This is a genomic window from Polaromonas sp. P1_F8, from assembly GCF_056405635.1.
Genome location: NZ_JBFUBS010000006.1, coordinates 167722 through 223728, shown reverse-complemented (window position 1 = coordinate 223728; position 56007 = coordinate 167722). Strand labels below are relative to the sequence as shown.

General features: G+C 63.9%; 54 protein-coding genes (2 of these 54 cut by a window edge). 32 read left to right on the top strand and 22 right to left on the bottom strand.

The annotated features are described in order from the left end of the window. A protein-coding gene (locus AC1D1J_RS19270) for a LysR family transcriptional regulator (protein ID WP_477695586.1) crosses the window boundary here: on the bottom strand, window positions 1-508 show its 5' portion. Its footprint begins 395 nt before the window's first position; the window shows 508 of its 903 coding nt (coding positions 1-508); the start codon lies at window positions 506-508; the stop codon falls past the left edge of the window. A 247-nt stretch (window positions 509-755) separates the two neighbouring features. Between AC1D1J_RS19270 and AC1D1J_RS19265 the strand changes: the two genes are divergently transcribed. Next, on the top strand, window positions 756-2126 hold the full coding sequence (locus AC1D1J_RS19265) for an MFS transporter (protein ID WP_477695585.1): 1371 nt from the start codon (window positions 756-758) through the stop codon (window positions 2124-2126). Here AC1D1J_RS19265 and AC1D1J_RS19260 read toward each other — a convergent pair. After that, on the bottom strand, window positions 2116-3045 hold the full coding sequence (locus tag AC1D1J_RS19260; protein WP_477695584.1) for a DMT family transporter: 930 nt from the start codon (window positions 3043-3045) through the stop codon (window positions 2116-2118). The two genes, AC1D1J_RS19265 and AC1D1J_RS19260, sit on opposite strands and share 11 nt — an antisense overlap. A 48-nt stretch (window positions 3046-3093) precedes the next feature. After that, on the bottom strand, window positions 3094-6132 hold the full coding sequence (gene uvrA / locus AC1D1J_RS19255) for an excinuclease ABC subunit UvrA (RefSeq protein ID WP_477695583.1): 3039 nt from the start codon (window positions 6130-6132) through the stop codon (window positions 3094-3096). Between the two features lie 210 nt (window positions 6133-6342). On the opposite strand from uvrA, the gene AC1D1J_RS19250 reads away from it, so the two are divergent. Then, the gene (locus tag AC1D1J_RS19250) at window positions 6343-7575 is read left to right on the top strand and encodes an MFS transporter (RefSeq protein ID WP_477687162.1); all 1233 of its coding nucleotides are present in this window, start codon (window positions 6343-6345) and stop codon (window positions 7573-7575) included. Between the two features lie 54 nt (window positions 7576-7629). Continuing rightward, on the top strand, window positions 7630-8121 hold the full coding sequence (gene ssb, locus AC1D1J_RS19245) for a single-stranded DNA-binding protein (protein ID WP_457281543.1): 492 nt from the start codon (window positions 7630-7632) through the stop codon (window positions 8119-8121). Between the two features lie 76 nt (window positions 8122-8197). Here the strand turns inward: ssb and AC1D1J_RS19240 are convergent, their stop codons facing one another. From AC1D1J_RS19240 to AC1D1J_RS19230, 3 genes are all read right to left on the bottom strand, one after another. Next, on the bottom strand, window positions 8198-8587 hold the full coding sequence (locus AC1D1J_RS19240; protein WP_477687000.1) for a nuclear transport factor 2 family protein: 390 nt from the start codon (window positions 8585-8587) through the stop codon (window positions 8198-8200). Window positions 8588-8591: 4 nt separating this feature from the next. After that, window positions 8592-9491, bottom strand: coding sequence for an MBL fold metallo-hydrolase (locus tag AC1D1J_RS19235; RefSeq protein ID WP_477687001.1), 900 nt, complete (start codon window positions 9489-9491; stop codon window positions 8592-8594). A 69-nt stretch (window positions 9492-9560) separates the two neighbouring features. After that, entirely contained in the window at window positions 9561-10199 is a 639-nt protein-coding gene (locus AC1D1J_RS19230) for a DsbA family protein (protein ID WP_477695582.1), read from the bottom strand. 75 nt (window positions 10200-10274) lie between these two features. Between AC1D1J_RS19230 and AC1D1J_RS19225 the strand changes: the two genes are divergently transcribed. Then, complete coding sequence (locus AC1D1J_RS19225) at window positions 10275-11234, top strand: LysR family transcriptional regulator (RefSeq protein ID WP_477695581.1); 960 nt, start codon at window positions 10275-10277, stop codon at window positions 11232-11234. Window positions 11235-11343: 109 nt separating this feature from the next. On the opposite strand, the gene AC1D1J_RS19220 is transcribed toward AC1D1J_RS19225, so the two are convergent. Together AC1D1J_RS19220 and AC1D1J_RS19215 are read right to left on the bottom strand one after the other, a co-directional pair. Further along, window positions 11344-11805, bottom strand: coding sequence for a universal stress protein (locus tag AC1D1J_RS19220; protein ID WP_477687004.1), 462 nt, complete (start codon window positions 11803-11805; stop codon window positions 11344-11346). Window positions 11806-11875: 70 nt separating this feature from the next. After that, complete coding sequence (locus tag AC1D1J_RS19215) at window positions 11876-12271, bottom strand: TraR/DksA family transcriptional regulator (protein WP_477687005.1); 396 nt, start codon at window positions 12269-12271, stop codon at window positions 11876-11878. Between the two features lie 243 nt (window positions 12272-12514). Here AC1D1J_RS19215 and AC1D1J_RS19210 point away from each other — a divergent pair, with 243 nt between their 5' ends. The 3 genes from AC1D1J_RS19210 (at window position 12515) to AC1D1J_RS19200 (ending at window position 16431) form a co-directional block, all read left to right on the top strand. Continuing rightward, on the top strand, window positions 12515-13120 hold the full coding sequence (locus AC1D1J_RS19210) for a hypothetical protein (RefSeq protein ID WP_477695580.1): 606 nt from the start codon (window positions 12515-12517) through the stop codon (window positions 13118-13120). Between the two features lie 29 nt (window positions 13121-13149). Beyond that, window positions 13150-15699 carry a cation-translocating P-type ATPase gene (locus AC1D1J_RS19205; RefSeq protein ID WP_477695579.1) on the top strand — a complete coding sequence of 850 codons (2550 nt, stop codon included), beginning with the start codon at window positions 13150-13152 and terminating at the stop codon, window positions 15697-15699. Between the two features lie 282 nt (window positions 15700-15981). Then, window positions 15982-16431, top strand: coding sequence for a universal stress protein (locus AC1D1J_RS19200; RefSeq protein WP_477687008.1), 450 nt, complete (start codon window positions 15982-15984; stop codon window positions 16429-16431). Window positions 16432-16449: 18 nt separating this feature from the next. On the opposite strand, the gene arcC is transcribed toward AC1D1J_RS19200, so the two are convergent. From arcC to AC1D1J_RS19170, 6 genes are read right to left on the bottom strand one after another with little or no spacing between them, the layout of a single operon-like run. After that, window positions 16450-17376, bottom strand: coding sequence for a carbamate kinase (arcC, locus tag AC1D1J_RS19195; protein ID WP_477695578.1), 927 nt, complete (start codon window positions 17374-17376; stop codon window positions 16450-16452). Beyond that, the gene (argF, locus tag AC1D1J_RS19190) at window positions 17373-18371 is read right to left on the bottom strand and encodes an ornithine carbamoyltransferase (protein ID WP_477695577.1); all 999 of its coding nucleotides are present in this window, start codon (window positions 18369-18371) and stop codon (window positions 17373-17375) included. The genes arcC and argF overlap by 4 nt, the downstream gene beginning before the upstream one ends. A 35-nt stretch (window positions 18372-18406) precedes the next feature. Next, window positions 18407-19615 carry an arginine deiminase gene (locus AC1D1J_RS19185; RefSeq protein ID WP_477695576.1) on the bottom strand — a complete coding sequence of 403 codons (1209 nt, stop codon included), beginning with the start codon at window positions 19613-19615 and terminating at the stop codon, window positions 18407-18409. After that, a complete protein-coding gene (gene arcD, locus AC1D1J_RS19180; protein WP_477695575.1) occupies window positions 19615-21096 on the bottom strand; it encodes an arginine-ornithine antiporter in 1482 nt (493 codons plus the stop codon). Before arcD ends, AC1D1J_RS19185 begins: the two co-directional genes overlap by 1 nt. Window positions 21097-21123: 27 nt before the next feature. Then, the gene (locus tag AC1D1J_RS19175; RefSeq protein WP_477695574.1) at window positions 21124-21546 is read right to left on the bottom strand and encodes a universal stress protein; all 423 of its coding nucleotides are present in this window, start codon (window positions 21544-21546) and stop codon (window positions 21124-21126) included. A 41-nt stretch (window positions 21547-21587) separates the two neighbouring features. Beyond that, window positions 21588-22031, bottom strand: a complete 444-nt coding sequence (locus tag AC1D1J_RS19170) for a universal stress protein (protein ID WP_477687014.1) — start codon at window positions 22029-22031, stop codon at window positions 21588-21590. Between the two features lie 359 nt (window positions 22032-22390). Here AC1D1J_RS19170 and AC1D1J_RS19165 point away from each other — a divergent pair, with 359 nt between their 5' ends. The 14 genes from AC1D1J_RS19165 (at window position 22391) to AC1D1J_RS19100 (ending at window position 34359) form a co-directional block, all read left to right on the top strand. Next, window positions 22391-24694 (top strand): heavy metal translocating P-type ATPase, encoded by a 2304-nt coding sequence (locus tag AC1D1J_RS19165; protein ID WP_477695573.1) that lies wholly within the window; start codon window positions 22391-22393, stop codon window positions 24692-24694. Continuing rightward, window positions 24695-24832 carry a cbb3-type cytochrome oxidase assembly protein CcoS gene (ccoS, locus tag AC1D1J_RS19160; protein WP_431095040.1) on the top strand — a complete coding sequence of 46 codons (138 nt, stop codon included), beginning with the start codon at window positions 24695-24697 and terminating at the stop codon, window positions 24830-24832. 65 nt (window positions 24833-24897) lie between these two features. Next, entirely contained in the window at window positions 24898-26331 is a 1434-nt protein-coding gene (gene ccoN, locus AC1D1J_RS19155) for a cytochrome-c oxidase, cbb3-type subunit I (RefSeq protein ID WP_457281527.1), read from the top strand. A gap of 21 nt (window positions 26332-26352) precedes the next feature. Continuing rightward, window positions 26353-26982, top strand: a complete 630-nt coding sequence (gene ccoO / locus AC1D1J_RS19150; RefSeq protein ID WP_457281526.1) for a cytochrome-c oxidase, cbb3-type subunit II — start codon at window positions 26353-26355, stop codon at window positions 26980-26982. 11 nt (window positions 26983-26993) lie between these two features. Continuing rightward, window positions 26994-27131, top strand: a complete 138-nt coding sequence (locus AC1D1J_RS19145) for a cbb3-type cytochrome oxidase subunit 3 (protein WP_477687016.1) — start codon at window positions 26994-26996, stop codon at window positions 27129-27131. Window positions 27132-27198: 67 nt separating this feature from the next. After that, window positions 27199-28116, top strand: a complete 918-nt coding sequence (ccoP, locus tag AC1D1J_RS19140) for a cytochrome-c oxidase, cbb3-type subunit III (protein ID WP_477695572.1) — start codon at window positions 27199-27201, stop codon at window positions 28114-28116. A gap of 7 nt (window positions 28117-28123) precedes the next feature. After that, window positions 28124-29551, top strand: coding sequence for a cytochrome c oxidase accessory protein CcoG (ccoG, locus tag AC1D1J_RS19135; RefSeq protein ID WP_477695571.1), 1428 nt, complete (start codon window positions 28124-28126; stop codon window positions 29549-29551). Window positions 29552-29571: 20 nt separating this feature from the next. Then, window positions 29572-29829, top strand: coding sequence for a nitrogen fixation protein FixH (locus AC1D1J_RS19130; RefSeq protein WP_477687019.1), 258 nt, complete (start codon window positions 29572-29574; stop codon window positions 29827-29829). A 27-nt stretch (window positions 29830-29856) separates the two neighbouring features. Next, a complete protein-coding gene (locus AC1D1J_RS19125; RefSeq protein ID WP_477687020.1) occupies window positions 29857-30108 on the top strand; it encodes a hypothetical protein in 252 nt (83 codons plus the stop codon). A 28-nt stretch (window positions 30109-30136) separates the two neighbouring features. After that, window positions 30137-31411 carry a PAS domain-containing sensor histidine kinase gene (locus AC1D1J_RS19120; protein WP_477695570.1) on the top strand — a complete coding sequence of 425 codons (1275 nt, stop codon included), beginning with the start codon at window positions 30137-30139 and terminating at the stop codon, window positions 31409-31411. Next, window positions 31408-32052 (top strand): response regulator, encoded by a 645-nt coding sequence (locus tag AC1D1J_RS19115; protein WP_477687022.1) that lies wholly within the window; start codon window positions 31408-31410, stop codon window positions 32050-32052. The genes AC1D1J_RS19120 and AC1D1J_RS19115 overlap by 4 nt, the downstream gene beginning before the upstream one ends. Before the next feature lie 123 nt (window positions 32053-32175). Next, window positions 32176-33021: a universal stress protein gene (locus AC1D1J_RS19110; RefSeq protein ID WP_477695569.1), complete on the top strand. Its 846-nt coding sequence runs from the start codon at window positions 32176-32178 to the stop codon at window positions 33019-33021. A gap of 103 nt (window positions 33022-33124) precedes the next feature. Continuing rightward, window positions 33125-33595: a response regulator gene (locus AC1D1J_RS19105; protein ID WP_477687024.1), complete on the top strand. Its 471-nt coding sequence runs from the start codon at window positions 33125-33127 to the stop codon at window positions 33593-33595. Further along, window positions 33586-34359, top strand: a complete 774-nt coding sequence (locus AC1D1J_RS19100) for a helix-turn-helix domain-containing protein (RefSeq protein WP_477687025.1) — start codon at window positions 33586-33588, stop codon at window positions 34357-34359. Before AC1D1J_RS19105 ends, AC1D1J_RS19100 begins: the two co-directional genes overlap by 10 nt. Before the next feature lie 15 nt (window positions 34360-34374). Here AC1D1J_RS19100 and AC1D1J_RS19095 read toward each other — a convergent pair whose 3' ends face one another. Then, a complete protein-coding gene (locus AC1D1J_RS19095; protein WP_477695568.1) occupies window positions 34375-35463 on the bottom strand; it encodes a fatty acid desaturase in 1089 nt (362 codons plus the stop codon). 204 nt (window positions 35464-35667) lie between these two features. Here AC1D1J_RS19095 and hemN point away from each other — a divergent pair, with 204 nt between their 5' ends. Together hemN and AC1D1J_RS19085 are read left to right on the top strand one after the other, a co-directional pair. After that, window positions 35668-37050, top strand: a complete 1383-nt coding sequence (gene hemN / locus AC1D1J_RS19090; protein WP_477695567.1) for an oxygen-independent coproporphyrinogen III oxidase — start codon at window positions 35668-35670, stop codon at window positions 37048-37050. 13 nt (window positions 37051-37063) lie between these two features. Continuing rightward, window positions 37064-37744, top strand: a complete 681-nt coding sequence (locus tag AC1D1J_RS19085; protein ID WP_477695566.1) for a sulfite exporter TauE/SafE family protein — start codon at window positions 37064-37066, stop codon at window positions 37742-37744. Window positions 37745-37777: 33 nt separating this feature from the next. Here AC1D1J_RS19085 and AC1D1J_RS19080 read toward each other — a convergent pair whose 3' ends face one another. From AC1D1J_RS19080 to AC1D1J_RS19065, 4 genes are all read right to left on the bottom strand, one after another. Next, a complete protein-coding gene (locus AC1D1J_RS19080) occupies window positions 37778-39139 on the bottom strand; it encodes an MBL fold metallo-hydrolase RNA specificity domain-containing protein (protein ID WP_477695565.1) in 1362 nt (453 codons plus the stop codon). 165 nt (window positions 39140-39304) lie between these two features. Further along, entirely contained in the window at window positions 39305-39766 is a 462-nt protein-coding gene (locus AC1D1J_RS19075) for a DUF2917 domain-containing protein (protein ID WP_477695564.1), read from the bottom strand. 30 nt (window positions 39767-39796) lie between these two features. Then, on the bottom strand, window positions 39797-41623 hold the full coding sequence (locus AC1D1J_RS19070) for an AfsR/SARP family transcriptional regulator (protein WP_477695563.1): 1827 nt from the start codon (window positions 41621-41623) through the stop codon (window positions 39797-39799). A gap of 9 nt (window positions 41624-41632) precedes the next feature. Continuing rightward, window positions 41633-41908 (bottom strand): DUF4242 domain-containing protein, encoded by a 276-nt coding sequence (locus AC1D1J_RS19065; protein ID WP_477687032.1) that lies wholly within the window; start codon window positions 41906-41908, stop codon window positions 41633-41635. 233 nt (window positions 41909-42141) lie between these two features. Here AC1D1J_RS19065 and AC1D1J_RS19060 point away from each other — a divergent pair, with 233 nt between their 5' ends. Then, complete coding sequence (locus AC1D1J_RS19060) at window positions 42142-43557, top strand: MipA/OmpV family protein (protein ID WP_477687033.1); 1416 nt, start codon at window positions 42142-42144, stop codon at window positions 43555-43557. A gap of 71 nt (window positions 43558-43628) precedes the next feature. On the opposite strand, the gene mnmA is transcribed toward AC1D1J_RS19060, so the two are convergent. Further along, a complete protein-coding gene (gene mnmA / locus AC1D1J_RS19055) occupies window positions 43629-44843 on the bottom strand; it encodes a tRNA 2-thiouridine(34) synthase MnmA (RefSeq protein WP_477695562.1) in 1215 nt (404 codons plus the stop codon). 110 nt (window positions 44844-44953) lie between these two features. On the opposite strand from mnmA, the gene AC1D1J_RS19050 reads away from it, so the two are divergent. Further along, window positions 44954-46555, top strand: coding sequence for an OpgD/OpgG family glucan biosynthesis protein (locus AC1D1J_RS19050; protein ID WP_477695561.1), 1602 nt, complete (start codon window positions 44954-44956; stop codon window positions 46553-46555). 73 nt (window positions 46556-46628) lie between these two features. Here the strand turns inward: AC1D1J_RS19050 and AC1D1J_RS19045 are convergent, their stop codons facing one another. Both AC1D1J_RS19045 and AC1D1J_RS19040 read right to left on the bottom strand, forming a co-directional pair. Continuing rightward, complete coding sequence (locus AC1D1J_RS19045; RefSeq protein ID WP_477695560.1) at window positions 46629-47144, bottom strand: NUDIX hydrolase; 516 nt, start codon at window positions 47142-47144, stop codon at window positions 46629-46631. An 8-nt stretch (window positions 47145-47152) separates the two neighbouring features. After that, entirely contained in the window at window positions 47153-48154 is a 1002-nt protein-coding gene (locus AC1D1J_RS19040; RefSeq protein ID WP_477695559.1) for a LysR family transcriptional regulator, read from the bottom strand. A gap of 138 nt (window positions 48155-48292) precedes the next feature. Here AC1D1J_RS19040 and AC1D1J_RS19035 point away from each other — a divergent pair, with 138 nt between their 5' ends. The 7 genes from AC1D1J_RS19035 to AC1D1J_RS19005 form a co-directional block, all read left to right on the top strand. Continuing rightward, the gene (locus tag AC1D1J_RS19035) at window positions 48293-49828 is read left to right on the top strand and encodes a CoA-acylating methylmalonate-semialdehyde dehydrogenase (RefSeq protein ID WP_477695558.1); all 1536 of its coding nucleotides are present in this window, start codon (window positions 48293-48295) and stop codon (window positions 49826-49828) included. Window positions 49829-50082: 254 nt separating this feature from the next. Further along, window positions 50083-51198: a Re/Si-specific NAD(P)(+) transhydrogenase subunit alpha gene (locus AC1D1J_RS19030; protein WP_477695557.1), complete on the top strand. Its 1116-nt coding sequence runs from the start codon at window positions 50083-50085 to the stop codon at window positions 51196-51198. Further along, window positions 51195-51854 (top strand): hypothetical protein, encoded by a 660-nt coding sequence (locus tag AC1D1J_RS19025; protein WP_477695556.1) that lies wholly within the window; start codon window positions 51195-51197, stop codon window positions 51852-51854. Before AC1D1J_RS19030 ends, AC1D1J_RS19025 begins: the two co-directional genes overlap by 4 nt. Window positions 51855-51859: 5 nt before the next feature. Then, window positions 51860-52186: an NAD(P) transhydrogenase subunit alpha part 2 gene (locus AC1D1J_RS19020; protein WP_477687041.1), complete on the top strand. Its 327-nt coding sequence runs from the start codon at window positions 51860-51862 to the stop codon at window positions 52184-52186. After that, window positions 52183-53607: an NAD(P)(+) transhydrogenase (Re/Si-specific) subunit beta gene (locus tag AC1D1J_RS19015; RefSeq protein ID WP_477666437.1), complete on the top strand. Its 1425-nt coding sequence runs from the start codon at window positions 52183-52185 to the stop codon at window positions 53605-53607. Before AC1D1J_RS19020 ends, AC1D1J_RS19015 begins: the two co-directional genes overlap by 4 nt. A gap of 165 nt (window positions 53608-53772) precedes the next feature. Then, window positions 53773-55461, top strand: coding sequence for a long-chain-fatty-acid--CoA ligase (locus AC1D1J_RS19010; RefSeq protein WP_477695555.1), 1689 nt, complete (start codon window positions 53773-53775; stop codon window positions 55459-55461). A 110-nt stretch (window positions 55462-55571) separates the two neighbouring features. Continuing rightward, window positions 55572-56007, top strand: partial view of a 5'-methylthioadenosine/adenosylhomocysteine nucleosidase gene (locus AC1D1J_RS19005; RefSeq protein WP_477695554.1) — the 5' portion only. 323 nt of this gene lie beyond the right edge of the window; only the first 436 of its 759 coding nucleotides appear in the window; its start codon is at window positions 55572-55574; its stop codon lies beyond the right edge, outside the window.

Genomic DNA, 56007 nt, shown 5'->3' with positions numbered 1-56007 from the left:
TGAACCGGTCCCGGAACAAGGCCTGCACCCGCAGCTCCGGTGCCGCCGTCTTTCCCACCACGCCGGTTTCCAGGTCAACGGTCCCGTCGCGAAGAGGCGTGCTGTCCTTGTCGAGCTTCTGTACGAAGCACAGCCGTACGCCGGGTGCTTCATTCGCAACGCGTGCAATAAGCTCTGGCCCGAAGTTCTCCACAAAACCTTCACGCGTGCGCAGCGTGAACGTTCGGACCAGCTGTTTGAGCTTGAGCTTTTTGGCGGGGCGCAGCACCGCTTCTGCGTCTTGCACAAGCTGACTGACGCGCTCACGGAGTTCGACGGCGCGCGGTGTGGGAACAAGGCCGCGCCCAGCCCTGACCAGCAGCGGGTCGCCGGTCGTTTCGCGCAATCGGGCCAGCGCCCGGCTCATCGCTGACGGGCTCAGCCGCAGGCGCCGGGCTGCGCCCGCCACGCTGCCTTCCGCGAGCAGCACATCCAGGGTGACAAGAAGGTTGAAATCAGGCGCAGCCATGCATCGACCATAGCGCAATTTGGCCGTCACATGGCGTTAAACGCACTCATAAAGTGCAAATGGTGCGTCTTCCGCCATGCCAGGTAAAGAACTACGCTCCTAGAGAGCTCCATTTCGGGGAGCCACAACCCCTTTACCTGCTTACCCGCTTGCCTGCTTTGCTCACTGGACTATCTTGACCACTCCTCTCACACCCACCCGCTTATCAAAAAATGCCAACGCGGAACCGGCGCCGCCGGTCCGATGGGTGCTGGCCAGCCTTTCACTGTCCATGCTGCTGTCCTCGCTCGGCACCAGCATCGCCAACGTGGGTTTGCCGGCGCTGGCTCAGGCGTTCAACGCCTCTTTTCAGGAAGTGCAGTGGGTGGTCCTGGCTTACCTGCTGTCCATCACCGCCCTGATCGTCAGTGCCGGACGGCTGGGGGACCTGATGGGCCGAAGGCGGTTGCTGCTGGCCGGCATCTTCCTGTTCTCGGTGGCCTCGGTCCTGTGCGCCATCGCGCCCACGCTCTGGCTGCTGGTTGCCGCCCGGGCTGTCCAGGGCCTTGGGGCGGCCGTGATGATGGCGCTCACCATGGCGTTTGTCGGCGAGGCGGTTCCAAAGGCCAGAACCGGCAGTGCCATGGGGCTGCTCGGCACGATGTCCGCTGTTGGCACCGCGCTGGGTCCATCGCTGGGCGGTGTCCTGATCGCCGTATCAGGCTGGCAGGCCATATTTTTTGTCAACGTGCCGCTGGGTATCCTGACTTTTTCCCTGGCGCGTCGCTACTTGCCTGCTGACTGTAAGGAACGGAAGAAGGATCGCCCCCATTTTGATCACTTGGGCACACTGCTGCTGGCCCTGACGCTCGCAGCCTACGCCTTGGCCATGACAACAGGGCGCGGCCATTTCGGTCCGCTCAACATGGCGCTGCTGCTTGCGGCTGTTATCGGCGTCGGCCTCTTCGTGTTCGTCGAGTCGAAAGCGAAATCCCCTCTGGTCCGGCTCGCGATGTTCCGCGCTCCAGGCTTGAGTGCAAGCCTCGGCATGAACGCGCTCGTTGCGACCGTGATGATGGCGACGCTTGTCATCGGCCCGTTTTACCTGTCCCATGGCCTCGGGCTCAACGCCGCGCTGGTCGGCATCGTCATGTCGGTCGGCCCCGTCATTTCAGCATTGAGCGGCGTTCCGGCCGGCCGCATGGTGGACCGCCTGGGTGCTCCGTTCATGGCCGTCGCCGGGCTCATCGCCGTGGCTACCGGTGCAGCGGCGCTGGCCGCGCTTCCAGCGATGTTCGGTGTTGCGGGCTACGTGGCCGCCATCTTCATCCTGACCCCGGGATATCAGCTGTTCCAGGCCGCCAACAACACCGCCGTCATGACGGACATTCCTTCGGACCAGCGGGGTGTCATTTCCGGCATGCTCAACCTGTCGCGCAATCTGGGGCTCATGACCGGGGCCTCCGCGCTGGGGGCCGTGTTCGCGTTTGCCTCGGCGGCGGACATCACGACCGCGGGTGCCGGCGCTGTTGCCACCGGCATGCAGGTCACGTTCGCGGTTGCGGCGGTGCTGGTTGCCATCGCAATCGCCATCGCTGTCGGGGGCCGCTTGCGCGTAAAACCCAGGCTCAGCCGGTAACTTTTTCTTCCTTCGTCACCAGCCAGATCCCATAACAAACCAGCAACAAGGCCAGGCCGTTTTTCCACTCCAGGAAGCGCTCATCCAGAAACACCGCCGACAGCAGTGTCCCAAAAATCGGTATCATGAAATTGAACACGGTGATCATGCTCACGCGGTTGTACTTCAGCAAAATCGTCCACAGCGAAAACGCGGCCGACGACAGCACCACGAGGTAAACCATCAGCAAAGTGGACTTGAGCGTGAAGCCCGACAGCGTGCCGCCGGTGGCAACACCGATCAGCAGCAGGGCAAGGCCGCCTATGGCCAGTTGCCAGCCCGTCAGCACCACCGAGTCCACGCGCTGCGACACCTTCTTGCCGTAAATGCTGGCGGCCGACAGCACAAAAGCGGCAATCACCACAAAGCCTTCGCCGAGCAGCGTGAAATCGAAAGCCAGCAGGCCTTCGCTGAAGTTCACCACCATGACGCCGGCAAAGCCCACCACGCAACCCAGCACCTTGTTGAAACTGAGCCGGTCATTCTTGTAGATGTAATGCGCCAGCAGCACGCTGAAGAAGGTGCCCGTTGCATTCATGATCGAGCTCTTCACGCCGGTGGCATACGCCAGGCCGATGTAGAAGAAGACGTACTGCAAGCTCGTTTGCGTGAGTCCCACCAGCGTCACCTGGCCGAAGGTGCGGCGGTCCAGCTGGAACACCGGTTTTTTACTGATGGCCGCAAACACCAGCAGCACCAGGCCGGCAAAAATAAAGCGCCAGCCCGCAAATACCAGCTTGGAGGGAATGTCGTTGGCCGCAATATGAAACAGCGCATAGCCGTTCTTGATGGCCGGGTAGGCGCTGCCCCAGAGCAGACAGCACAGCGAGGCCAGCAGAAAAACCACTTTGCGCCGGGTGAAAAAAGTGGAACTGTTCAAACCGGGATTCCGTGAAAAGAAGGCCGCGTCCGGACGCGGCAGGGAAACTCAGAGCAGGCGCGCCAGGTACCGTCCGGTATGGCTGGCCGTATTGGCCGCGATGTCTTCCGGTGTGCCGACACCCACCACCGTGCCGCCGCCGGCACCGCCCTCGGGCCCCATGTCGATCAACCAGTCGGCCGTCTTGATGACGTCCAGGTTGTGCTCGATCACCACAATCGTGTTGCCTGCGTCGCGCAGCTGGTGCAATACCTTGAGCAGCAGGTCGATGTCGGCAAAGTGCAGGCCGGTTGTCGGTTCATCGAGAATGTACAGCGTGCGGCCGGTGTCGCGTTTGCTCAGTTCCAGTGCAAGCTTGACGCGCTGCGCCTCGCCGCCCGAGAGCGTGGTCGCGGCCTGGCCCAGCTTGATGTAGGACAGGCCCACGTCGAGCAGGGTGTGCAGCTTGCGCGCAATCGTCGGCACGGCCTTGAAGAACTCGGCAGCCACCTCGACGGTCAGGTCCAGGATCTGCGCGATGTTCTTGCCCTTGTACTGCACTTCCAGCGTTTCGCGGTTGTAGCGCATGCCTTTGCAGACATCGCAAGGCACATACACATCGGGCAGGAAGTGCATTTCGACCTTGACCACGCCGTCGCCCTGGCAGGCTTCGCAGCGGCCGCCAGCCACGTTGAAGCTGAACCTTCCGGCGCCATAGCCGCGTTCGCGCGCCGTGTTCATCTCGGCCATCAGTTCGCGGATCGGTGTGAAGAGGCCGGTGTAGGTGGCCGGGTTGCTGCGCGGCGTGCGGCCTATGGGCGACTGGTCGACGTTGATGACCTTGTCGAAATGCTCGATGCCTTCAATGGCTTCGTGCGGCGCGGGCTCTTCGTGGGCGCGGTACAGCGTGCGCGCCACGGCGGCGTACAGCGTGTCGTTGACCAGCGTGGATTTGCCCGAGCCGGAGACGCCCGTCACGCAGGTCAGCAGGCCCACCGGGAATTCGACGCTCACGCCCTTCAAGTTGTGGCCAGTCGCATTGATAACGCGCAGCACCTGCATGTCGCCCAGCGTGGCCTGGTGCACGGCCTCGCGCGCTGCGCGGCGTTCGGCGGCCGGGCTTTGCGGAAAGCGGGAGATCTTCTTTTTTTCGATGGCTTCCACAGCCTTGACCGTCGGCAGCCAGGGTGTGCGGCGTTTGGGCACGGCGATCTTCAGCGTTTGCGCCAGGTACTGGCCCGTCAGTGAATCAGGGTTGTTCTTGACTTCGTCAAATGTGCCTTGCGCCATCACGCGCCCGCCGTGGATGCCGGCGCCCGGTCCCATGTCGATCACATGGTCGGCCGCGCGGATCATGTCTTCGTCGTGCTCGACCACCAGCACGCTGTTGCCGATGTCGCGCAAATGCTTGAGCGTGCCGATCAGGCGGTCGTTGTCGCGCTGGTGCAGGCCGATGCTGGGCTCGTCGAGCACATACATCACGCCGGTCAGGCCCGAACCGATCTGCGAGGCCAGGCGTATGCGCTGCGACTCGCCACCCGACAGTGTCTCGGCGCTGCGGTCCAGGCTGAGGTAATTGAGCCCCACGTCGTTGAGGAACTTCAGGCGCAGGCCGATCTCGCGCACTACCTTGGCCGCAATTTCGGCCTTGGCACCCTGCATTTTCAGCGCGTTGAAATACTCGAAACTCTCGCGCAACGTTGAGTGGCTGATTTCATAGATCGCCTTGCGCCCGGGTTTGGTGCCATCGGTCACCGATGCGTCAACGCCGTCTTCAGGCGCGCTCACCAGGTACACGTGGCGTGCCTCGGTACGCAGGCGCGTGCCTTCGCAGTCAGGGCAGGGCTGCACGCTGCGATAGCGGGACAGTTCTTCGCGCACGGCGGCGGAATCGGTTTCGCGGTAACGACGCTCGAAGTTGGTGATGACGCCTTCGAAAGGATGCTTCTTGGCGATCTTCTTGCCGGCAAAGTTGCCCGAGTCCATCACATAGCTGAACTTGATTTCTTCCTCGCCCGAGCCATACAGGACAACCTGCCGCACGGTGTCGGGCAGGTTCTCAAAGGCAGCGTCGATGTCGAATTTGTAGTGCTTTGCCAGGCTTTCCAGCATCGAGAAGTAGTAGCCGTTGCGGCGATCCCAGCCCTTGACGGCGCCGCTGGCCAGGCTCAGCGACGGGAAGGCCACCACGCGCGCCGGGTCGAAAAATTCCATATGACCCAGGCCGTCACAGGTGGGGCAGGCGCCGACGGGCGAGTTGAAAGAGAAGAGCCGCGGCTCCATTTCGCTCAGTGAATAGTCGCAAACCGGGCAGGAAAACTTCGCGCTGAAGAGGTGCTCTTTGGCGGTGTCCATTTCCATGGCAATCGCTTTGCCGTCGGCCAGGCGCAGTGCGGCCTCAAAGCTTTCGGCCAGGCGTTGCTGCAGGTCTGCGCGCACCTTGATGCGGTCAATCACCACATCGATGTTGTGTTTTTCGGTTTTCTTGAGCTTGGGCAGGTCGTCGTACTCATAGGCCGTGCCGTCGACGCGAAAGCGCACATAGCCTTGCGACTGCATCTCGGCAAATACGTCCACAAATTCGCCCTTGCGGTCACGCGCCACCGGCGCCAGGATCATCAGCTTGGTGTCTTCGGGCAGCGCCAGCACCGTGTCGACCATTTCGCTGACGCTTTGGGCCTGCAGCGGCAGGTCGTGGTTTGGGCAATAGGGCGTGCCGGCCCGCGCAAACAGCAGGCGCAGGTAATCGTGAATTTCAGTCACCGTACCCACGGTGGAGCGCGGGTTGTGCGAGGTGGCTTTCTGCTCGATGGAGATCGCGGGCGACAGGCCTTCGATCATGTCCACGTCGGGCTTGTCCATCAGCTGCAGGAACTGGCGGGCGTAGGTAGACAGGCTCTCAACGTAGCGTCGCTGGCCTTCGGCGTACAGCGTGTCAAAGGCGAGAGACGACTTGCCCGAGCCGCTCAAGCCGGTAATCACCACCAGCTGGTTGCGCGGAATATCGAGGTCGATATTTTTCAGGTTGTGCGTGCGCGCGCCGCGGATGCTGATCCGCTGGGCCGCAAGTGCTTTGGCAAGGTATTTGCTGTCGTCAGGAGAGTTCAAGATGTGGCAGCCGCAAAACTCTCCATCATAGACCGAAGCACCGTTTCAAGCACAATAGCCGGTTGGGCAAGCCAGGGGCAGCCGGGGCTTGCCGCTCCAGCCGGTCAATCCCGGGTTATTGCCCTGTTTTGGAGCTTTTCTAGCTATTTTTTGGCCGCTTTTGCCCTTTTAATCCCCTTGATTGCGCCTACAGCCCCCATGTCGTTTCCCATGACCGCTACCGAGCGGCGCGCCAGCGTTTCGCTGGCTTCGATCTTTGCGCTTCGCATGCTCGGCCTCTTTTTGGTGCTGCCGGTGTTTGCGCTGGAGGCGGCCAAATACCCGGGGGGCGATGACCCGGCCCGGATTGGCCTGGCCATGGGTATTTACGGCCTGACGCAGGGCATCCTGCAAATTCCTTTTGGGATCGCCTCGGACTGGTGGGGGCGCAAGCGTGTCATTGTGGCCGGCCTGGTCATTTTTGCGCTGGGCAGCCTGATCGCCGCCTGGGCGCCCGACCTGAACTGGCTGATCGCCGGCCGCTCGTTGCAGGGGGCGGGGGCCATTTCGGCTGCCGTTACGGCGCTGCTGGCCGATTCCACCCGTGACGAAGTGCGTACCAAGGCCATGGCGCTGGTGGGCGGCAGCATTGCCCTGATGTTTGCGCTTTCGCTGCTGGCCGCGCCACTGCTCGCCGGTGCTATCGGCCTGCACGGGCTGTTTGCCCTGACTGGCGCGTTGGCACTGGGCGGCATTGCCGTGGTCGTCTGGTGGGTGCCACCCGAACCGGTGGAGCACGTCAGCCGGCCGCGCGGCAGCGTGGCGGAGGTGCTGAAGGACACCGCGCTGCTGCGGCTGAATTTCGGCGTGTTCGTGCTGCATGCCGTGCAGCTGGCCATGTGGGTGGCGATTCCGGCTTTGCTGGTGAATGCCGGACTCGACAAGGCCGCGCATTGGCAGGTCTACCTGCCGGCGGTACTGGCCTCTTTTGGGGTGATGGGGGCTACGCTGTTTCCGCTGGAAAAACGGGGCTACCTGCGCGCCGTGTTCCTGGGGGCTGTCGGCCTGGTCCTGCTGGTTCAGCTGGGCTTGCTCTGGGTGGCATCGTCTACCTCGGCGCCGGCCAGTCTGGGCATCCTGGCCGTGCTGCTGTTCCTGTTTTTTTGCGGCTTCAACGTCCTGGAAGCCACCCAGCCCAGCCTGGCCTCCCGGGTGGCGCCAGCCCATGCTCGCGGCGCGGCGCTGGGGGTTTACAACACCTTGCAGTCGCTGGGGTTTTTTGCCGGCGGCGCGGTGGGCGGCTGGATCACCAAGGTGCATGGTGCCCAGGGGCTTTTTCTGTTGTGCGGCGGCCTGATGCTGGCTTGGCTGCTGGTGGCATGGCCCATGCGGGCGCCCGGACGCCATGCGGCCGCAGCGGCCCCGGGCGGCGAGGCTTTACCGGGCCGGCCAGTTAAACTGTGAGTTATTCATAAATAGCAGGGCCCCGCCCTGTAGATCAGCTCAGGAGAACCTCTCATGGCATCCGTCAATAAAGTCATCGTCGTCGGCAATCTGGGCCGGGACCCCGAAATGCGCAGCTTCCCCAGCGGTGACCAGGTCGCCAACGTCACCATTGCCACCACCGACAAGTGGAAGGACAAGCAGACGGGTGAAATGAAGGAGGCCACCGAATGGCACCGCGTGGTGTTCAACGGCCGTCTGGCTGAAATCGTCGGCCAGTACCTGCGCAAAGGCTCGCAGGTCTATGTCGAAGGCAGCCTGCGCACGCGCAAGTGGACCGACAAGGACGGCCAGGAAAAGTACACCACCGAAATCCGTGCCGACCAGATGCAGATGCTCGGCAGCCGCCAGGGCATGGGCGGCCCCGGCGGTGATGACGGTGGCGGTTATGAAGCACCGCGCCAGTCCGCACCTGCGGCACGCCCGCCGGCCGCCGCACCGCGGCCCGCCCCGGCAGCCAAGGCCGCCAGCGGCTTTGACGACATGGACGACGATATCCCGTTCTAAATACGAAAAGTCATTGCCGATGAAGGCCCACTCTCCGAGAGGAGCGTGGGCTTTTCGTTTGCAGGCGTCCGGATGATCAGCTCATCGCCTGACGAACAAGCAGCGTGTCCGTGAACTGCTCGAAGGCCACGACCTCCCCGCCCTGCAGGTGCCAGACATGGGCCACACGGGCCTGCATGTCCTTTCCCGTGGCGCGGTAAATGCCGCGGTAGCTTCCCACCCCGACGACGTGCTCACCACCGTCGACGAGGCTTTGCAGTTCGAAGCGATAACCGATCCAGTCCCTGCCCAGCACGGCAAAGACGTTGTCGACAACCGCTTGAGGCCCGACCCAGGTACCCGCGCAGGGGAAGCCCGCCATCTCGGTCCAGCGTACCTGGGGCGAGACATGGGCCATCATCTCGCCGATGTTTCCCTGGGCCGAGGCCGCGTAGTGGGCACGGACGATGTCGATATTCGACATCATGGTTTCAACCCCACTTCATCTCGCCCTTGGCGACTTTGGCGCCAATTTGCAACGCCACGCCCATGCCGGCGTTCGGGTAGCGCCGGGTCATGGCCGCGATGAGGGCACCGCTGTCGGCGGCCTTGGCCAGCACTTCCTCGAAAGCCACGAGGTAGTCGCGCGTGTATTGGATCGCGCTTGCGTCCACCGCCGCCGTGACCGCCATGTGGCCGGGGACCACCACGGCGGGTTTGCGCGCGGCCATGGCGTCAAGCGTCTTCACCCATGCGGCGCGGGCCTCGGCGCCCTGTGTGTCGGCGGTCCATACATGGACGCCGGAGAACAGCAGCACGCCGCCAAAGATGGCGTTCAGCGAAGGCACCCAGATGTAGCGGCGGTTGGCCAGGCCATCGGCATCGGCGATTTCGAGGGTCTGGCCTTCCAGGGTGAGGCTGCGGCCGTCGAAGGCTTCGGGCATCACGATGTCCGCCAGCGCCTGTGGGCCGTTTTCCTTGAGCTGGGGGCCCCAGGTTGCCAGTTTCTTTTCAACGTTGCCCTTGATGGCCGCTATCGTCGCCGGTGCGGCGATCACCTTGGCGCCGGGAAACGCCGCCTTGATGGGCGCCAAGCTGAAGTAGTAGTCGGGATCGCTCTGGCTGATGTAGATGGTCGTGAGCTTTTTGCCGGTGGCCTTGATGGCCTCGGCCAATGCCTTGCCGTCGGGAAGCGTAAAGCCCCCGTCGATGAGGACAGCCTCGCGTTCGCCGGAGATCAGTACCGGGGCACGGAAGAATCCGTGTTCGCCGGCGGGAAAGTGTTTCCAGGTCAGGTTGGTATTTGCAGCCATAGCGCTTTTCACTCCTAAGATGGCCGTCGCGACAGCCGCGCCGGCTACAGTTTTGATTGCTTCTCTTCGTGTTGTCATGGTTTTTCTTTCTAACGGTTAACTCAAAAGGGATGGCGGAGATGAGGGTGGCAGGGGCTGCTGCCGGAATCAGGCGGCTTCCAGTTCACTGATCAGCGCACGCGGGTTGGAATAGAAAGCCGCGTGATTCACGATCCAGCGCTTGGCGCCCGACTCGGCAATCAAGGTGGGCACACCCTGCGCGCCGAACTCCCGCATCAAGGCCTGCGCGCGGTCCATGCGGGCCCGGTTGGCGACGAGAAGATCTTCGTCGGGCTGCGCCACCATTGCGGCGGCCTGCTCAAGGCCGAGTCCACACAGCACGCCGGCCAGCGTTTCCAGTGAGGTCGTGTCCTTGCCATCCACATAGCGCGCGCTCTGTACCGCCTTGAGGGCTTCCAGTTCCCGGCTCGGTGCCGTCAATGACACGGCGGTCAGTGCCACCGTGGCGGGGCCGCTGTCAAACAAGCGTTGGCGATCACCGAGAACCTGCTCGCGGTACTGCCCGGTGAAGCGCTGCCCCGTCAGGCGCTCGATGCGCTGGTCGTTGGACCAGGCATAGGCAGCGAAGTCACTGTTCATGGGCCGTGCGCCCTCGCCCGCGAACAGCCCGGTCGGCAGCAGTTCGATGCGGACGGCGGGAGTTTCAGCCAATGCCGAGAGCGCCGGCATGGCGCCGTAGCACCAGCCGCACAGCGGGTCGAACAGGTAATAGAGGGTCTTGGTCATGGGTTCTTTGCTCACTGGCTGTGATCGTAGGCACTATCTATTGACTGTTAAAGACATCTCTGATAAACACAATGTATGTTTAAAGCAAACAATCAAGACGAAGGCGGCCTCGGCGCGCTGGGGAACCTGAGGCGCCTGGCCTACTTCGCGGCTGTGGTGGAAACCGGCTCCTTCACCGCGGCTGCGGATCGCCTGGGGATCACCAAGGCGGTGGTCAGTCAGCAGGTTGCGCGGCTGGAGCGCGAATTCCGGACATCGCTGCTCGTCCGCACCACACGCAAGGTGCAGCCCACCGAACTGGGGCAAGCCTTCTACCTGCGTTGCGCGCTGATCTTGCGCGAGGCCGGGGACGCCTTCGACGACCTGGCCGAAACCTCAGCGGAGCCGTCCGGCATGCTGCGGCTCACCGCCCCCTTCGACTATGGTGTCGGCGTGGTGGTGCCGGCTATCGCCGCCTTTACCCGGCGCTACCCCGCGTGCAAGGTCGATGCCGTCCTCACCGACCAGACGCTGGACCTCATGTCGGGCAACATCGAACTGGCGATACGTGTCGGTTGGCTTGCTGAAACCAGCCTGCAGGCGCGAAAAATCGGTTCTTTCCGGCAACTGCTCGTGGCGTCGCCGGCCATGAAGCCGCAAGTGGCGCGGCTTACCGCGCCGCAAGACATCGCCGGCCTGCCCTTCATCGCCAACACCGCTCTTCGCGACCACCTGACATGGAATTTCTCGCTCAACGAGGGTGAGCGCCAGGCCGTTAGCGTGCAGGCCTCGATTTTTCTCGACGCCACGCTTGCCGTGCGCGAAGCCGTGTTCCAGGGCGCGGGGCTTTCGGTGTTGCCGGACTATGCGGTAGCGGGTGATCTTGCGGCCGGCCGTCTCATCCAGGTCCTGCCGCAATGGCGCCTGCCTTCCGGCGGTATCCATGCCGTGTTTCCGGCCGCGCGCTTTCGTCCCGCGAAGGTCCGTGCCTTTGTCGACTTGCTGGCAGACAGGGAACAACAACGGCAGGCCGTCAGCGCGTCAAATGAAAGCTGACGCCCAGCCTGGCGCGTGGTCGACATGGCGACGATATTCCGCTCCGAGGATTGGTATTATTTTGATAGCTGCTCGCGCACGCTTGTTGTGCTCTGCAGCTATGTTTCGTTTAAGCCTGCGCTGAAGGTGCATCGCGGACGACCAGGACAGGCACCGGCGCCAGCCTCAGGATCTGCTCGGCGCCACTGCCCAGCAGCACCCGTCCCAGGCCGCGCCGGCCATGGGAGCCGACCACGATGAGATCGGCGTTCCAGAGTCTGGCCGCCTCGGCCACCGACTCTCCCAGGCGTTTGCCCGGTTCATCGCAAAGCACCTGGCTTGCAGTGACTCCGGCCGACCCGGCGATGGCCGTCGCATCCGTCAGGACTTTGGCGCCGCTTTCGCGCATCATGCCGACCAGATCGGCTGACCAGGTGCCATAGGGGTCGACTCCACCCAGGTAGGCCGCCTCATTGAAGGCGTGCAGCAGCCGTACGCTGGCGCTGGTTTCCCGCGCCATCGCCAGGCCGGCGACAAGGGCCTTGTTGGAAGTGTCGCTGCCGTCCACGGGAATCAGGATTCGCTTGAACATGGTGAATGCCTCATGTGAGTTGAAACGTCATCCATGGTGGCGATTTTTGGGCCCCGGATATTGATACTGGTCAAGTGCGGATTGGTTTGCGGTGGAGGGCCGGCGTCTCTTCGCCGACGGTCTGGCAGGCCAAACAGAACGCTGCGGCCGGCAGGGCTTCCAGGCGACGGAGGTCAATCGGCTTGCCGCATTCCGTGCATTGGCCGTAGTGGCCCTCCTGCAGGCGGCGGCGGGCTGCAAGCACCTGGGCCAGTTCTTCCATGGCGCGTGCCGCATCCAGGGCCGCCATGTCGAACTGCGACTCCCGCTCGGCCAGATCCTTGAAGTCCCGCACCTCCCCGCTGCCGGCTTCCTCGGCCGCGAGTTCCTCCTTGCCGCCGGTATCCAGGGTGGCCCTTAGCTCGGCTTCGCGCCGGGCCAGGATGTTACCGAAGTGTCCTGCAAGTGAATTGTCGTAATGCTTCATGAAGGGGCCTGAAAAAAGTGGATGGTCTTTGTGTCTGCTCCAGCCGTGATTTTCATGAAGTCCCAACAAACTGGTGTTGATCTGGCGCAAGCAGCGATGAACCAGGGCCGTGCCCTTCGGTGTTGAAAATCGCGCTTCCAATCCAGTATGAAAACGCGATTGCACGCCAGTTGCGCCAGGTCAAATGCCTTGCCGCCCGGCCTGGCCATCATGGGTGCCCTCAACTCCGTTGAAAGGCACGCCATGAAAACCAGAATCTTTGTGATCGCCGCGGCTGTCGCCTCGTGTGCCGTGGCTTACGCGGCCGGTGACGTCAGTGCACAAGCGCCTGAGAAGGCGCAGGCGCGTGCCGGAGCCTCCAGTGCGCCGGTGGGTGTGGCCGCGCGTTCAAAGGCGGCGGCACAAAAGGCCGCACAGGAGGCGGCCGACTCCGCGCGTGCAGCGGCCGACCTGGTCAAGCTCACGCTGCAGTTGACTGAAACCGCCGCCCAGGATGCTTCGCAACGGGCCGCCGCAAATATCCGGGAACAGGCGCTCAAAGCGGACGAAGCCGCAAGAAGGGCTCGCGAGAAAGCCGAGCAAGCCTCCGCCACCGCAACCGACAGCATGAGGAAACTGACGGCTAAAGCCGCCGAAGCGGCCCGGAGGGCTGCGTCCGCCGTGCGCGCGGCGTCGGGGCGCGCCGAGGAAGCGCTGCGCAAGTCGGACCAGCCCGATCAGGCGGAAACGCTGAAAGCCATGAAGGCAACGCAGGATGCATTAAGAAGCGCGGAAAAAGCTGCGCAGGAGTCGGCCGAAGCCAGCAAGCAGGCGGCGGATAAGGGCGCAGACTCAGGTCCGAAAAAATAGGGGGATTTCCCCGAGGACCCGCTGAAAACATGACTACTGCAGTTCAAGCACTCGGCCTCCCGTGCGAGCCGACACCCGAGGCCTTGGGGCTGAGCGGCGAGGAGGCCGCTGCGCGTCTCCGGATCGACGGGCCCAACCTGTTGCCCGGAAGCGAGCCCCAAGGCTTCTGGCGAATGGCCCTGGGGGTTGTCAAGGAACCCATGTTTTTGATGCTGCTCGCGGCAGGTACGGGCTATTTGGTGCTGGGTGATACGGCCGAAGCCATCTTTTTGCTGGCCTCAGTTTTCCTGATTGTTACGCTGACTTTCTTTCAGGAGAAAAAAACACAGCGGGCGCTTGAGGCCTTGCGCGAACTGTCGGCGCCGCGCGCGCTGGTATTGCGGGGCGGCAGGGAGCTTCGCATCGCCTGTCGCGAGGTGGTCTGCGGGGATGTCCTGCTGCTGCGCGAGGGCGACCGTATCGCTGCGGATGCCGACTTGCTGGAAGGGGCCCTCGAGGCCGACGAGTCGCTGCTGACCGGCGAATCCGTGCCCCGGCCAAAGCTGCCGCATCCGCAAACCGGGCGCGGCGATGAGCCCGATGGCGAAGGCGGCGCAGCGCTTTACGCCGGCACCGTGGTCACGCAGGGTGCGGGCCTGGCCCGGGTGCATGCCACCGCGGGCCGCACCGCGATGGGCCGCATCGGCGTGGCCCTTGCGACCACGCAGGCCCCGGCCTCCAGGCTGTACCGGCAGTCGCGGCGCATCGTGCGGGGATTCGCCGGCGCCGGGCTGGCTGTCGCCGCGCTGCTGGTGCTGCTCGCCTGGCTCAGGGACGGCCAGGGTTTTGTCGCCAGCCTGCTGCCGGCGATTGCCTTTGCGATGGCGGTGCTACCAGAGGAGATTCCCGTCGTCCTCGCGGTGTTCCTGGCGCTGGCGGCCTGGCGATTGTCCCGGCAAAAAATCCTCACGCGGAGGGTTGACGCCATCGAGGTGCTGGGCGCGATCACGGTGCTGGCCGTGGACAAGACCGGCACCCTGACGCAGAACCGCATGGCGCTGGTCGAGCTGGCGGGCACCGATACCGTGTTCAGGTCCGGCGGCGATGCGCAGCTTCCTCCTGCGGTCACGGAACTGCTCGAATGCGCCATGCTGGCCACGCCGCTGAAGCCGTTCGACCCCATGGAAAAAGCCATACGTGCTCTCGGAGACGCACGTCTGGGCCCGGATTCGAAAGCGCGCCAGGGCACCGCACCGGCGTGGCAATATGCACTCACGCCGCAGCTCCTGGCCGTCACCCACGCCTACGGCAGCGAGATCCCGGGGCGTTATTCCCTGGCCACTAAAGGGGCGCCGGAGGTGGTCATGGACTTGTGCCGGCTCCAGGGACCTCAACGCGAGGCGGTGCAGCAGCAGGTGCAGGACATGGCGGCAAGAGGCCTGCGCGTGCTCGGTGTGGCGAGCGGTGAGTGGACGGATGCCGCATTGCCCGAAAGCCAGCAGGCCCTTACGCTGCGCTTTGCCGGCTTGCTGGGCCTGGCCGATCCATTACGGCCCACGGTGCCGCAAGCCGTCCAGGATTGCCGCGAGGCGGGCATACGCGTGATCATGATGACGGGGGACCACCCTGTGACGGCCAGTACGATCGCCCGCCAGGCGGGCCTGTCCAATCCCTCCGACGTGCTGACCGGCGCGGACATCGATGTCCTGGACGATGCCTCGCTGCGGACCCGTTTGAGGAGCGCCGCCATCTGCGCCCGGCTCAGGCCCGAGCAGAAGCTGCGGCTGGTGCGCGCGTTGCAGGCCGACGGCGGTACGGTGGGCATGACGGGCGACGGCGTCAACGATGCGCCCGCGCTCAAGGCCGCCGACGCCGGGATCGCCATGGGCGAGCGCGGGACCGACGTGGCGCGCGAGGCTGCGGCCCTGGTGTTGCTGGACGACAGCTTCGCCAGCATCGCCACCGCCATACGCCAGGGCCGCCACGTCGACGACAACATCCGCAGCGCCGTGCGCTTCATCTTCGCCGTGCACGCGCCCATCGTGGTGCTTGCTTTGGTTCCCGCCTTGCTTCGCTGGCCCGCCCTGTTGCTGCCCGCGCAGATCATCCTGCTTGAACTGATCATCGACCCGGCCTGCTCGATATTGTTTGAAGCGCAGCCCGCGGATCCTCAACTGATGCGCCGTCCGCCCAGGCCTGCCGCAGATTCGCCGTTTGCCTTGCACAACATGACCTATGGCCTGTCGCAAGGCTTAGGGATAGCCTTGGTTCTGCTCGCGGCCAATTGGTACTTGCTGGAGCAGAGGTGGCCCGCTGCCGAGATACGCACGACGCTGTTCGTGAGCCTTGTTGCAGGGCTGCTTCTTCTGGTGCTGGTTCATCGCCATCCGGTGAATATCCTCAGGAACCCATGGCTGCCGCGTTTGGCCGCGGCGGTGGCCTTGCTTCTTTCGCTGGTGCTGTGGCAACCCTGGCTGCGAGGGGTTATGGGCTTTGTGGCGCCGTCCGGACGCGCTGCCGCCTGGCTGTCGGTGATTCTGGGCGCCATGACGCTGTGGCTCATGGCATTGCGCTACGTTCAGCGGCGCCGCAGCACGTAACCCGGAGGGAAGGGCTTCACGCAAGGCGCCGCTCTTGATTTACGTCAAGGGGTGAGTTTGCTGTCCGCCATACCCTTTGCTGGTGGCCGATGCCTGCGCAGCGCCCGGCCGACCGCCGCTTTGTTGCGCGCAACCATCCGAAGAGCAGAACCATGTCCGAGAAAACTCTCATTGTTTCGTATTCCAACACCGGAACGTCGCGCTGCGTGGCCGATCTCCTGTCTGGAAAATTCCAGTGGCGGGTGCGACCAACGATTTCGTTACTCGGGACCGTTTGAGCACATGGCCTTACTACAGCAATTACTTGTTCCGGTTGACGGCAGTCCGACTTCCGTCAAAGCGCTGGAGACCGCGATTGAACTGGCGCACCTGAACGGGGCGCGCCTGCGGCTGCTCTACGTGATCGATGAGCTGGATTACGTCAACGGCTTCGAAACGGCCAAAGCGTACTATGAGCAAACGCTCCCGTTCATGCACACCGAGGGTGAAAGGCTGCTGGCGCAGATGCGCAGCCTGGCCGCCAATAAGGGCGTGGCATGCGACAGCGTGCTGCTTGAATCGGGTGCCGGCCGTCTTTGCGATGCGGTCGCCGAACAGGCCAGGCAGGTTCATGCCGACATGATCGTTCTGGGCTCGCATGGACGCCGCGGTCTGGACCGCATCCTGATGGGCAGTGACGCCGAGCAGATCGTGCGGCACAGCCCGGTTCCGGTGCTGGTAGTGAAAGGCTGAATTTGCAAGAGCCTGTTCTCAGCCCGCAAGGCCACCGTCGGGACTCACCTCTGTACCGGCACGGCCCGCCAGCATTTCCTCAATCTGGGCCAGCGAGCCTATCAAAGCCTTCTTGCCGGTCTTGAGCACAAAGCCGGTGGCAGCCTGTACCTTGGGGCCCATGGAGCCTGCGGGGAAGCTATGGCCCAGCAATTCCTGTGGCCTGATCTTGCCGATGGCGTGCTGTGCGGGCGTTCCCCAGCCCAGGTAGACGGCATCCACGTCGGTGGCGATCACCAGGCAGTCGGCCCCCAGTTCCCGCGCGAGCAGGGCGCCCGTCAGGTCCTTATCGATCACGGCATCGATGCCTTGAAGAGAATGCCCGCCGGCGGTGTGCACCACCGGGATGCCGCCACCCCCCGCGGCGATCACCACTGCCTCATGCTGCAGCAGCCAGCTGATCGGGTCCATGCCCAGCACACGCGTAGGGAGAGGCGAAGCCACGACGCGCCTGAAGCCTGCACCGTCCGGCGCGACATGCCAGTGCATGGCTTGCGCAAGCCGTTCGGCTTCCTCCTTCGTGTAAACAGGTCCTATAGGTTTGGTGGGCTTCCCGAAAGCCGGATCGGCGGGGTCGACTTCCACACGCGTAAGCAGGGTGACCACGGGGCGGCCGGGTGGAAGGTGGTTGGCAAGTTCCTGCTCCAGCAGGTAACCGATCATGCCTTCGGTTTGCGCACCCAGTACGTCAAGCGGATAGGGCGCCACTGCCGCGTAGGCCGAGTTCTGCAGCGCCAGCAGGCCTATCTGGGGCCCGTTGCCGTGAGTCACCACCAACTCATGACGAAGCGCGACGCGGGCCAGTTGGGCCGCCACGCTCCGGATGTTTTCCAGCAGGTTCTGCGCGCTGAGCGACTGGCCCCGGCGCAGCAAGGCATTGCCGCCCAGTGCCACGACCAGCTTCATGCGAGCGTGGCCACGAGCACGGCCTTGATGGTGTGCATGCGGTTTTCCGCCTGCGTGAACACGATGGACGCGTCGGACTCGAAGACCTCGTCGGTCACCTCTATTTCGCTGAGGCCGTAGCGTTCGTGGATCTGGCGCCCTACCTCGGTGTCCAGGTTGTGGAAAGCCGGCAGGCAATGCATGAAGCGGGTTCGTGGCTTGCCGGTGGCCTTCATCAAGGCGCTGTTGACCTGGAAGGGCAGCAACTGCTCAATCCTGAGTTTCCACGTGTCGTCGGGCTCACCCATGGACACCCAGACGTCGGTGTAGAGAAAGTCCGCGCCCTTGACCGCTTCGGCCGGATCGTTGCTGAGGGTGATGCGCGCGCCTGTTGTCCTTGCCAGTTCGCGCATTTCGCTCACCAGCGCGGGCGGTGGCATCAGCGCGGAGGGTGCGGCGATACGAACGTCCATGCCCATCTGCGTGCCGCCCACCAGCAGCGAGCAACCCATGTTGAAGCGGGCGTCGCCCAGGTAGCAAAAGGACAGTTCGTGCAGCGGCTTTTCGCCGAACTCCTGCATCGTCAGCAGGTCTGCCAGTACCTGGGTCGGGTGCGACTCGTCCGTGAGCCCGTTCCAGACCGGGACGTGCGAGAAACGCGCGATTTCTTCCACCACCGTCTGGTGAAAGCCGCGGTACTCGATGCCGTCATAGAGCCGGCCCAACACCCGGGCCGTGTCCTTGAGAGACTCCTTGTGCCCCAGCTGCGAACTGACCGGGTCGATGTAGGTCACATGGCCACCCTGGTCGTGCACGGCGACTTCGAAGGCGCAGCGCGTGCGGGTGGAGGCTTTCTCGAAAATCAGCGCGATGTTTTTGCCCTTGAGGCGCGCGAGCTCATTGCCCGCGTATTTTGAGCGCTTGAGCTCCGCAGCCAGGTCCAGCAGGAAACGGATGTCGCGTGGAGAAAAATCCTTGAGGTCCAGAAGGCTGCGGTTGTGAAGGTTGAAGCTCATGGGTAGCCGTCTTTCGTGGATGCCTCAATGGCGGGTCAGGTGGCGTCACGCTCAATCGGGCAGGACATGCAGTGGCTGCCGCCGCGGCCGCGGCCCAGCTCTCCGCTGGGGATGGTGATGACCTCTACACCGGCCTTTCGCAACAGGGTGTTGGTATGGGTGTTGCGGTTGTAGGCCATGACAACGCCGGGCGACAGTGCCAGCACGTTGTTGCCGTCGTCCCACTGTTCGCGCTCGGCTTCATAGGCATTGCCGCCGGTGGCGACAACGCGCAGCTTTGCAATACCCAGCGCCTGGGCGAGCACGTCAAGAAAGGGGCCGGTTTCTGCCCTGACATCCAGTGCGCCGGCTTCGTTGCCGGGTCTGAGGCTGAACACGCGTATGGCCTGCACGATCTCGGGAAACACTGTCACCAGGTCGCGGTCGCAAAAAGTCAGCACCGTGTCCAGGTGCATGGCCCCGCGCGACTTGGGCAGCTGGGCGGCCAGCACCCGGGTCGCGGCGCCGCGGGCAAACAGGCTGCGCGCCAGCTGGCTCACGGCCTGCGGCGAGGTGCGCTCGCCCATGCCGATTAGCACCAGGCCCTGGCCCAGAGGCATGACATCGCCGCCTTCGAGCGAGGCCTGCGCGTGCGGTTGGCCGGGATCACCCCACCACTCGGCGACCTTGCCGGCGAACGCAGGGTGAAAACGGTAGACGGCCGCCATGAGCAGGGTCTCCTGCCGGCGTGCGGGCCAGTACATGGCGCCCAGCACCACACCGTCGCCTATCCAGCAACTGCTGTCGCGCGTGAAGAGGGTATTGGGAAGGGCGGGCAATAACAGGTCGGAGGCGCTCGCGCACGCGGCCGTAAGACCCGGCAACTTGAAGGGCAGGTCCGCCGGCGTCAGCCCGCCAATCAGGAACTCGGCCAGGCGGGCCGGCGGCAGTTCTTGCAGCCAGGGTCGCAGCACGGCGGCGGCTTCCAGGTCGATGCCGGTCAGCTTGCGGTCCAGCAGCCAGTCGCGCACCGCTGGGTCGCTGACGGTGACTGCGAGAAGGTCGTGCAATTCCAGCACTTCCACGCCTTGCTCCGTCATGGCGCTGGTGAACGCGTAATGGTCGTTTTTGGCCTGCGCGACCCACATCACATCGTCGAACAGCATGTCCTGGCAGTTCGCGGGCGTCAGGCGCATGTGCGCCAGGCCCGGCCTGCAGACCAGTACCTTGCGCAGCCGACCTGTCTCTGAATGAACGCCGGCCATCACAGGCTCAACTGACCGGTGGCGAGCATCCAGCCGGCCACCGCTGCGAGCGCGAGCACGGCTGCGAGCATGGCTTTCTCGCCAGCGGTAAAGGGCTGTTTGTTGCCCTGCCGTTTGGCGATGAAATACAGGGCCGCGCCGGGGGCGTAGAGCAGAGCGCTCAGCAACAGGTATTTGGCGCCGGCGGCATACAGGAGCCACAGGCAGTACACCGACGCGAGCGCGGCCACCGGCAGGTCCAGTGACCCGCCGGCGGTGGCTTCCCTCGTTGGGCCCTCACCGCGCAGCAGCACCTTCAGGCCGTAAAGCGCGCTGAACAGGTAGGGCAGCAAAATCATCGCGGTCGACAGCGAGATCAGGGCCAGGTAGGAAGCCTTGGAAACCAGCGTGACGATGAGGAAGATCTGAACCATGGCGCTGCTCAGCCACAGGGCATTGGCCGGCACGCCCTTGCTGCTTTGGCGGCCCAGCCATTCGGGCATCACGCCGCTGTTGGCCGGTGTGAAAAGCGACTCCGCAGCGAGCAATGTCCAGGCCAGGAAGCCACCGCCGACGGAAACGATGAGGCCGACATAAATCAGCACAGCGCCCCAGGTGCCCACGGCTTTCTCAAGCACGCTGGCCATGGAGGGATTCTTCAATCCGGCAAGTTCGGGCTGCGTGAAGATGCCCAGGGACAGCAACGAGACGGCCATCAACAGTGCCAGGCAGATCAGAAAACCAATCACCGTGGCCTTGCCGACGTCCTTGCGCTGCCGCGCGCGCGCCGAATAGACACTGGCGCCTTCGATGCCGATGAACACCCACACCGTCACCAGCATGGTGCTCTTGACCTGGTCAAGTACGGAGCCGAGTTTGGCGCTGCCCCAGAAGTCCAGGCTGAAGGTGGGCGCCTGGAAAGCGGCGGCGGCCAGCACAATGAACAGCAGCAACGGAATGACTTTGGCGACTGTGACAATCGCATTGACCCAGGCGGCAGTATTGATGCCGCGCAGCACCAGCGCGTGCACGATCCAGAGGACTATCGACGCTCCGGCCACGGCCGCGGGCGTGTTGCCTTCGCCGAAAGCTGGAAAGAAATAACCGAGCGCACCGAAGGCGACCACCAGGTAGCCGACGTTGCCGATCCAGGCGCTGATCCAGTACCCCCAGGCGGAGTTAAAGCCGATGTACTCGCCTGACAGCGCGCGGGCATAGGCATAGACGCCGTTGTCCAGTTCGGGCTTGCGCAGGGCCAGCATCTGGTAGACGCGCGCCAGCACCAGCATGCCCACGCCCGTGACCAGCCAGCCGATCAGGATGGCACCCGCGCCGGCGCCCGCCGCCATGTTTTGCGGCAGGCCGAAAATGCCGCTGCCGATGATGGAGCCCGTCACCAGCGCGACCAGCAGCCCCAGGCCCAAACCGCCCTGCGCCTGGCGTGTGGTGGGAATAGCCCGCGGCGGCGACACGGGGGAGCGGGTATTTGACAGTGTGTTCATGGCAGGCCTTCCGTAAAAGATGATCGGCTACTTGACCAGCAGCACCGGCACGTCAACGTCCGCCACTACCCGCTGGGCAACGCTGCCGAGCAGGGCGCGGCCCAGCAAACCATGGCCATGGGTGCCCATGACCAGCATGTGTACCTTTTCACGCTTCACCGCCTGCGCGATTTGTGTGGCCGGTGTGCCGGCGACCCAGGAGGCCCGGAAAGTGATGTCATGGCGTTTGAGAAAGAGTTCTATAGGCTCCAGCACTTTCTGGGCTTCGTCGCGGTGGTAGGCATGTACCGTGGCGGCGCCCACCATGGACTTGACGCGTGGAGGAACAGCGATCTGTACATTGAGCACGATCAACTCCGCGTCGGGCCCCATCAGGGTTTCGTGCGTGACCAGAAAGGCGAGGGCTTTTTTTGTGAACTTGCTGCCGTCAACGGCCAGAAGGACTTTCATGGTTGTCTCCGGAAAATGGAAAAAAATGAGACGGCGCGCGCTCAGCGCAGGACAAGGACGGGGATGCTGCTGTGCGTGAGCACCTGCTGGGTCTCGCTTCCGAGCAGGATGCGAGAGAGGCCCTTGCGGCCGTGCGAGGCCATGACGATGAGGTCGCACTTGTTCTTTTTGGCTGCGGCCAGGATGGCGGTGGCTACGAGGTCGGACTTGGCGATCACGGATTTGGCCTGGACGCCCGCAGCCTCGGCGGCCTTTTGCGCCGCGTCGGCAATGGCCTGACCCTTGCCGGTCCATTCCTTTTCAATGCGCCCGACTTCCTGCGGCGAAATTGTGGCGCCGCCCTCAAAGTAGCTCATGGGATAGCGCGGCACGACGTTGAGCGCCACGAGTCCGGCATCCAAAGACACGGCAAGGGCGATGGCGTCCTTGACCGCTTTTCTGGAAAGCGTCGAACCGTCGGTGGCAACAAGAATGCGCTTGTACATGGTGGGTTCTCCTGTGTTGATTCGTTTGCAGTCTAGGAGCGCCGCGGCGGCCCGGGTTTGATCCATATCAAGGGCGCGGCACCTGATTCCGATCCTCTGTTCCGGCATTTTTTGATGAGATCTTTCGATGCCTGCAGAACTGCATTGGCCGGAAGATGTCCGATGCCATAAGTGACTGTGCGCGCTGCATCGGGAGGTGTCTGTTCGCCAGCAGACTTAAGCCACAGTGCCAAACAGCCAGCCGACACCCGCGGGAGTGCCCATGGCCCTTGCCCTGGATTGCAACCGTGCCGCGCCGTGCCAAGCCGGGCTTGATCCATGTCAAGGGCCCGGCACTCGGTGCTGGCTAAGCTTTCGCCATGCAAGCCGTCCCTTCACTGCCAATGTTTCCCTCTGGCTCCGTGCAGCCCGTCGCCGGCACTGCGACGGAGTGGGCAGTGCTCGACGAGTCGGCCGAATGGGAGGGCTTTAGCCGGCCGGTCGCGGGGCGCGAGGGCTGGTGGGAGTCGTACCTGGCGCTGGAGGGCATGCACTGCGCGGCCTGTGCGCTCACGGTCGAGGAGGTTTTGCGCAAGCTGCCCGGCGTGGATACGGTCCAGGTCAACGGCGTGACTGCCACGGCGCGGCTTCAGTGGCATCCGCAGACCACGCAGCCTTCTCTCTGGATTGCAGCATTGCGCCAGGCCGGCTACGGCGCCTTGCCGGCAGGCGATCTGTTGCTGGCCGGCCGCAGGGTGCAGGCCCAGCGCGTGATGTTGTGGCGATGGCTGGTGGCGGGTTTTTGCATGATGCAGGTCATGATGTATGCGGCGCCGGCCTATCTGGCGCCGGTGGGCGAGATCACGCCCGACATCCAGGCGCTGTTGGGCTGGGCATCCTGGGTGCTGACCCTGCCGGTGCTGCTGTTTTCCTGCTGGCCGTTTTTCGCGGCGGCGCTGAGCGACTTGCGCCGCTTGCGCATCGGCATGGACGTGCCAGTGGCACTGGGCGTGCTGATCGCCTTTGGGGCCAGCACGGCCGCGACCTTTGACCCGGCGGGCCCCTGGGGTGACCATGCCTCGTACGACTCGGTGCCCATGTTCGTTTTTTTTCTGCTGTCGGGCCGACTGCTGGAGCAGCGCCTGCGCGACCGCACCGCCGGGGCGCTGGATGCGCTGATGCGCCGCCTTCCGGACAGCGTGGAACGGCGGGAAGCTGACGGCAGTTTCCGTGCGGTGGCCGTGCGTCGCCTTGTCGCCGGCGACTTGATTCGGGTGCTGCCTGGTCAGGCTTTCCCCGCTGATGGGGCCGTTGAGGGCGGTGAGAGCCGGGTCGACCAGTCGCTGCTCACCGGCGAATCCAAACCCCTGCTGCGGCGGGTGGGCGACGGTGTCATTGCCGGCAGCCACAACCTCACGGGTGTGCTGCAGGTGCGCCTGCTGCGCGTTGGGCCGGAAACCCGGTACGCCGAAATCGTAGCCCTGATGGAACAGGCCTCGGTCGAAAAGCCCGGCCTGGTGCAACTGGTGGACCGCATCGCCAGTCCTTTCCTGGTGGCCGTGCTGCTGGCGAGCGCCGCCGCAGCCGTGTGGTGGTGGCCTTTTGGCCAGGCTCATGCGATGGCGGTCGCGGTCGCGGTGCTCATCGTGACCTGCCCTTGCGCCCTGTCGCTGGCGACCCCGGCGGCCATGCTGGCCAGCGCGGGCGCACTGGCCCGGCGCGGCGTGCTGGTGCGCAAACTGCAGGCGCTGGAAAGCTGCGCCAGCATCGACACCGTGATCTTCGACAAGACCGGCACGCTGACGGAAGACCGCATGCAAATCGTGATGGCCCATGTGCCTGCCGGTGTGAACCGCGACGAGGCGTGTGGCTGGGCGGGTGCGCTGGCCAAGCACTCGCTGCATCCGGTCTCACGCGCCATCGCCGCCCGCTTTCCCGCGGCGGACTGGGTGGCCAGCGAAGTGGAGGAGGTTACCGGACGGGGTCTGCGCGGCAAGGTCGCCCGGCTGGACGGCAGTGAGCCGCGTTACCTCTGCCTGGGGTCGGCTTTTTTTTGCAGCGTGCCTGTGCCGGGCCGGGATGTGCCGGTGTTGCAGGCCCATCTGTCCGATGGCGAGCACTACCTCGCAGGGTTCGAGCTTGACGAAGCGATGCGGCCCGACGCGGCCCGGGCCGTGGACGACTTGCTCAAACTCGGTGTCCGCGTCCAGCTGCTTTCGGGCGATACGGGCCAGGCGGTTGCCCACCTTGCGCGCCGGGCCGGCATCGAATGGTGCTTTGGCGAATGCACGCCGGAGGTCAAACTGGAACATGTGCGCCGCCTTCGGCGCGAGGGCCATCGCGTCATGATGGTGGGTGACGGCATGAACGACGGGCCGGTGCTGGCCGTGGCTGATGTGTCCCTGGCCATGGGCCAGGCCGTGCCGGTGGCTCAGGCCAGGGCGGATTTCATCATGACCGGCAACCGGCTGCTCACGGTGCCAGCCCTTGTCGCGCAGGCGCGGCGCACCCGGGCGGTCGTGCGCCAGAACCTGTTGTGGGCAGCGGTTTACAACGCGACCTGCGTACCGCTGGCGGTTTTTGGCTATATGCCCACATGGTTGGCCGGCTTCGGTATGGCGGCCAGCTCGCTGCTGGTGGTGGCCAACTCGGCCAGGCTGGCGCGCACCCCGCCGGAGAACTAGATGGATATCCTGTTCCTGTTGATTCCACTCTCAGTCGTGCTGGCCTTGCTGATCATCGGAGCGCTGGGCTGGGCGGTATGGCGAGGTCAGTTCGAGGCGCTTGAGCAGGAAGCCGAGCGCATTCTTCACACTGATTGACTTGCATCAAATGGCGCGACCCACGCCGCATCGACACTTTGAAGCATCAAGACAAAAGGTGCTTCATGAACGAAGAAACGACACGAGGGATCGCCTATCACGACAAGGTGGTTCGCCAGTTTTCACTGGCAGCTGTGCTCTGGGGTGTGGTCGGCATGGCAGTGGGCCTTTTCATCGCCGCGCAGCTGGCATGGCCTGAACTCAATTTCGGCATTCCCTGGCTCAGTTACGGCCGGCTCAGGCCGCTGCACACCAATGCCGTCATCTTCGCCTTCGGCGGCTGCGCATTGATCGGCAGCAGCTACTACGTGGTCCAGCGTACCAGCAGCGTGCCGCTGTTTGCACCGCGGCTGGCAGCCTTTACCTTCTGGGGCTGGCAGCTGGTCATCCTGGGCGCCGCGATCAGCCTGCCGCTGGGCTACACCACCGGCAAGGAATACGCCGAACTCGAATGGCCCATCGACATCCTGATCACCCTGGTCTGGGTGTCCTATGCCATCGTCTTTTTCGGCACGCTGGGAATCCGCAAGGTTCGGCACATCTACGTGGCCAACTGGTTTTACGGCGCCTTCATTCTTGCGGTGGCGGTACTGCACGTGGTCAACAGCGCGGAGATTCCGGCCGGCTGGATGAAATCCTATTCCGCTTATGCGGGCGTGCAGGACGCGATGGTGCAGTGGTGGTACGGCCACAACGCCGTGGGTTTCTTCCTCACCGCCGGCTTCCTGGGCATGATGTATTACTTCATCCCCAAGCAGGCGGAGCGGCCGGTCTACAGCTACCGCCTGTCCATCGTCCACTTCTGGGCGCTGATCTTCACCTATATGTGGGCGGGCCCGCATCACCTGCACTACACGGCCTTGCCTGACTGGACGCAATCGGTGGGAATGGTGTTCTCGCTGATCCTGCTGGCGCCCAGCTGGGGCGGGATGATCAACGGCGTGATGACCCTGTCGGGCGCCTGGCACAAGCTGCGCGAAGACCCCATCCTGCGCTTTTTGATCGTGTCGCTGTCCTTCTATGGCATGAGCACCTTCGAGGGCCCGCTGATGTCCATCAAGACCGTCAATGCGCTGTCGCACTACACGGACTGGACGGTTGGCCACGTGCATTCGGGTGCCCTGGGCTGGGTGGGGTTGATCTCCATGGGCACGCTGTATTACATGATTCCCCGCCTGTTCGGGCAAAAGCAGATGTATTCGGTGCGCGCCATCGAGGTGCATTTCTGGACGGCCACCGTGGGCATCGTGCTTTACATCGCCGCCATGTGGATCGCCGGCGTGATGCAGGGCCTGATGTGGCGCGCCATCAACGCCGACGGAACCCTGACCTACACCTTCGTCGAGTCGGTGAAGGCCACCTATCCCTTCTACGTGGTGCGCTTCTTTGGCGGGCTTTTGTACCTGGGCGGCATGGTGCTGATGGCCTGGAACGTCTGCATGACGGTGGCCAAGGGCCGCCCTGTCCGGGTGCCGGTGCCGGCGCTGGCTCACGCATAACAAGAGAAGAAAGCACATCCCATGAAAGACGAAACCCCCTCTGCGGCCGGCTTCTCGCACGAGAAGATCGAAACCAACAACTTCCTGATGATCATCCTGATCCTGCTGGTGATCGCCGTGGGCGGCCTGGTGGAAATCGTGCCGCTGTTCTTCCAGAAGTCGACCACCGCGCCGCTGGAGGGCGTGAAGCCTTATGGCGCGTTGCAGCTGGCCGGCCGCGACATCTACCTGCGCGAGGGTTGCTACAACTGCCACTCGCAGATGATCCGCCCGTTTCGCGCGGAGACGCTGCGCTACGGCCACTATTCGGTGGCCGGCGAATTTGTTTATGACCATCCCTTCCAGTGGGGCAGCAAGCGCACGGGTCCCGACCTGCACCGCGTAGGCGGCAAATACACCGACGAATGGCACCGCATCCACCTGAACAACCCGCGAGACCTGGTCCCTGAGTCCAATATGCCGGCCTATAGCTGGCTGGAGAAGAAGCCCGTCGACCCCGCCGACATGGCACCCCGCATGACAGCACTGCGCAGGGTGGGCGTGCCTTACACCGACGCCGAAATCGCCGAGGCCGCTGGTGTGGTGAAGGGCAAGACGGAAATGGATGCCCTGGTGGCCTATCTGCAAGTTATGGGCAAGGCCCTGAAGTAAAGGAGAGAGCCATGGACGTCAACACGCTGCGCATCATCGCAACCCTGCTGTGTTTTGCCACCTTCATCGGCCTGCTGATGTGGGCCTACTCCACGCGCAACCGCACGCGGTTTGAAGAGGACGCAAAGATCCCCTTCCTGCAGGACTAGGGGGTAACGCCATGCAAGACCTCTTCACCGGTTTTTTATTCACCGCACAACACATCGGGTGTGAGCCATGAGCGATTTCACAGACAACTTCTGGTCCTGGTATGTGGCCGCGCTGACCTTGATCGGCATCGTCGGCTCCCTGGTCTTGCTGTGGGCGACGGCCCGCAAAAAAATACCCCAGAGCAGCGACAACACGACGGGTCACGTCTGGGATGAAGACCTGCGCGAGTCCAACAACCCGATGCCGCGCTGGTGGATGTGGCTGTTCGTGATCAGCGTGATCTATTCCCTGCTTTACTTGGTCGCCTATCCGGGTCTGGGTGCCTATCCGGGTGAAATGGGCTGGAGCACGCGCGGCGAATACAACACCGCGATGGACAACGCAGACAAGGAACTTGCGCCGCTGTACGCTGGCTTCACCGCCAAAAGCGCGGACGAGCTCGCCGGCGATGCCGATGCCATGGCGGTGGGCGAGCGCCTCTTCATGAACAACTGCGCCCAATGCCACGGCTCGGACGCGCGCGGCAGCAAGGGCTTTCCCAACCTCGCCGACAACGACTGGCTGCACGGCGGCTCAACCGAGAAAATCAGGGAGACCCTGACCTTGGGCCGCAAGGGACAGATGCCGCCCATGGCAGCCGCTGTAGGAACGCCTGACGATGTCAAGAATGTGGCGAACTACGTGCTGAGCCTGTCAGGCGGCCCACACGATTCACTGCGCGCACAACTCGGAAGGTCCAAATTCACCGCCTGCGCGGCCTGCCACGGCATGGACGGCAAGGGCAATACCGCGATAGGCGCGCCCAACCTGGCCGACGACATCTGGCTGCACGGCTGGGGAGAGCAGGCCATCGTCGACATTGTGAACAAAGGCAAAACCAACGAAATGCCTGCGCAGGCCGGCAAGCTCACGGAAGCGCAGATCCATGTGTTGACAGCTTACATCTGGGGGCTCTCCAACAAAGCCGCTGCGGCAAAACTTTGAGGCGACAGTGACCCAGCTGCCTTTGCGAAAAATCATTCCCATCGTGCCGGCGGCAGAGCCGGCAGGGGAGTCGCTGTACGAGGCGCAAAAGAAAATCTACCCGCGTTCCGTGAGCGGGCTGTTTGCGCGCTGGCGCTGGGCATTCGTCATCTTGACGCAGCTGTTTTTCTACGGCTTGCCGTGGCTACAGTGGGGGCAGCGCCAGGCGGTGCTGTTCGACCTGGAGGCGCGGCGCTTTTACCTGTTCGGTTACGTGCTCTACCCGCAGGACTTCATCTACCTGACCGGCCTGCTGGTCGCCAGCGCTTTGTCGCTGTTCCTGTTCACGGCGGTGGCGGGCCGCCTGTGGTGCGGCTTTGCCTGCCCGCAGACGGTATATACCGAAATCTTCCTCTGGATAGAGCGGAAGGTGGAAGGTGACCGCACCGCCAGGCAGCGGCTGGACGGTGCGCCGTTCTCGCTGGAAAAGCTGGTCAAGAAGTGGTTCAAGCACATCCTCTGGATAGGTGTGGCGATGTGGACCGGCTTTACATTTGTCGCTTATTTCGTGCCGGCCCGCGAGCTGATCCTGCAGTTCCTGCAGACCAAAATGGGTGGCTGGGAAATCTTCTGGGTCTTGTTTTACGGTTTCGCCACTTACGGCAATGCCGGCTTCCTGCGCGAGCAGGTGTGCAAATACATGTGCCCCTATGCGCGCTTCCAGAGCGCGATGTTCGACAAGGACACGCTGATCGTGAGTTACGACCCGGCGCGGGGTGAACCGCGCGGCGCCAGGTCGCGCCACGCCGACGCCTCGGCATTGTCCCTGGGCGCATGCGTCGATTGCACTCTGTGCGTGCAGGTTTGCCCGACGGGCATAGACATTCGCGAGGGCCTGCAGTATGAGTGCATAGGCTGCGCGGCATGCGTGGATGTGTGTGATGGTGTGATGGACAAAATGGGTTATGCGCGGGGTCTGATCCGCTTCACCACCCAGAACGCGCTCGCCGGAAAATGGGGTGCTTCACGCATGCTGCGGCAGGTGCTGCGCCCGCGCGTGCTGGTCTATACGGCGCTGCTCGGCGTGCTGTGCCTGACACTCCTCTGGAGCCTGGTGGCGCGCATGCCGTTGAAGGTCGACGTCGTGCGGGACCGCGCCGCGCTTTCGCGCATCGTGGCGGGCGGGCGGCTGGAAAATGTTTACCGGCTGCAGATCATGAACGCCACCGAGCAGCCGCAACGCTACACGATTGCGGCCGCCGGACTGGAGGGTCTGACGGTCGCCTCTGAGGCCGAAGTCAGCGTGGGCCCCACCGAATCCCGCTGGGTCGCAGTGCGGCTGCAAATTCCCTACGGCTCGACGCAGGCCGGCTCGCACGCCATCGTGTTCCGTGTCGGCGATGAAAGCGGGCGTGCCCACGTCGAAGAAAAATCCGTGTTCCTTGTTCCGCGATGAATCGCGATGAAAGGCCCCTCATGACTACCATTCCCACCCAAGCCACTCCATGGTGGAAGCACGGTCATGTCTGGCTGGTGATTTCAGGGCCCGCCGCCGTGGTCGTGGCAGGCGTGGTGACAGCCTTCCTGGCCGTCAAGTACCCGGATGCCGTGATAGGCGGACAGGAGCCGGCGCGAGCCTCGCGGACCAATGCGCTGCATCAACCCAGGGCGCTGGCGCCTGCCCTGGAGGGGCGCAATCACGCGGCCACACCCGACAAAACACCCCGTCCCTGATCGCCTGCAACGCAAAGAGGAGACTCCATGATTTCAGCCAACAAGATACTGGGCATCGCCTGGCCGGCTTTTCTGTCGGCCTGCCTGCTGGAACTGCTGCTCTTCGGATTGTTCGACCCTGAGGAAATGCTGCGTTACGGGCAACCCGCGGGGCTGTCCCGGCTGGCGCTGCAGACCGCCGCCTTTTTTGTATTCTGGCTTGCCTGTGCGGCGTCCAGCGCCTTGACGGTGCTGCTGATGGGGCCTGCGCCGGCTTCCGCAGAAAGGGCCGGGCGGTAAGATCGGGTTCCACTCCCGAAGCTGCCCCATGTCCCTGTTTCCCCATGTCGGTGACGCGGTGCCCAAGCGCCGGCGTTCCATGGCCATCGCGCTGGCCGTGATGGCAACCCTGACGCTTCTGGCCGCCGTCCATCTGGCATCCAGCCCGCAGTCGCTGCCGGGCCTGCCGCTGGTTACGGCGCTGGCCGCCGCAACTTGCGGCATCGCCTGGCTGCTGGCCGGGCGTGACGCGGCGCGAGACCGCATCGGCAAGCAAGCGCTGGAGGGCGCGGACGCGAGGCTGGCCGGCCTGCTGGATTCGGCCATGGACGCCATCATCACCGTGGACAGCAAGCAGAACGTGCTTTTGTACAACAAGGCGGCCGAGAAGATATTCGGCTGGCCCACGCGCGAGATGCTGGGTCAGCCGCTCACGCGTTTGATTCCACAGCGGCACCAGGGGGCGCACGGCGAGCAGGTCAGGCGTTTCGGTCAGACCGGCACGACCTCCAGGCGTATGGGGGACGGCACGGTGCTGTACGGACGAAGATCCAGCGGCGAGGAGTTCCCGCTGGAAGCTTCCATCTCGCAGCTCGATACCGCGCATGGCAAGCTTTACACAGTGATTCTGCGCGACGTGACCGAGCGCGTGCGCGCCGGCGAGGAACTGAGCGCCTTCGCCTCGGCGGCCCACGCCATCCGGGAAAGCGAAAAAACACGGATCGCGCGCGAGTTGCATGACGAACTCGCGCAGTCGCTGACGGCGATCAAGATGGACGCCACCTGGATCCGGGAAGCCTTGCCCCCGGACACGGGTGCCGTGCGGGCCAAGCTCGACGACATGCTCGGCTTGCTGGACACCACGGTGGCCGCCACGCGCCGCATCGCGTCGGATTTGCGGCCGCTGCTGCTGGACGACCTGGGCCTGGTGCCGGCCATTCAGTGGCTTACCCATAATTTCACCCAGCGTCACGGCGTGGCGTGCAAGCTGTCGCAGGACGAGGAGGTTGAGCTGGCCGAACCGTATGCCACGGCGGTGTTTCGCATCGTGCAGGAGTCGCTCGTGAATGTGGCCAAGCACGCGAGTGCGTCGCAAGTCGATGTACGCATAGCGAGGACTGACGCGGCCGTGATCCTCGAAGTGAGCGATGACGGTGCCGGGTTCGTGCCGGACGCCCCGCGCAAGCCCGGCTCGCTGGGTCTGATGGGCCTGCGCGAACGGGCCCGCCTGCTGCAGGGGACGGTGGACATAGACACCGCGCCTGGCCAGGGAACCCGCATACGGGTCAGCATCCCGGTGCCCGAAACAGGAGACATCACGTGATCAGGATTGTGATTGCCGACGACCATTCCATCGTGCGGGAGGGGCTCAAGCGCATCGTGTCCTCCATCGAGGACATGGAGGTCGCCGGCGAGGCCGGCAACGGGACGGAAGTCATGCAGCGCGTGCGCGAGCTGGCCTTCGACGTGCTGGTGCTGGACCTCTCCATGCCGGGGCGCAGCGGGATGGAACTCATCAAGCTGATTCGCGGCGAAAAGCCGCAGCTGCGCATCCTGGTCCTGAGCATGCACCAGGAGCTGCAGTACGCCGTGCGCGCCATCAAGAACGGCGCCAGCGGCTACCTGACCAAAGAGAGCGCACCGGACCAGCTGGAGCAGGCCATACGCAAGGTGGCTTCAGGCGGCGCCTTCATCAGCGCCGAAGTGGCCGAGCAACTCGCGCTGGGCGCGATGCCCGGCAGCCAGGCGGTTCCGCACGAAAGCCTTTCCAATCGTGAGTTTGAAGTGCTGCAATTGCTGGTGGCCGGCATTTCCCTGACGGACATCGGGACGAGGCTGAACCTGTCGGTCAAGACTGTCAGCACCCACAAGACCAACCTCATGCAGAAAATGGGCTTGCAAAACCAGAGCGAGCTGATCCGCTATGCGCTCAAGCACGGACTGACCGAGCCGCTGGACCCCTAAGAACCTGTTCACGGTCTAAACGGGGGCCGTCGCGGAAGGCGCCTTGTGTTGACGAGGGTCAACACAGCCGCGGGCGCATCTCCCTACAGTCAGGGTATCCAAACTTTGCACTGGAGGTGTTCCATGAGCAATGAACTCAAACAACTGCTGGTCCACGCCGACGCCTCGCCGCAATTCGCGCAACGCCTTGAATTTTCCTGCCGGCTTGCCGCGCAGTACGATGCCGGTATCACGGCACTGTATGCCTCGCCTTCGGCCTCGGAGGCGCTTCCCGTCGCCTCCGGCATGGGCCCCGGCCTGGCCGTGAGGCGGGAGAACGTGCAGGACACCGAACTGGCGCGGGCGCGTTCGGTGTTCGAGCAGCTCAGGCCCGCGGGGTTGCCGGCCGCCTGGGCTGAAGTTCATGAATTTCCGCTGCTATCGGCCTTTGCCGGACAGGCGCTCTATGCCGACCTGCTGGTGCTGGGCCAGCACGGCCCGGGCGAGGGGTGGTCCACGCTGATGCCGGCGGATTTTCCGGAGGCTGTGATTGCCCTGAGCGGCCGGCCGGCACTGGTGCTGCCCTACACGTCGGCAAAGCCGGGTTTGCCGGGCAATGTGGTGATCGCCTGGAAGCCCACCCGCGGAGCCGCACGCGCGGTGACCGCGGCCCTGCCCATCCTGCGCAACGCAAACTCGGTGCATATCCTGAGCTGGGGCGTTGATGCCGGGGCGGCTACGGGCGCAGGTCCGAATATCGTCTCTTACCTGAAGGCCCACGGTGTCCAGGCCAGCTGGCACCGGGAAAATGTGGAAGGCGCGGAACCCGGGAACCTGGGCGACCTGCTGCTGTCGCGCGCATTCGATCTGCAGGCGGACTTGCTGGTGATGGGCTGCTATGGCCGCGCCCGCGCCTATGAATGGGTATTGGGCGGCGCATCCCGGACCGTGCTTAAAAGCATGACGCTACCCGTGTTGATGGCGCATTAAGCGGGCGCGCTGGTCGGTATAGGCTCGGAAATTTCCGAGTCTGGATCGGAGCGCCGGTGCCGGCGAACCAGCCTTATCCGAGCCGGCTTTTCAGCAAAAGACGATGTCCCTGCCGCGCCGCCTGCGCGACAGTAAGGGCATGCAACACACCGCTTCACCCACCCGGGTCTTTCTGGCCGACGACTCCGCGCTGAGCCGCCGCAGCGTTGCCGAAATGCTTACCGCCCGGGGCGTGGTGGTCGCGGGCCAGGCCGATACGCCGGAGTCTGCGGTCTCGGGCATCCTGGCGACGCAGCCCGATGTGGTGGTGCTTGACGTGCAATTCGAGAAGGGCACGGGCATGCAGGTGCTGCAGTCCGTCCTCAAAGCCACGCAAGACATTCCTTTCATCATCCTCAGCAACCATGCCGAGGCCGCCTACCGTGCGCGCTACCTGGCTGCGGGTGCTGCCTGCTTTCTCGATAAACACGCCGAGTTTTACCAACTCGGGGACACCGTGGCAATGCTTGCGCAGCCGCGGCGTGTGGATCAATCCGTTTCTTCCTCCCAATCCAAGGAGTCATCATGCCCGTAGCCTGTTCATCCACCAGCGGCACTTCATCCGTCGGCGGCATTTCTTCCGCCGCCATCCTGCCGCTGAAGACTCACTGCTCGAACTGCAACCTGCGCGACCTCTGCCTGCCTTGCGGCATGAAGCCCGCCGATGTGGATGGGTTGGACGATCTCCACTTCAGCCGGACCAAGGTCAAGGCGGGGCAGACGCTCTACCATGAGGGCCAGGCTTTCCGCAACATTTACGCGGTGCGCATTGGCACCTTCAAATCCAGCCTCACGCTGGCAGACGGCCGTGAGCAGGTCAGCGGCTTCCAGATGGCTGGTGAGCTGATGGGCCTGGACGGTATCGCCAACGGCGCGTATGCCAGCAACTCCACTGCACTCGAAGACACTGAAGTCTGCACCATTCCCTACGACCAGATCAGCGGCCTGGCTGCGACCAGTGCCGACATGCAGCAGGCCGTCAGCCGGCTGATGAGCCGGGAAATCGTCAAGGAGCACAGCCTGATGATGCTGCTGGGCAGCATGAACGCCGAAGAGCGGCTGGCCGCCTTCCTGCTCAACCTGTCACAGCGGCTCAAGTTGCGCGGCTACTCGGCCAGCGAGTTTCATCTGCGCATGTCGCGTGCCGAAATCGGCAGCTACCTGGGCATGAAGCTGGAGACCGTGAGCCGCACCTTTTCCGCCTTCCTGCAGCAGGGCATCCTTGAAGTCGACAAGCGCCACATCCGCATCCTTGACCACGCGGCCCTCAAACACGTCTTCGACACGCGCGTTCACTGACAACCTGTTTACGGCTTAAACGGGTTCGGCCATCCCTTGCGAGGTTGGGCGGCCGGAAAAATCCGTCCATTGCCGCCGCTCGAAGTCGTAAAGCTTGCAGCGGCGCGCCGTGTCGAAGTACCAGTGCCAGGAAAAAGGCTGTACGACGATGTGCCCGGGCAGCCTGGCCTCCAGGACGGCCTGGGCCTGCTTCAGGCGGTACAGCGGCACGCCCATGTCGACGTGGTGGGCGGTGTGTTCCATGATGTGGTGAAGCGCCGCGCCAAAAAACGAGTTGAAGGTCAGGTGCACAGTGGTGGAGACAAAGGGGTTGGCGTCCGACCAGCTTTTTTTGTTGTCGTACCAGGCGATCTGGGTGTGCGTGTGGTGCACGTAGACCACAAAGCCTATCAGGCCGTTCCACACCAGCAGCGGCAGGAAAAAACCGACGGCCAAAAGCCAGAGCACCGACTGGCCGGTAGACCCTGCCGCGATCACAAGGCCTGCGATCCAGGCTGCGGCAGCGGCAGTGACCAGCAAGCTGTCCGCAACAAAAATGCCGCGCCGCGTAGGCATCACGGCTTTGGACGGGAAGTAAAGCCGCTTCCACCAGATTTCCACGAGGTAGTAGAGCCATGGCGCCCAGCCGCTGCGGTAGGCGCACTCCAGCCATTGTTTCCAGACGGGCATGCTTTCATAGGCCTCAAGGGTCGCGGGCTGCCAGACGAAATCAAAGCCGCTGAGGTTGGTGTAGCCGTGGTGCACGATGTTGTGCCCGACATCCCACAGGCTGTAGGGTGTGAGCGACGGCAGAAAAAGCAGGCGGCCCAGCCAGCGGTTGAGTTTGCGATGCGGGGTGAAGCTCTGGTGGCATGCATCGTGGCCGAGGATGAACAGCCTGGCGATCATGAACCCGGCCAGCAGGGCCATGAGCACCTGGATGGCAGGGTGGCTCGCGAGCACCGCCCCGGCCATGCATGCGGCGAACAGGGCAAAGTCCGTCAGGGCCAGCGTCAATGCGAGGCCGGTGTTTTTGGTCGAGATGGGAAGAAGCCAGGAGCGCAGGACTTTTCGGTGCGGGAGGGCGGTGGCTTGATTTGCCTGGATTGCTTGTGACAGGGACATGAGATGAAGGGTTGGCAGCCGGGGCCGCCGACCCGGGGCAATGAGGAAGCCGCCAGCTTACGGCGCGGCCTTCGCGGGGATTTGACGCAGGTCAAGGACAGGGCAAACCGCGCTGCCGGCCGCAACTTGCGCTGCGTTGATCCACATCAACGCAGCCAGGGCGGCAGGGCGGCACAGTGGAGGCCTCACTCTCTCAACCACGCCATGCCCGCTGTATTACCCCAGGCCCTCAAGCGCTTCGACATCTCCGGTCCGCGCTATACCTCCTTTCCCACGGCGGACCGTTTTGTCGAGGCCTTTACCGCCGTCGATCACGGCCGCGCGCTGGACGACAGGCGCGCGCGGGCCGAGACATCGGCGGCGCCGTTGTCGCTGTATGTGCACATCCCGTTTTGCGAATCGTTGTGCTACTACTGCGCCTGCAACAAGATCATTACCAAGCAGCACAGCCGCGCCACCGCCTACCTGGGCTATCTTGAGCGCGAAGTGGCCCTGTACACGGCGCGCCTGGGGCAGGGGCAGCCCGTCAGCCAGCTGCACCTGGGTGGAGGCACGCCGACTTTTTTGTCAGACGCGGAACTCGCACAGCTCATGGACATGCTCAGACGCCACTTCGACATCGTGGCCGGCGCGGAAATGGCCATCGAGGTGGATCCGCGTACGGTGGACAACACGCGCCTGGCCGCGTTGGCCGCCCTGGGCTTTAACCGCCTGAGCTTCGGTGTGCAGGATTTTGACCCCGATGTGCAAAAAGCCGTACACCGCGTCCAGCCCGCCCAGCAGGTGTTCGCGCTGGTCGCGCAGGCGCGTGCGCTCGGGTTTGAATCCATCAATGTGGACCTGATCTACGGCCTGCCGCGGCAGACACAGACGTCTTTCGCACGCACCATACGCCAGATCGAGGAACTCAGGCCGGACCGAATTGCCCTGTATGCCTATGCCCATTTGCCGGAGCGTTTCAAGCCGCAGCGGCACATCGCAACTGCGCTGCTGCCTGCGGCCGAGGACAAGGCCGCCATGCTGGCCGAAGCGATGCAGCGTTTGCAGGGCGCGGGTTACCGCTACATCGGCATGGACCACTTCGCGCTTGAGAACGATGCGCTGGCCGTGGCCAGCCGCGAGGGCCGGCTGCACCGCAACTTCCAGGGTTACAGCACCCAGCCCGACCGCGACCTGGTGGGCCTGGGCGTATCGGCCATAGGCGCGGTCGGCGCCACCTACAGCCAGAATGCCAAAACCCTGGAGGAATACTGCGACCTGCTCGACCAGGGGCGCTTCCCGGTCACGCGCGGCCTGGCGCTGAGCCGGGACGACCTGGCGCGCCGCGCGGTGATCATGGCCATCATGTGCCAGGGCCAGGTGTGGTTCGAATCGATAGAGCTCGCCTGGATGCTGGATTTCAAGACCTACTTTGCGGCGGAACTGGAGCGCCTGCGCGAATTGGAGGATGCCGGGCTGGTGCTGCTTTCCAGCACCGGCATCGAGGTGACGCCCGAAGGCCGGTTCGTGCTGCGCGCGGTCGCCATGGTGTTTGACCGCTACCTGCAGTCCGACCTCAACCGCAGCCGTTTCTCGCGCATTATCTGATCCAGCGCAGCCTATGTCTTACGCCCTCGCCACCACGGCCTTGCTGATGGGAATTGCCGGCGGGCCGCATTGCGCCGTGATGTGCGGCGCTGCCTGTGGCGGCCTGCGGCGCCTGGGCCCGCAGCAGCAGGCGCATTCACCGCTGGTCTTTCAGGCCGGGCGGCTTGTCGGCTATTCAAGTGCGGGCGCGGCGGCAGCGACGGCAGTGCAAAGTTTTGCGTGGATGACGGAACAGGCCGCAGTGATCAAGCCGCTCTGGGTGCTGTTCCATCTGGCCGTGCTGGGCTGGGGAATGATGCTGGTGGTGAACGCCAGTCAGCCGGCCTGGGCCGACCGGGCAGGGCGCTCGGCCTGGTCCAGGGTAGGCGCCGTGGCCGCATCGCGCGGCGGCATGTTCTCGGTGGGCGCGCTGTGGACCTTCATGCCCTGCAGCCTGCTTTATTCGGCGCTGCTGGTGGCATCCCTGAGCGGCGGACCACTGCAAGGCGCGCTGGCCATGGCGGCTTTTGCCGTGGGCAGCGGCGTCTCCCTGTTGCTGGCTCCGCGGCTGCTGGCCGGGTTGCGGCGCGCCGGCAACGGCCTGGGCGGTCAACTGGGCATGCGTCTGGCCGGTGGGGTGCTGATGCTCGCCGCCGTGTTCGGCTTGTGGGGCGACATGATGCATCGCATCGCGCAGTGGTGCGGGCTCCTCTGAAGCTGCCCGCTTGCCGCTGGCTTGCGCATTGCTTCAGGCGAGGGGGATCGACTCCAGATAACAGGGCAGGTGGCAGGGCCAGTGCAGCTCGCGTTCGATGCGCTGGCGCATGGCATCGGCCGCGGCCGGCTCGCCGTGGGTGATGAAAGTTTGTTTCGGCGCGGACTTGAAGCCGCGCAGCCAACCCATGATTTCAGCGGCATCCGAATGGGCCGACAGATCATCCAGCATCGCCACTTCGGCGCGCACCGGCACGTCCTGGCCGTGGATGCGCACCGAGGGCGCGCCGCCCGCGATGAGCGCGCCGCGCGTGCCGCCGGGCTGGAAGCCGGCAAACACGATGGTGTTGCGCTTGTCGGGCGCGAAGGCTTTGAGATGGTGAACCACACGTCCGCCGGTGGCCATGCCGCTGGCGGCAATGATGACCATGGGGCCGTGCCTGGCATTGAGCAGGCGCGACTCCTCCGGTGACTCGACGATGTGAGCGGTATGTGCCATGGCTTCGCACTCCGCGGGTGTCAGCCGCAGTTCGGCCTTGTGCTTGAGGTACACCTGCGTCGCTTTGGCCGCCATCGGGCTATTGAGGTACACGGGCAGTTTTCGCGTAATCACGCCTTGGGTTTTGAGGATATCAATGCAGTGCAACAGGCTTTGCGCGCGGCCCACCGCGAAAGCCGGGATCACCACCACGCCACCGCGTGCGGCCGTGCGGTTGATGACCTGACCCAGCGCCAGCAGAGGGTCGGAGTCCTTGTGCAGGCGGTTGCCATAGGTGGACTCCACCACCAGGTAGTCGGCGCCGTCCATCTGCGAAGGCGGCTTGAGCACCAGGTCGTTGGGGCGGCCTATGTCCCCGGAAAACAGGATGGAGCGCGAGCCGTTGTCCAGCCGCACGAACGACGAGCCCACCATATGGCCCGAAGGTGTCAGGCTGGCGTTCAAGCCCGGCGCCGGGTGCCAGTGTTTGCCGCTGGGCACCGGGTGCAGCAGCTTGAGGCAGCGCAGCGCGTCCTCGCGCGTGTACAGCGGCAGCGCCGGCGTGTGCTTCGAAAAAGCGTGGCGATTGGCGTATTCGGCTTCCTCTTCCTGCAGGTGGCCAGCGTCGGGCAGCAGGATGCGGCACAGGTCGGCCGTGGCCGGGGTGCAGAACACCTTGCCTTTGAAGCCCTGGCGCGCCAGCAGTGGCAGGTAGCCGCTGTGGTCAATGTGGGCATGCGTCAGGATCACGGCGTCAATGGACGCCGGGGCCACAGGCAGGGCCGACCAGTTGCGCAGGCGCAATTGCTTGTAGCCCTGGAACAGCCCGCAGTCGACCAGCACCGTGGACTCCCCGTACCGGATCAGGTATTTGGAACCTGTCACGGTATCTGTGGCGCCGAGGAATTGGATCTTCATGTCTGCAGCGTAGGTGAAAAAGGTGTGCGGGTATTTGATGTGGCGCAATATCCAGCACGTTGCAATGCCTCGGGGAAACCCGGACAGAAGCCGGTCGAAGCGGATTTTGCTATTGATTTAATAGCTGCTTGCGCCCGTTATGCATGGAGTTCAAGCTGTTTTCTTTCAGAGGCGGCGGCCTGACTCCCGCCTCCTGCCGCCTTCCAGTGTGACGAATACAGCATGGCGCTCGCAGGTCTCGCCATGGCCACGCGCGCGTCTTGCGCCTGCCGCGGCGCTGAGGGCCAGCGCCGCGAAGGCGCGGGCCGCCACAAAGGCCAGGAAGGCCGTGCCGCTCAGGGGCCGGGCGAGCAAGGCACTGACGAAGGCCGGGCGACAAGGCTCCCAGTGCAGACTCGCGCCCTGCGCGGTTCCTGCGGATTCAACCACCGCGTTCTCGTTGGCGCCAAGGCGCACGCGCTGGCCGGCTTCGATGAAATGATCGTCGGGATCGTTGTGGAGCGTCAGCCAGAGCCGGCCGTGCAGCACCGTCAGTTCGCCGCCGCGCCGCGGCAAACGCAGCACCTGGCCGGGCACCAGGCGCCGGATGCCGTTGAGCGATACGGCGCCGTTTGATTTCGCATTCATCATCAGCCTCTTTGGATGTGGCCACCGCCGTCATGGCCCGGCAAGGGCGTGCAGCGCGGGGTTGTCGATCTGGCCGGCAAGCAGCTTCGCCGCGGCCGCGCTTGCCCCGTCGCCGAGCGCCGCGCGGTGCAGGCAGGCGCGCACCGTCAGTTCGCGCATGCCGCTACGCGCAGCGAGGTCCTGCATCTCGTTGACCCAGGCCGAGGCCTGGGGCATGGCTTGTGCCACAGCGACATCACACAGCGCGTCGAGGGCATATGCCTTGGCCCACAGGTAGGCATCAGGAAGGCGTACGCAGCGCGCCAGGGCGTCGGCAAGGATTTCGACGGCGCGCTGCGGTTCCCCGCGCGCCATCGCCACGCGCCCCAGGCCTCGGCCGGCAATGCCTTCCCAGCACGGGTCGCCGAGCTGGCAGCCGAGCGCGAAGGCATGCTCGAAGCGGCTCGCGGCGGCATCCACGTCGCCGCGCAGCAGGTCGATTTCGGCCCGCAACGATTGCGGCCACGGCACAAAGGCGGTCCAGCCTTGCCGCGCCAGTGCCACCGAGCGGTCCAGAGCGTCGGCAGCGCCCTCGGGTTCGCCGTGCAGCAGCAGCGCGCGGCCCAGCATGGAAAGCGCGTAGGCAAGTTGCCGGCTGTCGCCGACGGCTGCAGCCAGCGCCTCTGCTTCGCGCAGCTGGCTGATGGCGGCCGTGTAATGCGCAGTGTCGCTGAGCGCAGCGCCGTGCACGGTGGCGATGCGCGCTTGCTCCGCCGGATCGCCGGCTGCCATCGGCGTCGCGCGTTGCAGCCAGGCCAGCGTGCGCTCATAGCGGCCGCGCAGGAATTCGACGTAGCCGAGTTCGCGGCACGCGGCAGCGGCGAGTGCCGGCGAAGCCTCGTGGCCGACCTCCAGTGCTTCGTGAAGCGCCGTGGCGCCTTCTTCGTCGCGTCCGCGGGCGGCATGCACCAGCGCGCCACCCAGGGCCACGCGGGCGCGCGCACGCAATGCCGCGTCGCCGGTGGCATCGGCTTCCACGATCGCGCGGCGCAGGCATTGCAGGCCGGCATCGAGCGCGCCGGCGCTGATGGCGGCTTCACCGGCTTCGAGTTGCGCCAGCGCCGCCGCGCGCCCGGTGGCGGGCCGCGCGGTGGGCGCTGCGGTGAGCGTGCGCAGGGCCGCGTCCAGCGTGGCGCCGGGTTGCAGCCCGAGCTCGCGCTGGAACAATTCACGGCAAGCTGCGGCCTGGCGCGCGGCGCCCACGCCGTCACCCGCGGCCGCGAGGCTGCGCACCAGCAAAGCCTGGTAGTTCTCGTCGAGCGGGTTGTGCCGTACCAGCCGGCCGGCCAGTGTGGCTGCTTCCGCCACGGCGCCCGCGGCCATGCGAGCCAGGGCGGCTTCGCGCAGCACAGCCTCGGCGGCGGCCTGAAGGTGGCGGCGCTCCGTGGCGAGCCAGACCTCGAAGGCCGGGCTGCCCGAAAAATTCATGCCTTCCAGCAACTCGTGATCCAGGCCGGGCACACACAGGGCTTGCGCCCAGCTGCCCGACAGCACGGCGCCGAGGTCGACGTAGGTGGCAGGCTCCAGTGATAGCGCCAGCAGATCGCCGCGCAAATCCGCGGTGCCGAGCAGGCGTCGCAGCTCGCTGAGGTTCCAGCGCAGGGCGGCCAGCGGATCTTCGGCATCCTCGAACAGCAGCTGCGCCAGGTGCTTGCGGCTGACCGGCGCGTCGCTGCGGACCAAGTAGGCGAGCAGGCCCCAGACTTTGTGCCCGCGTGGCGCCGGCACGGGCTGGCCTCCGCGCTCCGCCCGTGGCGGGCCGAGCAGGTGGATGGCCAGCCCCAAAGGCGGCGCGTCGTTCGGGGCTGGCGAATTCACCGGTGGGCCTCAGGCTTCGGCGGTGGTGGGGTCTATGGTGGTGGTGACTCGCGAGACAGAGTCCGCCGGAAAGCCGCCTCTGCGCGCGTGTTCCCTCACGAGTTCCTCGCTGGCCGCGTTGTAGATGCAGTACATCTTGCCGCCCGTCACGTAGCTTTGCACCCACTGCACGTCGGGCCCCAGTTCCTGCAGCACGCCGCAGGATTTCTGGGAGATGGATTGCAGCTCGGCGGGCTTCAGGGCCCCGAGTCCGGGGATGGCACGTTCGATCACGAATTTGGGCATAACAGGCTCCGTTAAGTTAGTGGAGACCCGAAGATAGGCAGTGTACGTGTGAGCCGGCGTGTGAGAAAGACACCCGCGTCGAATCAATAAGGGGAATGGCGCGGTGTCGGCCTATCCGATTTGTACCCGTTTTCTTACAAATCGACCGGAGCGGATGCGCTGTTCGTGGATAGCATCGGAGTGTGTGCTCCCTGCCCGGCTGCTGCAACATCCCCCACCTTCAAAAAAACATGATGAATCGCTCCCCTTTGCTCCTTTTGCCACACCGAGTTCTGCGCGGAGCTGCTATTGCGGCTGCCGGGCTGTGCGCGGCCCTGCCGGCCTTTGCCGGCGGCAACACTGAGCCGCTCACCGACATCCTTTCTTCGCCGGGCAGTGCCGGGCTGGGCCTCGTGACCCGGATCGAGCGTTCGCCCTACAAGGATGCCGGCACGCGCTACGACCTGTTGCCGCTTTACCTGTATGAAGGTGAGCGGCTTTTCCTGCATGCCAACCGGGGCGGCATCAAACTGCTCAACGGCACCGAACGGCGCCTGGACCTTTTTGTGGAGCAGCGCCTGGAGGGCTTCCCAACCGAGCGCCTGCCCGCCAGCCTGGCCGGCATGTCGCCGCGCGACTCGGGCCTGGACCTGGGCCTGGCCTACCGCTGGCGCCAGCCCTGGGGAACGCTGCAGGCCGAGCTGGTGCATGACATCAGCAACACCTACAAAGGCAACGAGTTCCGCCTGGGCTACACCTACGACTGGCGATCGGGCCCCTGGATGTTGCGCCCCAGCCTGACCGTGGGGGTGCGCGACGCCAGGCTCAACAATTATTACTACGGCGTGCAGGCCAGTGAGGCAACGGCCGGGCGACCCGCCTATGCGCCGGGTGCGGGTGTGCAGACTTCGATTGGCCTGTACGGCTCCTATGACCTCACCGAGCGCTGGCGCCTGCTGGCCGGTGTATCGGCCACCTTGCTGGACAACAAGACCAAGAACAGCCCCATCGTGCAAAAGAGCGTGCTGCCCGCCGTGTATGTCGGTGCGGCCTATGACTTTGGCGGTCACAAGCGCGAGTGGGCAGAAGAGGGCTCGCCCACTTACTTCAAGCTACTGTACGGCAAGTCAACCGAAGACGGCTGCCACCTGGCCAAGATCATCACGGCACAGTGCCTGTCTACGGCGAAGGTCAATTCGACCCGTATCACCGGCATTCAGGTGGGCAAGCCCTTCCTGAACAATGTGAACGGCTGGCCGCTCGACTTCATCGGCTATGTGGGCCTCACGCACCACGATGAGCGGGGCCTGCAGGCCAATGGCGTGCAACTGGACCTGTTCATGAAAGCCGTCTACTCGGGCTTCCCATGGAGCGACCGGGTCAAGACGCGGCTGGGCCTGGGCGTGGGCGTGTCCATGGCACAGCGGGCTCCCTACATCGAGTCGTCCAGCCTGGCGGCCAACGGCAAGTCGGCCTCGCGCATGCTCAATTACCTGGATCCGACCATTGATGTGAGCCTGGGCGACCTGATCGGCTACCGGCCGCTCAAGGACACCTTTATAGGCTTTGGTGTGTCGCACCGCTCCGGCATTTTTGGCTCGTCGCGCCTGCTGGGCAATGTCAACGGTGGCTCCAACTACATCTACACCTACGTCGAAACAGCACTCTGAGATCTATTTGCTATTGATTTAATAGCTGCTTGCGCCCGACCATAAAGGCTTGCAGCCTGATTTGATGAAAATCAGGCGTAGGCTGCCCGGGCCGGCGTGGCCGGCTGGTTCTGCACATTGCTGGCGGCAATCACGCCGCCACCCAGGCAGACATCGCCCTGGTAAAGCACAGCTGACTGGCCCGGCGTCACCGCCCACTGGGCATCGGCAAACACCAGTTCGCAGGCCGCGCCGGTAGCGCCGAGCAGTTCGCAGGGCGCGTCGGCCTGTCGGTAACGGGTCTTGGCGGCCATGGCGCCGGGCGCCGGCGCGTTGCCGGCCACCCAGCTGCAGTCCTGCGCCTGCAGCACGGTCGATTGCAGCCACGGGTGGTCATGACCCTGCACCACCCACAGCGTGTTCGTTTCAAGGTCCTTGCGCGCCACGAACCAGGGTTCATGCTCTCCCACGCCGCGCAACCCGCGTGCCTGCACGGCCTTGAGCTCGGCTCCCTTGGCTTTCACACCACCTATGCCCAGGCCCTGGCGCTGCCCCAATGTATAGAAGGACAGGCCCACATGCTCACCGAGCACGCGGCCCCTGTCGTTCTTGATGGGGCCGGGTTCTTTGGCGATGTAGCGATTCAAAAATTCGCGGAAAGGCCTCTCGCCGATAAAACAGATGCCCGTGGAGTCTTTTTTCTTCGCGTTGGGCAGGCCGATCTCGTCGGCAATGCGCCGGACTTCGGTCTTGCGCAGTTCGCCCACCGGGAAGAGCGTCTTCGACAGCTGTGCCTGGTTCAGGCGGTGCAAAAAGTAGCTCTGGTCCTTGGCCGGGTCCAGGCCCTTGAGCAGCTCGTGCAGGCCGGTGGCTTCGTTGTGGCGAACCCTGGCGTAATGCCCGGTCGCGATTTTTTCGGCGCCCAGGCGCATGGCATGGTCCAGAAATGCCTTGAACTTGATTTCGGCGTTGCACAGAATGTCGGGGTTGGGCGTACGGCCAGCCTGGTATTCGCGCAGGAACTCGGCGAAGACGCGATCCTTGTAGTCGGCTGCGAAGTTGACGTGCTCGATCTCGATGCCGATCACGTCGGCCACGGCGGCGGCGTCGACAAAATCGATGTTGGATGAGCAGAACTCGCTGTCGTCGTCATCTTCCCAGTTCTTCATGAAGATGCCGATAACCTCGTGCCCCTGCTGCTTGAGCAGGTGCGCCGTCACGGCGGAGTCCACGCCTCCGCTCAGGCCAACAACGATCCGTTGCCGCTTGCCGTCGGGGTTGTGTGTGTTGATTTGCGGGGTGCCCATGGCTCTATTGTAAAAAGATGAAAGCGTTTGCGCCTGTCTGGGCTTTTCGGCCCTGCTGGCCGTCCGGCCGGCGGCACAATGGAATGCCCTTTCTTGCAGGAGCTGCCACTTTGCAACGACGTCAATTTCTTTCCCGCACCGGGCAGGCCATCACGGCCGCCGGTATCGCCACCGGTCTGCCATGGCTTTCGTCACTGGCCCAGGCCGCGGGCCTCAAACCCGTGGGCAAGGCCCAACCCTTCGACTACGCGGTGCTCAAGGGCCAGGCGCGCGATCTGTCGGGCAAGCCCTACCGGCCCCGGTCGGTGGCATTGCCGGCCGGTATTTCGGATTTGACCTGGGACCAGCACCAAGCCATACGCTTTCGGGACGACCATGCCTTGTGGGGCGATGACAAGCTGCGTTTCGTTGCGAAGTTTTTCCACCTCGGCCTGTACTTCAAGACGCCGGTGCGCATGCACGAAGTGAGCAACGGCCAGGCACAGGAGCTGGCCTATGACCCGGCCATGTTTGATTACGGGAAAAGCGGCGTGCGGGGCGACAAGCTTCCCGCCGATCTCGGTTTTGCCGGCTTCCGGCTGAATTTCCACACCGATCCGGTGCGTGACGTGGCGGCCTTCCTTGGCGCAAGCTACTTTCGCGCGGTAGGCGGTGAATGGCAGTACGGCCAGTCGGCGCGGGGCCTGGCCATCGACACGGCGCAAACTTTCCCGGAAGAGTTTCCGGATTTCATCGGCTACTGGCTCGAAAAGCCGGACCCGAAAGCGGCCTCACTGACCGTCTACGCCCTGCTGGATTCGCCGAGTGTCAGCGGCGCCTACCGCTTTGTGATCACGCCGGGGGACACGCAGATCATGGACCTGGACGTGGCGCTGTATCCGCGCAAAACCATTGACCGCATGGGCATCGCGCCGTGCACCAGCATGTTCCAGACAGGCGAAAACGACAAACGCATGGGCTGGGACTGGCGCGGCGAAATCCACGACACCGACGGTCTGGCCATGCACAGCGGCACGGGCGAATGGCTATGGCGCCCCTTGACCAACCCGGCGCAATTGCAGTTCAACGCCTTCCAGGACGAGAACCCGCGCGGCTTTGGCCTGATGCAGCGCGACCGCAACTTTGACCACTACCAGGACGACGGCGTGTTCTATGAAAAACGCCCGAGCCTGTGGGTTGAGCCCAAGGCGGGCTGGGGTGCGGGCGCGATACAGCTGGTGGAAATCCCGACCGTGGATGAAACCTTTGACAACATCGTGGCCTTCTGGAACCCCAGGGACAAGCCGCAGGCAGGACAGGAGTTGCTGTTTTCCTACCGGCTGCACTGGGGGGGCCAGCCGCCCGCCGTGCAAACGCCGCTGGCGCGCTGCGTGGCCACACGTACCGGCCTGGGCGGCGTGGTCGGGAAAAAGCGCACGGCCTTCACCTGGCGGTTTGCGGTTGATTTTGCCGGCGGCGATTTTTCGTTACTGAACCCCGGGGCCCAGGTCAAAGCCGTGGTTACCGCTTCGCGCGGCACGATTGAATTGACGTCGGCCCGGCCACTGGACGCCATCAAGGGGTGGCGCGCCATGTTCGACGTGCGCCCCGACGGAGACAGCGTGGCACCCATCAACCTGCGCATGCATTTGCAGGTCGACGGCCAGTCATTGACGGAAACCTGGTTGTACCAGTGGACGCCGCCGCCCGTGGCGCAACGAATTCTTTATTGAGGCCGGCGCTGGCCGCAAGCGGGAAAGGGGGTTCCGGTTGGCGCCGCCAAATCATCCACGGCTGCGGTGCTTCCTACTTCTGGCTCAGCGGGGTATGCACGCTGGCATCCGTGGTCACCAGATCAAGCGGGAAGCGCCTGCCTGCCAGGTAATCTTCCATGCAGGTCAACAATAGGGGGCTTCGGTGCATGTGAGCGCTCGCTCTTATTTCGTCGGCCGTCAGCCAGACCGTGCGCACAATGCCTTCATCCAGCGCCTGGCCCGCCACGTGCTCGCCCAGTTCGCCGCAGAACGCAAAGCGCAGGTAGGTGATGTCTTCGGATTCTTCCTGCCCGATGAGGGCCCGCTCAAAGCGGGAGAGATAGACACCCACAATGGCGGTGGGCGTGAAATGGAAGGCGGTTTCTTCCAGCGTTTCGCGCACGCAACCCTCAAAGGGACTTTCACCGGGATCCAGGTGGCCGGCGGGGTTGTTGAGCTTCAGGCCGTCCCGCGTTTCCTCTTCGACCAGCAGGAACCTGGAGACGCCGCCCGTCTTTTTTTCAATCACCGCAGCGACCGTGACGCTGGGCTTCCATCGTTTAATCATGCGCCGGATTATCCGTGGCCTTGATGACCGGGGTCTTGACCGGCCGGCCAGGTGTGTTGGCCGGCCGGAAATCCGGCAGCGAAACTCTCGCGCAAATGTGCCACCAGGCATTGCACCGCCTTGGGCACTTGCTGCGACCAGGGCCTGAGGGCGTAAATGCGCTCGCCGAAAAATCCCTGCACCTGCCACTCAGGCAGCACCTGCACGAGCGGCGACGTCGACGGCGCCGCGCTGCCACCCGCGGGTGCACTGAAATCCGGCAGCAGGCCGATGCCCAGGCCCGCCACCAGCGCTTCGCGCAGCACTTCGCTGTTGTTGGCCTTCAGTGTGCCCGTGATGTTCACGCCAACCTGCTCGCGGGATTTGCGTTTGCCGCTGCGCACGAAGGTCCAGCTCGCGGTGTTGTGGTTGCCCAGGTAGAGCAGGCAGTCGTGCGCGGCCAGGTCTGACGGCTGCGCAGGCACGCCGCGGCGCGCCAGGTATCCGGGGCTGGCCAGCAGGATGGAGCGCGTTTCGCAGAGCACCCAGGCCACATGGGTGTCGGGCGGCGCATTCGTGTGACGTATCGCCAGGTCGAAGCCCTCATTGGCAAGGTTGACAAAGCGGTCGGTGAGTTCCAGTTCGATATGGATTTCGGGATAGCGTTTGAGGAAGGCAGCCACGCAGGGCGCCAGGTGCTGGCGCCCCAGCGCGACAGGTGCTGTCACGCGGATCAGCCCGCGCGGGGTTCCCACCAGGTCCTTCACGGCGGAATAGCTTTCGCTGATGCGGTTAAACGCCGGCTGCATGTCGTTGACCAGTTGCTGGCCGGCTTCCGTCAGGCCTACGGAGCGTGTGGTGCGCCGCACCAGCGTCACGCCGGCGGAGCGCTCCAGCTCACTGATGCGCATGCTGGCCGAGGCCTTGGACATCCCGAGGCGGCGCGCCGCTTCGGTAAAACTGCGTGTAGCCGCCAGGATGGTCAGCAGGTGAAGGTCGGCGACGAGGGGCGATAACTGGTCGGAAGACATGGAGGTCGAGATGGCCTATTGTTCAGAAATATGAACAATGTAATCACAAAACAGGGCATTATCAATTCGGCTGCGCAGCCCTAGACTGCGGTTAAACCCACACCGCCGGCCCGGCGCCGTACTTTTCAAGGATTGCAAATGTCTTTATCCCCCGCTGCCTCCGCTTCACAAGCCACCATCGGCCACTACCTGAATGGCCGTGTCGCCGCGCCGTCTTCCGGGCGTAGCCAGGAGGTTTTTAACCCTGCAACGGGCGCCGTGTCGGGTCATGTCGCGCTTGCCAGCACGGCCGAGGTCGATGCCGCCGTGGCGTCAGCCCAGGCCGCATTTCCCGCCTGGGCTGACACACCGCCGCTGCGCCGCGCGCGTGTGCTGTTCAAGTTCCTGGAACTGCTCAACCTGAACAAGGACAAGCTGGCCCACATGATCACCGCCGAGCACGGCAAGGTGTTCACCGACGCCCAGGGTGAGGTTTCGCGCGGCATCGACATCGTGGAATTCGCCTGCGGCATTCCGCAACTGCTCAAGGGCGACTTCACTGACCAGGTTTCCACCGGCATCGACAACTGGACGCTGCGCCAGCCGCTGGGTGTGGTGGCTGGCATCACGCCCTTCAATTTCCCGGTGATGGTGCCCATGTGGATGTTCCCGGTGGCGATTGCGGCGGGCAACTGCTTTGTGCTCAAACCCAGTCCCATCGACCCCAGCCCCAGCCTTTTCATGGCCGACCTGCTCAAGCAAGCCGGCTTGCCCGACGGCGTCTTCAACGTGGTGCAGGGCGATAAAGAGGCGGTCGACGCCCTGCTGGTGCACCCGGACGTGAAGGCCGTGTCCTTTGTTGGCTCCACACCGATCGCGAACTACATCTACGAAACCGGCGCACGCCACGGCAAGCGCGTGCAGGCCCTGGGCGGCGCGAAGAACCACATGGTGGTCATGCCCGACGCCGACCTGGAGCAGGCAGTGGACGCATTGGTCGGCGCGGGGTACGGCTCGGCCGGCGAACGCTGCATGGCGATCTCTGTGGCTGTGCTGGTCGGCAATGTGGCCGAAAAACTCATTCCCATGCTGGAAGCGCGCGCCAAAACACTGGTGATCAAAAACGGTGTGGAGCTTGACGCTGAAATGGGCCCCATCGTCACATCGGCCGCGCACCAACGCATTACCGGCTATATCGACACTGGCGTGAAGGAGGGCGCCAAACTGCTGGTGGACGGCCGCACCTTCACGGGCGCCAAGGCCGGTCCGGGTTGCGGCAAGGGCTTCTGGATGGGTGGCACGCTGTTTGACCACGTCACGCCCGACATGCGCATCTATAAAGAAGAGATTTTTGGCCCGGTGCTGGGCTGCGTGCGCGTCAAGGACTTCGCCGAAGCGGTGGACCTCATCAACGCCCATGAGTTCGGCAATGGCGTGAGCTGCTTTACCCGCGACGGCCATGTGGCGCGTGAATTCAGCCGCCGCATCCAGGTTGGCATGGTGGGCATCAACGTGCCGATCCCGGTGCCCATGGCCTGGCATGGCTTCGGTGGCTGGAAAAAGAGCCTCTTTGGCGACATGCACGCCTATGGCGAAGAGGGCGTACGCTTCTATACCAAACAAAAGTCCATCATGCAGCGCTGGCCCGAGAGCATCGGCAAGGGCGCCGAGTTCGTGATGCCGACCGCCAAATAGAAATAGCACGCCAGCCATCAAGGCAGACCGGCCCCAACCGCCATGTATTGGTGCGCGGGGCTTTTTTTATTGCGTGGCTTGACTCGGGTCAAAAACTGTAGACTGCCCTGACAAAAAATTGCAGGAATCTCATGTAAGCTTCATGACAGGTACAAAAGCGGATACGCAGACAAAGACACCGAGACAGATCGCGCGCAAGCCCGCCTGCGGGCTGACGTCAACCAAACCAACACCAACGTACTGAGGAGAGACCCATGCTCATTGGGGTACCCGCCGAAATCACGGCCGGAGAAACACGCGTCGCCATCACGCCTGAAACGGCCAAAAAGCTCAAGGCACAAGGGCATACCGTCCGTGTGCAGTCCGGCGCCGGGGTGGCTGCCAGCGTTCCCGATGAGGCCTACACGGCGATCGGCGCAGAGATCACCGACGCGGCGGGCGCTTATGGCGCTGATATTGTGCTCAAGGTCCGCTGCCCGCTGGACAGTGAAATGGGCCTGGCCAAAGCCGGCGGTGTGCTGGTCGGCATGCTCAATCCTTTTGATGCCACTGGGCTGCAGCGCCTGGCTGCGGCCAAGCTGACGTCCTTCGCGCTGGAGGCCGCGCCGCGCACCAGCCGTGCGCAAAGCATGGACGTGCTCTCGTCGCAAGCCAATATCGCCGGCTACAAGGCAGTGATGATGGCTGCTGCCGAATACCAGCGCTTCTTTCCCATGCTGATGACGGCGGCCGGCACGGTCAAGGCCGCGCGAGTGGTGATCCTGGGCGTGGGCGTGGCCGGCCTGCAGGCCATTGCTACCGCCAAGCGCCTGGGCGCGGTGATTGAAGCCAGCGACGTGCGCCCGAGTGTCAAAGAGCAGGTCGAATCGTTGGGCGGTAAATTCATCGATGTGCCCTACGAGACTGACGAAGAGCGCGAAGCCGCAGTCGGTGTGGGCGGCTATGCCAAACCCATGCCGCCGAGCTGGCTCGAGCGGCAAAAAGCCGAAGTCGCCAAGCGCGTGGCGCAAGCCGACGTGGTCATCACCACAGCGCTGATCCCGGGCCGCCCGGCGCCCGTGCTGGTCACCGAAGACATGGTCAAGGCCATGAAGCCCGGCAGCGTGATCGTCGACCTGGCCGCACCGCAAGGCGGCAACTGCCCGCTGACCGAACCCGGCAAGACGGTGGTCAAGCACGGCGTGACGCTGATCGGCCAGACCAACGTGCCGGCCCTCGTCGCGGCGGATGCCAGCGCGCTCTATGCCCGCAACCTGCTCGACTTCCTCAAGCTCATCATTACCAAGGAAGGCACGCTCAATGTCGACCTGGAAGATGACATCGTCGCGGCTTGCCTGATGACGCAGGGCGGCGAGGTCAAGCGCAAATGAAGCCGGTTGTTCGTCTGCTGGTGCTGCTGGCGGCTTTTGCCTCGCAAGGCATATTCGCGCAATCGGTAGGGCGCACGGAGATCAAGGATTTGCCCAAGGGCTGGAGGCAACTGGCGACGTATGAGCTCAAGGGGCTTTCGGTGGACAGCGGGACCAAACAAAATATTCCGATGCAGGGCAGCACTTTTGTGAGCGAAGCGGGCAATATGCTGCTGGTGATCGAGAGCACGACCGGCGGCCATCGCACCACTCTCAAGTGGCTCACCATGAAGTGCCCTGCCTCGAGGGAGAACTATTTCACCAACGACTATGGTTCGAACCAGAGCCCCCGCGATACGAGATGCCTGGTGGTCAATGCCCGCTACTCTGACAAAAAATACCTGGAACAGGTTTCCCCGCAGGCTGCCAGCGCAGTTAAAGAAGAAAACCTGAAATTTGAAAAAGGCCAGCTTATTCGCACCTGGAGCGGCTTGAGCGGGGGCACCTATCTGAAGGTCTACCTGTTCAAGAACTCGCCATTCAAAACGGCTTCAGGCGCGGATGCGAGCGAGCAGGAGCTGGTTACCTTCGGCGAATCGCTGCAAAAGGCAGTTTACGACTCCACCCTGTCACTGGGCGGTGAACTCCCGCTTCAATTACTCAACACCATCAAGTAACGCATATGGACATCGTCTCCCCCACCATCATCAACCTGATTATTTTTGTACTGGCCATCTACGTGGGTTACCACGTGGTGTGGACCGTCACGCCGGCCCTGCACACGCCGCTGATGGCAGTAACCAATGCGATTTCGGCCATCGTGATCGTGGGCGCGATGCTCGCGGCCGCGCTGACTGAAACGCCGCTGGGCAAAACCATGGGCGTGCTGGCCGTGGCGCTGGCGGCGGTCAACATCTTCGGCGGCTTCCTGGTGACGCGCCGGATGCTGGAGATGTTCCGCAAGAAAGAAAAGAAAGTTGCAGCGCCCGCTGAAGGAGCCACCAAATGAGCATGAACCTCGTCACGCTGCTGTACCTGGTGGCCTCCGTTTGCTTCATCCAGGCGCTCAAAGGCCTGTCACACCCCACCAGCTCGATCCGCGGCAACCTGTTCGGCATGGTCGGCATGGCGATTGCCATGCTGACGACGGCAGCGCTGATCGTTGAAATTTCAGGGGGCAAAGCCCTGGGCATGGGTTACGTTCTGTTGGGTCTGGTGGTCGGCGGGGGCTATGGTGCCTGGCGCGCCAAGACGGTCGAAATGACCAAGATGCCCGAGCTGGTGGCTTTTTTCCACAGCATGATCGGCCTGGCCGCGGTCTTTATCGCCGTCGCTGCGGTTGCCGAGCCCTACGCGTTTGGCATCGCCCCTAAAGGCAGCCCCATCCCCACCGGCAACCGGCTGGAGCTGTTCCTCGGTGCGGCCATCGGCGCCATCACCTTCAGCGGCTCGGTGATCGCTTTCGGCAAATTGTCGGGCACTTACAAGTTCCGCCTGTTCCAGGGCGCGCCGGTCCAGTTTGCAGGCCAGCACAAGCTGAACCTGGTGCTGGGCCTCATCACCATCGGCCTGGGGCTGGTATTCATGTTCACGGGCAGCTGGCCAGCTTTTTTCGCGATGCTGGCGCTGAGTTTCGTCATGGGCGTGCTGATCATCATCCCGATCGGCGGCGCCGACATGCCGGTGGTGGTGTCCATGCTCAACAGCTACTCGGGCTGGGCAGCGGCCGGTATCGGTTTTTCGCTCAACAATTCCATGCTGATCATTGCCGGCTCGCTGGTCGGCTCGTCGGGCGCCATCCTCTCGTACATCATGTGCAAGGCGATGAACCGCTCCTTCTTCAACGTGATCCTGGGGGGCTTCGGCGGTGAGGCCGGCACGGCCGCCACCGGCGCCAAAGAGCAGCGCCCCGTCAAGTCGGGCTCTGCCGACGACGCTGCCTTCATCCTGGGCAATGCGGAGACCGTGATCATCGTGCCCGGCTACGGCCTGGCGGTGGCGCGCGCCCAGCACTCGGTCAAGGAACTGGCGCAAAAGCTCATCGACAGGGGCGTCAACGTCAAGTACGCGATTCACCCGGTGGCAGGTCGCATGCCCGGCCACATGAACGTCTTGCTGGCCGAGGCCGAAGTGCCTTACGACCAGGTGCATGAAATGGAAGACATCAACGCCGAGTTCGGCCAGGCCGACGTCGCCATCATCCTGGGCGCCAACGACGTGGTGAACCCCGCTGCGCACGTCAAGGGCAGCGCCATCTACGGCATGCCCATCCTGGAGGCCTACAAGGCCAAGACGGTCATTGTCAACAAGCGTTCCATGGCGGCTGGCTACGCGGGCCTGGACAACGAACTCTTCTACATGGACAAGACCATGATGGTGTTCGGAGACGCCAAAAAGGTGATCGAAGACATGGGCAAGGCCATCGAGTAATCGCCAGCTGCCGGGTTTTCCCGCGGCGCACGCCGCGGGCCTCTACCGTTTTAGAGAGCTTTCCCTCCTGATTTCCCGGGTTTCCTAGGGAAAACGCAATAGCCACGAAGAGGGCACGCCATGAGAATCCATGGCAGTAAGCAACACGTAATGGAGAAGACAAACATGAATGCAGCGACCCTTGACCGCCCATGGCTCAAAGCCTATCCGCCGGGCGTTCCTACCGATATCGACGCGTCCCAGTACCCGTCGCTGGTCGCATTGATGGAGGAAAGCTTCAAGAAACACGGCAGCCGCGTCGCCTACAGCTTCATGGGCAAGGACGTGACCTTCGGCCAGACCGACAGCCTGTCGCTCGCCTTCGGCGCCTACCTGCAAAGCCTGGGCCTGGCCAAGGGTGACCGCATTGCCATCATGATGCCCAACGTGCCGCAGTATCCGGTGGCCGTGGCCGCCATCCTGCGCGCCGGCTATGTGGTGGTCAATGTGAACCCGCTGTACACGCCGCGCGAACTGGAGCATCAGCTCAAAGACTCCGGTTCGAAGGCGATTGTCATCATCGAAAACTTCGCCAACACGCTCGAGCAGTGCATTGCCGCCACGCCCGTCAAGCACGTGGTGTTGTGCGCCATGGGCGACCAGCTGGGCATGCTCAAGGGCGCACTCGTCAACTATGTGGTGCGCAACGTCAAGAAGATGGTGCCGGCCTTCAACTTGCCCGGTGCCGTGCGTTTTAACGACGCTGTGGCGCAGGGCACGCGCCTGACGCTCAAGCGGCCCGACATCAAACCCGACGATGTGGCCGTGCTGCAATACACCGGCGGCACCACCGGTGTCTCCAAGGGCGCCGTGCTGCTGCACCGCAACGTGATCGCCAATGTGCTGCAGTCCGAAGCCTGGAACAGCCCGGCCATGGCGGCCCTGCCGGCCGGCGAGCAGCTCACGTATGTCTGCGCGCTGCCGCTGTATCACATCTTCGCGTTCACCGTGAACATGATGCTGGGTATGCGCACCGGCAGCAAAAACATCCTGATCCCCAATCCGAGGGACCTGCCCGCCGTGCTCAAGGAGCTCTCCAAGCACAAGATCAACAGCTTCCCCGCGGTCAACACGCTCTTCAACGGCCTGGCCAACCACCCCGACTTCAACACGGTCGACTGGTCGCACCTGAAGATTTCGCTGGGCGGCGGCATGGCGGTCACGAGTTCGGTCGCCAAGCTGTGGCTTGAAAAAACCGGCTGCCCGGTCTGCGAAGGCTATGGCCTGTCGGAGACCTCGCCGTCTGCCAGCTGCAATCCGACCAACAGCAAGGCCTTTACCGGCACCATCGGCGTGCCGATCCCCGGCACCTGGTTCAAGCTGCTTGACGATGACGGCAACGAAGTGCCGCAAGGCCAGCCCGGCGAGATCGCCATCAAAGGCCCGCAGGTCATGGCCGGCTACTGGCAGCGCCCGGATGAAACCGCCAAGGTCATGACACCCGACGGCTACTTCAAATCAGGCGACATCGGCGTGGTCGATGAAAACGGCTTCTTCAAGATTGTCGACCGCAAGAAAGACATGATTCTGGTGAGCGGCTTCAACGTCTACCCGAACGAGATCGAAGACGTGGTCTCCAAGCTCGACGGTGTGATGGAATGCGCCTGTGTGGGCGTTGCCGACGAAAAATCCGGCGAAGCTGTGAAGCTGGTCATTGTCAAAAAGAACCCCGACCTGACAGAAGCCCAGGTGCGCGAATATTGCAAAACCAACCTGACCGGCTATAAACAGCCCAAGGTGGTGGAGTTCCGCACCGACCTGCCCAAGACGCCGGTCGGCAAGATACTGCGCCGCGAACTGCGCGACAAGAAATAAACGGCAAGTTTCAGAGCTCGCCGCGCTTGCGCGGCAGGTTTTCTAGAGGGCAGCGCAAGCTGCCCTTTTTTCTGCGTTCCCGGTGTTGAAAGCGCAGGCAAAATCAGGCCATGACTTCCGTTGACACCTTCCCCCGCGCACCCACCGCCATCCTCAGCGCCCTTGCTGAAGAGCAGTCCGGCCTGATTGACCTGCTGGAAAACGCGCGGCAGGTGAAGCACGCTGGCCGCGAGTTCTGGCTTGGTGCCCTGCACGGGCACCCGGTCGCGCTGGTACTCGCGCGCATCGGCAAGGTGGCGGCAACCACCACGGCGGTGGCGCTGATCGAGCACTTCAAGGTCGGCCGAATTGTTTTCACCGGTGTGGCCGGCGGGCTGGGCGAAAGCGTGAATGTAGGCGATGTGGTGGTGGCCGACAGTTTTGTGCAGCATGACATGGACGCCTCACCGCTGTTTCCCCGGTATGAGGTGCCGCTGTATGGCAAGACGGTTTTTGAAAGCAACGCGGCTTTGACGGCGTTATTGCACACGGCGGCGCTGGCTGCCG

Bases quoted from the DNA above. Each gene is read 5' to 3' on its own strand.
- AC1D1J_RS19250 (WP_477687162.1), top strand. From the start codon at position 6,343: ATGACCGCTACCGAGCGGCGCGCCAGCGTTTCGCTGGCTTCGATCTTT.
- ssb (WP_457281543.1), top strand. From the start codon at position 7,630: ATGGCATCCGTCAATAAAGTCATCGTCGTCGGCAATCTGGGCCGGGAC.
- AC1D1J_RS19240 (WP_477687000.1), bottom strand. From the start codon at position 8,587: ATGATGTCGAATATCGACATCGTCCGTGCCCACTACGCGGCCTCGGCC.
- AC1D1J_RS19235 (WP_477687001.1), bottom strand. From the start codon at position 9,491: ATGACAACACGAAGAGAAGCAATCAAAACTGTAGCCGGCGCGGCTGTC.
- AC1D1J_RS19230 (WP_477695582.1), bottom strand. From the start codon at position 10,199: ATGACCAAGACCCTCTATTACCTGTTCGACCCGCTGTGCGGCTGGTGC.
- AC1D1J_RS19225 (WP_477695581.1), top strand. From the start codon at position 10,275: ATGTTTAAAGCAAACAATCAAGACGAAGGCGGCCTCGGCGCGCTGGGG.
- AC1D1J_RS19220 (WP_477687004.1), bottom strand. From the start codon at position 11,805: ATGTTCAAGCGAATCCTGATTCCCGTGGACGGCAGCGACACTTCCAAC.
- AC1D1J_RS19215 (WP_477687005.1), bottom strand. From the start codon at position 12,271: ATGAAGCATTACGACAATTCACTTGCAGGACACTTCGGTAACATCCTG.
- AC1D1J_RS19210 (WP_477695580.1), top strand. From the start codon at position 12,515: ATGAAAACCAGAATCTTTGTGATCGCCGCGGCTGTCGCCTCGTGTGCC.
- AC1D1J_RS19205 (WP_477695579.1), top strand. From the start codon at position 13,150: ATGACTACTGCAGTTCAAGCACTCGGCCTCCCGTGCGAGCCGACACCC.
- AC1D1J_RS19200 (WP_477687008.1), top strand. From the start codon at position 15,982: ATGGCCTTACTACAGCAATTACTTGTTCCGGTTGACGGCAGTCCGACT.
- arcC (WP_477695578.1), bottom strand. From the start codon at position 17,376: ATGAAGCTGGTCGTGGCACTGGGCGGCAATGCCTTGCTGCGCCGGGGC.
- argF (WP_477695577.1), bottom strand. From the start codon at position 18,371: ATGAGCTTCAACCTTCACAACCGCAGCCTTCTGGACCTCAAGGATTTT.
- AC1D1J_RS19185 (WP_477695576.1), bottom strand. From the start codon at position 19,615: ATGGCCGGCGTTCATTCAGAGACAGGTCGGCTGCGCAAGGTACTGGTC.
- arcD (WP_477695575.1), bottom strand. From the start codon at position 21,096: ATGAACACACTGTCAAATACCCGCTCCCCCGTGTCGCCGCCGCGGGCT.
- AC1D1J_RS19175 (WP_477695574.1), bottom strand. From the start codon at position 21,546: ATGAAAGTCCTTCTGGCCGTTGACGGCAGCAAGTTCACAAAAAAAGCC.
- AC1D1J_RS19170 (WP_477687014.1), bottom strand. From the start codon at position 22,031: ATGTACAAGCGCATTCTTGTTGCCACCGACGGTTCGACGCTTTCCAGA.
- AC1D1J_RS19165 (WP_477695573.1), top strand. From the start codon at position 22,391: ATGCAAGCCGTCCCTTCACTGCCAATGTTTCCCTCTGGCTCCGTGCAG.
- ccoS (WP_431095040.1), top strand. From the start codon at position 24,695: ATGGATATCCTGTTCCTGTTGATTCCACTCTCAGTCGTGCTGGCCTTG.
- ccoN (WP_457281527.1), top strand. From the start codon at position 24,898: ATGAACGAAGAAACGACACGAGGGATCGCCTATCACGACAAGGTGGTT.
- ccoO (WP_457281526.1), top strand. From the start codon at position 26,353: ATGAAAGACGAAACCCCCTCTGCGGCCGGCTTCTCGCACGAGAAGATC.
- AC1D1J_RS19145 (WP_477687016.1), top strand. From the start codon at position 26,994: ATGGACGTCAACACGCTGCGCATCATCGCAACCCTGCTGTGTTTTGCC.
- ccoP (WP_477695572.1), top strand. From the start codon at position 27,199: ATGAGCGATTTCACAGACAACTTCTGGTCCTGGTATGTGGCCGCGCTG.
- AC1D1J_RS19130 (WP_477687019.1), top strand. From the start codon at position 29,572: ATGACTACCATTCCCACCCAAGCCACTCCATGGTGGAAGCACGGTCAT.
- AC1D1J_RS19125 (WP_477687020.1), top strand. From the start codon at position 29,857: ATGATTTCAGCCAACAAGATACTGGGCATCGCCTGGCCGGCTTTTCTG.
- AC1D1J_RS19120 (WP_477695570.1), top strand. From the start codon at position 30,137: ATGTCCCTGTTTCCCCATGTCGGTGACGCGGTGCCCAAGCGCCGGCGT.
- AC1D1J_RS19110 (WP_477695569.1), top strand. From the start codon at position 32,176: ATGAGCAATGAACTCAAACAACTGCTGGTCCACGCCGACGCCTCGCCG.
- AC1D1J_RS19105 (WP_477687024.1), top strand. From the start codon at position 33,125: ATGTCCCTGCCGCGCCGCCTGCGCGACAGTAAGGGCATGCAACACACC.
- AC1D1J_RS19100 (WP_477687025.1), top strand. From the start codon at position 33,586: ATGCCCGTAGCCTGTTCATCCACCAGCGGCACTTCATCCGTCGGCGGC.
- AC1D1J_RS19095 (WP_477695568.1), bottom strand. From the start codon at position 35,463: ATGTCCCTGTCACAAGCAATCCAGGCAAATCAAGCCACCGCCCTCCCG.
- hemN (WP_477695567.1), top strand. From the start codon at position 35,668: ATGCCCGCTGTATTACCCCAGGCCCTCAAGCGCTTCGACATCTCCGGT.
- AC1D1J_RS19085 (WP_477695566.1), top strand. From the start codon at position 37,064: ATGTCTTACGCCCTCGCCACCACGGCCTTGCTGATGGGAATTGCCGGC.
- AC1D1J_RS19080 (WP_477695565.1), bottom strand. From the start codon at position 39,139: ATGAAGATCCAATTCCTCGGCGCCACAGATACCGTGACAGGTTCCAAA.
- AC1D1J_RS19075 (WP_477695564.1), bottom strand. From the start codon at position 39,766: ATGAATGCGAAATCAAACGGCGCCGTATCGCTCAACGGCATCCGGCGC.
- AC1D1J_RS19065 (WP_477687032.1), bottom strand. From the start codon at position 41,908: ATGCCCAAATTCGTGATCGAACGTGCCATCCCCGGACTCGGGGCCCTG.
- AC1D1J_RS19060 (WP_477687033.1), top strand. From the start codon at position 42,142: ATGAATCGCTCCCCTTTGCTCCTTTTGCCACACCGAGTTCTGCGCGGA.
- mnmA (WP_477695562.1), bottom strand. From the start codon at position 44,843: ATGGGCACCCCGCAAATCAACACACACAACCCCGACGGCAAGCGGCAA.
- AC1D1J_RS19045 (WP_477695560.1), bottom strand. From the start codon at position 47,144: ATGATTAAACGATGGAAGCCCAGCGTCACGGTCGCTGCGGTGATTGAA.
- AC1D1J_RS19040 (WP_477695559.1), bottom strand. From the start codon at position 48,154: ATGTCTTCCGACCAGTTATCGCCCCTCGTCGCCGACCTTCACCTGCTG.
- AC1D1J_RS19035 (WP_477695558.1), top strand. From the start codon at position 48,293: ATGTCTTTATCCCCCGCTGCCTCCGCTTCACAAGCCACCATCGGCCAC.
- AC1D1J_RS19030 (WP_477695557.1), top strand. From the start codon at position 50,083: ATGCTCATTGGGGTACCCGCCGAAATCACGGCCGGAGAAACACGCGTC.
- AC1D1J_RS19025 (WP_477695556.1), top strand. From the start codon at position 51,195: ATGAAGCCGGTTGTTCGTCTGCTGGTGCTGCTGGCGGCTTTTGCCTCG.
- AC1D1J_RS19020 (WP_477687041.1), top strand. From the start codon at position 51,860: ATGGACATCGTCTCCCCCACCATCATCAACCTGATTATTTTTGTACTG.
- AC1D1J_RS19015 (WP_477666437.1), top strand. From the start codon at position 52,183: ATGAGCATGAACCTCGTCACGCTGCTGTACCTGGTGGCCTCCGTTTGC.
- AC1D1J_RS19010 (WP_477695555.1), top strand. From the start codon at position 53,773: ATGAATGCAGCGACCCTTGACCGCCCATGGCTCAAAGCCTATCCGCCG.